At 70.4% G+C, this 55855-nt stretch carries 51 protein-coding genes and 9 pseudogenes (1 of these 60 cut by a window edge); 34 read left to right on the top strand and 26 right to left on the bottom strand.

The features are described from left to right. Window positions 1-444, top strand: the 3' portion of a protein-coding gene (locus AB0D48_RS27405; RefSeq protein ID WP_362402342.1) for an MBL fold metallo-hydrolase. 315 nt of this gene lie to the left of the window's left edge; only the last 444 of its 759 coding nucleotides appear in the window; the start codon falls outside the window, past its left edge; the stop codon is at window positions 442-444. An 80-nt stretch (window positions 445-524) separates the two neighbouring features. Here AB0D48_RS27405 and AB0D48_RS27400 read toward each other — a convergent pair whose 3' ends face one another. Beyond that, a complete protein-coding gene (locus AB0D48_RS27400) occupies window positions 525-791 on the bottom strand; it encodes a hypothetical protein (RefSeq protein ID WP_362402339.1) in 267 nt (88 codons plus the stop codon). Between the two features lie 172 nt (window positions 792-963). Next, window positions 964-1518: a hypothetical protein gene (locus AB0D48_RS27395; protein ID WP_362402336.1), complete on the bottom strand. Its 555-nt coding sequence runs from the start codon at window positions 1516-1518 to the stop codon at window positions 964-966. A 446-nt stretch (window positions 1519-1964) separates the two neighbouring features. On the opposite strand from AB0D48_RS27395, the gene AB0D48_RS27390 reads away from it, so the two are divergent. After that, on the top strand, window positions 1965-2255 hold the full coding sequence (locus AB0D48_RS27390; RefSeq protein WP_362402332.1) for a hypothetical protein: 291 nt from the start codon (window positions 1965-1967) through the stop codon (window positions 2253-2255). 736 nt (window positions 2256-2991) lie between these two features. Further along, window positions 2992-3297, top strand: a complete 306-nt coding sequence (locus AB0D48_RS27385; RefSeq protein ID WP_362402329.1) for a hypothetical protein — start codon at window positions 2992-2994, stop codon at window positions 3295-3297. Window positions 3298-3360: 63 nt separating this feature from the next. On the opposite strand, the gene AB0D48_RS27380 is transcribed toward AB0D48_RS27385, so the two are convergent. Both AB0D48_RS27380 and AB0D48_RS27375 read right to left on the bottom strand, forming a co-directional pair. Beyond that, window positions 3361-3828 carry a hypothetical protein gene (locus AB0D48_RS27380; RefSeq protein ID WP_362402326.1) on the bottom strand — a complete coding sequence of 156 codons (468 nt, stop codon included), beginning with the start codon at window positions 3826-3828 and terminating at the stop codon, window positions 3361-3363. A 212-nt stretch (window positions 3829-4040) separates the two neighbouring features. Beyond that, on the bottom strand, window positions 4041-4700 hold the full coding sequence (locus AB0D48_RS27375) for an alpha/beta hydrolase (protein ID WP_362402406.1): 660 nt from the start codon (window positions 4698-4700) through the stop codon (window positions 4041-4043). A gap of 982 nt (window positions 4701-5682) precedes the next feature. Between AB0D48_RS27375 and AB0D48_RS27370 the strand changes: the two genes are divergently transcribed. The 10 genes and pseudogenes from AB0D48_RS27370 to AB0D48_RS27325 form a co-directional block, all read left to right on the top strand. Then, the gene (locus AB0D48_RS27370; protein ID WP_362402323.1) at window positions 5683-6117 is read left to right on the top strand and encodes an NUDIX domain-containing protein; all 435 of its coding nucleotides are present in this window, start codon (window positions 5683-5685) and stop codon (window positions 6115-6117) included. A 40-nt stretch (window positions 6118-6157) separates the two neighbouring features. After that, a complete protein-coding gene (locus AB0D48_RS27365; protein ID WP_362402320.1) occupies window positions 6158-7594 on the top strand; it encodes an MFS transporter in 1437 nt (478 codons plus the stop codon). Window positions 7595-7885: 291 nt separating this feature from the next. Continuing rightward, window positions 7886-8536 carry a class I SAM-dependent methyltransferase gene (locus tag AB0D48_RS27360; protein WP_362402317.1) on the top strand — a complete coding sequence of 217 codons (651 nt, stop codon included), beginning with the start codon at window positions 7886-7888 and terminating at the stop codon, window positions 8534-8536. Between the two features lie 170 nt (window positions 8537-8706). After that, entirely contained in the window at window positions 8707-9048 is a 342-nt protein-coding gene (locus tag AB0D48_RS27355) for an STAS domain-containing protein (RefSeq protein ID WP_362402314.1), read from the top strand. Between the two features lie 316 nt (window positions 9049-9364). Then, window positions 9365-9799 carry an Hsp20/alpha crystallin family protein gene (locus tag AB0D48_RS27350; protein WP_362402311.1) on the top strand — a complete coding sequence of 145 codons (435 nt, stop codon included), beginning with the start codon at window positions 9365-9367 and terminating at the stop codon, window positions 9797-9799. 98 nt (window positions 9800-9897) lie between these two features. Next, window positions 9898-10293, top strand: coding sequence for a DUF2267 domain-containing protein (locus tag AB0D48_RS27345; RefSeq protein ID WP_362402308.1), 396 nt, complete (start codon window positions 9898-9900; stop codon window positions 10291-10293). 54 nt (window positions 10294-10347) lie between these two features. Further along, window positions 10348-10791, top strand: coding sequence for a DUF2267 domain-containing protein (locus AB0D48_RS27340; protein WP_362402305.1), 444 nt, complete (start codon window positions 10348-10350; stop codon window positions 10789-10791). A 260-nt stretch (window positions 10792-11051) separates the two neighbouring features. Further along, a complete protein-coding gene (locus tag AB0D48_RS27335) occupies window positions 11052-11183 on the top strand; it encodes a hypothetical protein (RefSeq protein WP_362402302.1) in 132 nt (43 codons plus the stop codon). A gap of 112 nt (window positions 11184-11295) precedes the next feature. Then, window positions 11296-11454 (top strand): annotated as a pseudogene (locus tag AB0D48_RS27330) (ABC transporter); the annotation flags it as partial. A gap of 1 nt (window position 11455) precedes the next feature. After that, window positions 11456-12130 (top strand): annotated as a pseudogene (locus AB0D48_RS27325) (ABC transporter permease); the annotation flags it as partial. Between the two features lie 88 nt (window positions 12131-12218). Here AB0D48_RS27325 and AB0D48_RS27320 read toward each other — a convergent pair. Next, window positions 12219-12659 (bottom strand): nuclear transport factor 2 family protein, encoded by a 441-nt coding sequence (locus AB0D48_RS27320; protein ID WP_362402299.1) that lies wholly within the window; start codon window positions 12657-12659, stop codon window positions 12219-12221. A gap of 118 nt (window positions 12660-12777) precedes the next feature. Here AB0D48_RS27320 and AB0D48_RS27315 point away from each other — a divergent pair, with 118 nt between their 5' ends. Both AB0D48_RS27315 and AB0D48_RS27310 read left to right on the top strand, forming a co-directional pair. Then, a complete protein-coding gene (locus AB0D48_RS27315; protein WP_362402296.1) occupies window positions 12778-13350 on the top strand; it encodes a helix-turn-helix domain-containing protein in 573 nt (190 codons plus the stop codon). 149 nt (window positions 13351-13499) lie between these two features. Further along, window positions 13500-13814 carry a hypothetical protein gene (locus AB0D48_RS27310; protein WP_362402293.1) on the top strand — a complete coding sequence of 105 codons (315 nt, stop codon included), beginning with the start codon at window positions 13500-13502 and terminating at the stop codon, window positions 13812-13814. A 209-nt stretch (window positions 13815-14023) separates the two neighbouring features. On the opposite strand, the gene AB0D48_RS27305 is transcribed toward AB0D48_RS27310, so the two are convergent. After that, window positions 14024-15427 (bottom strand): YhgE/Pip family protein, encoded by a 1404-nt coding sequence (locus tag AB0D48_RS27305; protein WP_362402290.1) that lies wholly within the window; start codon window positions 15425-15427, stop codon window positions 14024-14026. 157 nt (window positions 15428-15584) lie between these two features. Here AB0D48_RS27305 and AB0D48_RS27300 point away from each other — a divergent pair. Further along, window positions 15585-15779: pseudogene (locus AB0D48_RS27300) on the top strand (MerR family transcriptional regulator); the annotation flags it as partial. 438 nt (window positions 15780-16217) lie between these two features. Here the strand turns inward: AB0D48_RS27300 and AB0D48_RS27295 are convergent. From AB0D48_RS27295 to AB0D48_RS27275, 5 genes and pseudogenes are all read right to left on the bottom strand, one after another. Next, a pseudogene (locus AB0D48_RS27295) lies at window positions 16218-16515 on the bottom strand (transposase family protein); the annotation flags it as partial. Further along, a pseudogene (locus AB0D48_RS27290) lies at window positions 16482-16700 on the bottom strand (hypothetical protein); the annotation flags it as partial. The pseudogenes AB0D48_RS27295 and AB0D48_RS27290, both read right to left, overlap by 34 nt. 218 nt (window positions 16701-16918) lie before the next feature. Continuing rightward, window positions 16919-18208: a hypothetical protein gene (locus AB0D48_RS27285; protein WP_362402403.1), complete on the bottom strand. Its 1290-nt coding sequence runs from the start codon at window positions 18206-18208 to the stop codon at window positions 16919-16921. A 132-nt stretch (window positions 18209-18340) separates the two neighbouring features. After that, window positions 18341-19138: an SMI1/KNR4 family protein gene (locus AB0D48_RS27280; RefSeq protein ID WP_362402287.1), complete on the bottom strand. Its 798-nt coding sequence runs from the start codon at window positions 19136-19138 to the stop codon at window positions 18341-18343. Window positions 19139-19210: 72 nt separating this feature from the next. After that, complete coding sequence (locus AB0D48_RS27275; RefSeq protein ID WP_362402400.1) at window positions 19211-19876, bottom strand: DNA alkylation repair protein; 666 nt, start codon at window positions 19874-19876, stop codon at window positions 19211-19213. An 813-nt stretch (window positions 19877-20689) separates the two neighbouring features. Here AB0D48_RS27275 and AB0D48_RS27270 point away from each other — a divergent pair. After that, window positions 20690-21178: a hypothetical protein gene (locus AB0D48_RS27270; RefSeq protein WP_362402284.1), complete on the top strand. Its 489-nt coding sequence runs from the start codon at window positions 20690-20692 to the stop codon at window positions 21176-21178. A gap of 25 nt (window positions 21179-21203) precedes the next feature. On the opposite strand, the gene AB0D48_RS27265 is transcribed toward AB0D48_RS27270, so the two are convergent. Next, window positions 21204-22250: an alpha/beta hydrolase family protein gene (locus tag AB0D48_RS27265; protein ID WP_362402281.1), complete on the bottom strand. Its 1047-nt coding sequence runs from the start codon at window positions 22248-22250 to the stop codon at window positions 21204-21206. A 381-nt stretch (window positions 22251-22631) separates the two neighbouring features. Here AB0D48_RS27265 and AB0D48_RS27260 point away from each other — a divergent pair, with 381 nt between their 5' ends. From AB0D48_RS27260 to AB0D48_RS27235, 6 genes are all read left to right on the top strand, one after another. Continuing rightward, entirely contained in the window at window positions 22632-23588 is a 957-nt protein-coding gene (locus AB0D48_RS27260; RefSeq protein WP_362402278.1) for a helix-turn-helix domain-containing protein, read from the top strand. A gap of 124 nt (window positions 23589-23712) precedes the next feature. Next, complete coding sequence (gene gap, locus AB0D48_RS27255; RefSeq protein ID WP_362402274.1) at window positions 23713-24711, top strand: type I glyceraldehyde-3-phosphate dehydrogenase; 999 nt, start codon at window positions 23713-23715, stop codon at window positions 24709-24711. A 166-nt stretch (window positions 24712-24877) separates the two neighbouring features. Continuing rightward, entirely contained in the window at window positions 24878-25447 is a 570-nt protein-coding gene (locus AB0D48_RS27250; RefSeq protein WP_362402271.1) for a hypothetical protein, read from the top strand. A gap of 234 nt (window positions 25448-25681) precedes the next feature. Beyond that, entirely contained in the window at window positions 25682-26941 is a 1260-nt protein-coding gene (locus AB0D48_RS27245) for a M20 family metallopeptidase (RefSeq protein ID WP_362402268.1), read from the top strand. Between the two features lie 431 nt (window positions 26942-27372). Next, window positions 27373-27792: an SSI family serine proteinase inhibitor gene (locus AB0D48_RS27240; RefSeq protein ID WP_362402265.1), complete on the top strand. Its 420-nt coding sequence runs from the start codon at window positions 27373-27375 to the stop codon at window positions 27790-27792. Window positions 27793-27997: 205 nt separating this feature from the next. Next, window positions 27998-28525, top strand: coding sequence for a GNAT family N-acetyltransferase (locus tag AB0D48_RS27235; RefSeq protein ID WP_362402262.1), 528 nt, complete (start codon window positions 27998-28000; stop codon window positions 28523-28525). Window positions 28526-28589: 64 nt separating this feature from the next. Here AB0D48_RS27235 and AB0D48_RS27230 read toward each other — a convergent pair whose 3' ends face one another. Continuing rightward, window positions 28590-31034: a SpoIIE family protein phosphatase gene (locus AB0D48_RS27230; RefSeq protein ID WP_362402259.1), complete on the bottom strand. Its 2445-nt coding sequence runs from the start codon at window positions 31032-31034 to the stop codon at window positions 28590-28592. A gap of 561 nt (window positions 31035-31595) precedes the next feature. Between AB0D48_RS27230 and AB0D48_RS27225 the strand changes: the two genes are divergently transcribed. Then, window positions 31596-32501, top strand: coding sequence for an oxygenase MpaB family protein (locus tag AB0D48_RS27225; protein WP_362402256.1), 906 nt, complete (start codon window positions 31596-31598; stop codon window positions 32499-32501). A 112-nt stretch (window positions 32502-32613) separates the two neighbouring features. Here AB0D48_RS27225 and AB0D48_RS27220 read toward each other — a convergent pair whose 3' ends face one another. Continuing rightward, complete coding sequence (locus tag AB0D48_RS27220) at window positions 32614-33471, bottom strand: GNAT family N-acetyltransferase (protein WP_362402253.1); 858 nt, start codon at window positions 33469-33471, stop codon at window positions 32614-32616. A gap of 502 nt (window positions 33472-33973) precedes the next feature. Here AB0D48_RS27220 and AB0D48_RS27215 point away from each other — a divergent pair. Then, window positions 33974-34735 carry a GNAT family N-acetyltransferase gene (locus tag AB0D48_RS27215; protein ID WP_362402250.1) on the top strand — a complete coding sequence of 254 codons (762 nt, stop codon included), beginning with the start codon at window positions 33974-33976 and terminating at the stop codon, window positions 34733-34735. Window positions 34736-34840: 105 nt separating this feature from the next. Here AB0D48_RS27215 and AB0D48_RS27210 read toward each other — a convergent pair whose 3' ends face one another. Beyond that, window positions 34841-35389 (bottom strand): GNAT family N-acetyltransferase, encoded by a 549-nt coding sequence (locus AB0D48_RS27210; protein WP_362402246.1) that lies wholly within the window; start codon window positions 35387-35389, stop codon window positions 34841-34843. Between the two features lie 323 nt (window positions 35390-35712). On the opposite strand from AB0D48_RS27210, the gene AB0D48_RS27205 reads away from it, so the two are divergent. Then, a complete protein-coding gene (locus tag AB0D48_RS27205; RefSeq protein ID WP_362402243.1) occupies window positions 35713-36459 on the top strand; it encodes a hypothetical protein in 747 nt (248 codons plus the stop codon). 40 nt (window positions 36460-36499) lie between these two features. On the opposite strand, the gene AB0D48_RS27200 is transcribed toward AB0D48_RS27205, so the two are convergent. Continuing rightward, a complete protein-coding gene (locus AB0D48_RS27200) occupies window positions 36500-36688 on the bottom strand; it encodes a hypothetical protein (protein WP_362402240.1) in 189 nt (62 codons plus the stop codon). A 65-nt stretch (window positions 36689-36753) separates the two neighbouring features. On the opposite strand from AB0D48_RS27200, the gene AB0D48_RS27195 reads away from it, so the two are divergent. Next, window positions 36754-36993 carry a hypothetical protein gene (locus tag AB0D48_RS27195; protein WP_362402237.1) on the top strand — a complete coding sequence of 80 codons (240 nt, stop codon included), beginning with the start codon at window positions 36754-36756 and terminating at the stop codon, window positions 36991-36993. A gap of 98 nt (window positions 36994-37091) precedes the next feature. On the opposite strand, the gene AB0D48_RS27190 is transcribed toward AB0D48_RS27195, so the two are convergent. Both AB0D48_RS27190 and AB0D48_RS27185 read right to left on the bottom strand, forming a co-directional pair. Next, on the bottom strand, window positions 37092-37625 hold the full coding sequence (locus AB0D48_RS27190; RefSeq protein WP_362402234.1) for a DoxX family protein: 534 nt from the start codon (window positions 37623-37625) through the stop codon (window positions 37092-37094). Between the two features lie 301 nt (window positions 37626-37926). Then, window positions 37927-38076 carry a hypothetical protein gene (locus AB0D48_RS27185; protein ID WP_362402231.1) on the bottom strand — a complete coding sequence of 50 codons (150 nt, stop codon included), beginning with the start codon at window positions 38074-38076 and terminating at the stop codon, window positions 37927-37929. A 1943-nt stretch (window positions 38077-40019) separates the two neighbouring features. On the opposite strand from AB0D48_RS27185, the gene AB0D48_RS27180 reads away from it, so the two are divergent. Together AB0D48_RS27180 and AB0D48_RS27175 are read left to right on the top strand one after the other, a co-directional pair. Then, window positions 40020-40964 carry a class I SAM-dependent methyltransferase gene (locus AB0D48_RS27180; protein ID WP_362402228.1) on the top strand — a complete coding sequence of 315 codons (945 nt, stop codon included), beginning with the start codon at window positions 40020-40022 and terminating at the stop codon, window positions 40962-40964. Further along, complete coding sequence (locus tag AB0D48_RS27175) at window positions 40961-41581, top strand: hypothetical protein (RefSeq protein WP_362402225.1); 621 nt, start codon at window positions 40961-40963, stop codon at window positions 41579-41581. Before AB0D48_RS27180 ends, AB0D48_RS27175 begins: the two co-directional genes overlap by 4 nt. Before the next feature lie 30 nt (window positions 41582-41611). Here the strand turns inward: AB0D48_RS27175 and AB0D48_RS27170 are convergent, their stop codons facing one another. From AB0D48_RS27170 to AB0D48_RS27155, 4 genes and pseudogenes are all read right to left on the bottom strand, one after another. Further along, window positions 41612-42034 (bottom strand): helix-turn-helix domain-containing protein, encoded by a 423-nt coding sequence (locus tag AB0D48_RS27170; RefSeq protein ID WP_362402222.1) that lies wholly within the window; start codon window positions 42032-42034, stop codon window positions 41612-41614. A 272-nt stretch (window positions 42035-42306) separates the two neighbouring features. Then, window positions 42307-43035: a hypothetical protein gene (locus AB0D48_RS27165; RefSeq protein ID WP_362402220.1), complete on the bottom strand. Its 729-nt coding sequence runs from the start codon at window positions 43033-43035 to the stop codon at window positions 42307-42309. A gap of 84 nt (window positions 43036-43119) precedes the next feature. Continuing rightward, window positions 43120-43176 (bottom strand): annotated as a pseudogene (locus tag AB0D48_RS27160) (hypothetical protein); the annotation flags it as partial. A gap of 78 nt (window positions 43177-43254) precedes the next feature. Continuing rightward, window positions 43255-46185 (bottom strand): glycoside hydrolase family 48 protein, encoded by a 2931-nt coding sequence (locus AB0D48_RS27155; RefSeq protein ID WP_362402217.1) that lies wholly within the window; start codon window positions 46183-46185, stop codon window positions 43255-43257. 262 nt (window positions 46186-46447) lie between these two features. Between AB0D48_RS27155 and AB0D48_RS27150 the strand changes: the two genes are divergently transcribed. Both AB0D48_RS27150 and AB0D48_RS27145 read left to right on the top strand, forming a co-directional pair. Next, window positions 46448-48028 (top strand): cellulase family glycosylhydrolase, encoded by a 1581-nt coding sequence (locus AB0D48_RS27150; RefSeq protein ID WP_362402214.1) that lies wholly within the window; start codon window positions 46448-46450, stop codon window positions 48026-48028. Between the two features lie 14 nt (window positions 48029-48042). Continuing rightward, window positions 48043-49803: a glycoside hydrolase family 6 protein gene (locus AB0D48_RS27145; RefSeq protein ID WP_362402212.1), complete on the top strand. Its 1761-nt coding sequence runs from the start codon at window positions 48043-48045 to the stop codon at window positions 49801-49803. Window positions 49804-49945: 142 nt separating this feature from the next. Here AB0D48_RS27145 and AB0D48_RS27140 read toward each other — a convergent pair whose 3' ends face one another. Beyond that, entirely contained in the window at window positions 49946-50986 is a 1041-nt protein-coding gene (locus tag AB0D48_RS27140) for a LacI family DNA-binding transcriptional regulator (protein WP_362402209.1), read from the bottom strand. Window positions 50987-51403: 417 nt separating this feature from the next. On the opposite strand from AB0D48_RS27140, the gene AB0D48_RS27135 reads away from it, so the two are divergent. After that, a complete protein-coding gene (locus AB0D48_RS27135) occupies window positions 51404-52855 on the top strand; it encodes a GH1 family beta-glucosidase (protein WP_362402206.1) in 1452 nt (483 codons plus the stop codon). Between the two features lie 32 nt (window positions 52856-52887). Then, window positions 52888-53020 (top strand): annotated as a pseudogene (locus tag AB0D48_RS27130) (IS5/IS1182 family transposase); the annotation flags it as partial. Between the two features lie 52 nt (window positions 53021-53072). On the opposite strand, the gene AB0D48_RS27125 reads toward AB0D48_RS27130, so the two are convergent. After that, entirely contained in the window at window positions 53073-53615 is a 543-nt protein-coding gene (locus AB0D48_RS27125) for a GNAT family protein (protein WP_362402203.1), read from the bottom strand. A gap of 94 nt (window positions 53616-53709) precedes the next feature. After that, window positions 53710-53836 (bottom strand): annotated as a pseudogene (locus tag AB0D48_RS27120) (IS5/IS1182 family transposase); the annotation flags it as partial. 227 nt (window positions 53837-54063) lie between these two features. On the opposite strand from AB0D48_RS27120, the gene AB0D48_RS27115 reads away from it, so the two are divergent. After that, the gene (locus AB0D48_RS27115; RefSeq protein WP_362402397.1) at window positions 54064-55314 is read left to right on the top strand and encodes an MFS transporter; all 1251 of its coding nucleotides are present in this window, start codon (window positions 54064-54066) and stop codon (window positions 55312-55314) included. 251 nt (window positions 55315-55565) lie between these two features. Here AB0D48_RS27115 and AB0D48_RS27110 read toward each other — a convergent pair. Continuing rightward, window positions 55566-55855, bottom strand: a pseudogene (locus AB0D48_RS27110) (hypothetical protein); the annotation flags it as partial.

The following is a 55855-nucleotide window of genomic DNA, read 5'->3' as shown; positions in this document are numbered from 1 at the left end:
CCCATGGGCCGCCTCATGAACCGCAACAAGAACCTCCACGTGCAGGCCGAACGCCTCGAACCGGACATCCTGGTCCGCGGCGAGACGAGCCTCGACGATTTCGGGCTCGCGGCGCGCATCATGCCCACTCCCGGACACACCGCCGGCTCGGTCTCCGTCATCACCGACACCGGTGACCTCGTCGCGGGTGACCTGGTGGCCAACTCCTTCATGGGCCTCATACCGGGGAAGCCGGCCAACCCACCGTTCCACGACGACCCGCTCAGCAACCTCGTCAGCTTGCGCGAGATGCTCGCCCTCAACCCCACGCGCCTCCACGTGGGCCACGGCACCCCGCTCGACCCCGACCGCGTACGACGCTGGGCGACCCGCGAGCAGCGCCGCCTCGCCCGCCTCGCCGCCCGGGGGCGCCTCACGACCCGGGCGGAAAGCGTCAAGGCGTGACGCCCGCCGAGCGGCCCACACAGACCCAGGACCGGCCGTTCCCGGGTCACGGCGCGGACCGCGTCAGCTCGGTCGTGGTTTCAGGCGCCGATCTCTCCGCGTACACCGATCAGGGCGTCATCGAGGGTCTCCGCAACGTCCTCGTGCCCGGTGAACCCGTCGTCGGTTCCGGGGTCGACGGTCCAGCCCCATCCACTGCTGTCGTCGCCGTCGATGGTGGCCGTGTGGTCGCCGCTGTGCACACTGATGGACAGGTTGCCACCGGGGAAGGTGGTCACGTCGGCATGGGCGGTGTCCCCCAGGATGCGGCGTACGGCGTCACGGGCGATCTGCTCGGTGGTTGTCACGATGAAACTCTCTCCTTGGACGGCCAGGACGACAGTCCCATCAGACAGGACCGCCGAGAAGCCGCCACGCGGCGCGCCGAGGACGCATGCGGTGCTCCGGCTGCCGACCGGAGCACCGGCGGGTCGACCACCCTGGAACTGACCCGGAACGCGCGGGTCGTGTGGCGGCTCTTCAGCGGGTACGTCGGGGGCCGCCGCGCTGCGGGCGGCGGCGAGGAACAGCTTCGGGCGCGGCCTCGGGGGACGAAAAGCCGCCGGCCACGGCCACACGTGCCGGGACGGGTGCGGCGGGGACGGGCTGAGCCGCGGCCGATGCTGCGGAGGCAGGAGAAGCCGTCGGCCGCTCGGCGCGGCCGAGGACGGCGGTGTGGGAGATCAGGGGTGCGCAGGCCTGGCAGATTTCGGCGAGGGTCCAGACCTGGCCGATGGCCGGGTTGTGGATGAGGACGAGGAGCGGGGCACCGGTGCAGGAGGCTCTGGTGTCCTCGTGGAATCCGCATTCGGCGGCTCGGCAGGCACACGCTGCGTGGGGTCGGACGGTGGCGAGGCGGGCGTGCGCGCGGGCGTGCTCGGCGGCGAACCGCCGCATGGCCGCCGTGTCCTTGGACCGGGGCGGCATGCGGCATGCCTCGGTGCTGCAGGCGACGGAGACGGTGTGGTCGGCGTGGCCGGTCAGACGGACCGTCCAGGTCCGCCCCGGGACACGGGATCCGGGAATCGTGGTCAAGGAGAGTTGTCCGTTCACATGTGTGCGGTGGTGTGCCCACTGTTCGACAGTCTCGCGTATGGCGACAGCGAATTTTCACGCAGCCCCGGCGTCGGCACGGGCACGGGCACGTGCTGGCGGCCCGGTCACGAGAGAACCGCACCTCAGACGAGGAGACAGTGGCCGAACACGCCCTGCAGTCTTTGTCGCACGCCGTTCGGCAGGTGTCAACGGCATACCGCCACATCCAGGCCGTCGAACGGTCCCGACCCCCTACGCCCCCGCTGGCGGTTGGACTGCGATGCGCGCCAACCATCCTTGTCGCACTTCGGGTTGAAACAGAACTTTTGGGGTCAATTATCACGGCCGTGTGCGAGGTCGGTGGTGAGGAGCAGCAGCGCCTGAGCGAGACAAGGCGACTCCGGGGCGGTGCGAGGCTTGTCGGAGGTGGCTGGCAGTCTGCGCTGGTGCTGATCGATGGTTTCGAGAACGATTCGCACCGCCCGCGCCGGCTGCTGGAGCGTTCCTCCATCGAGGTCGTCTCGCGCCGCGCGTGGGAGAGCCCAGACAGGGCGCGGTGGGAGCATGCCATTCGTGCCCAGGTTTGCTTCACGGTCTACCCGACCCGTGCGGCTCTTCTCACGTCACGGCTGGCAGTTCCGCATGACCACCTGCGGTGGCAGTGTCGACCCTGGCAGCTGTTGATCGGCAGCAACTTCTTGATGGCAGCGACGGCGGCCCGCGGTTCGTCAGCGTGACAGCGGACCGTGTGGACCTCCGCGCGTCTCCCCAAGAGGCTCACCGTGGTGACTGGTTGGGCCAGTTCGACAGTGATCGAGGTCTGCGACGCGATGGCCACCTCCAGCACACCGTCCTCGGACTTGTTCGCGTCCGGAAACCGGAGGTCGTAACCGCGCGGCGCCTCGTCGGCGGCCACTGCGTACGCCGCCCCCGCAGCTCCCCAACAACGACCACAGCCGCTGACTCGAAGACAGTCACCAAACGGGCGGCGGGGGTGCGCCGAGCAGCACGGCGAGCAGGCGCCCGATTGTCGTTTTGAGGTCCCTCGCTGCCACCTGGGACCCGCGTCATGAGCAGGTGGTGGGTCGTGCCGACGAGCGCGAGCGCGATGGTGGGAGCGTCGGCGTGGGCGGGCAGTCGGCCCCCGCGCTGCTCCGCCTGCAGGTAGGCGGTGAAGGCGTCCTGGATCGCGTCGAACGCGGGCGCGCCGGCCTGGAAGCCCTCCCGCGTGTGCAGCGCGGCCGCCGGGCGTGTCATCGCCAGCCCCAGCACCGGCGGTCATCAGCCGGTACGGCATGACCTTCTTCACCGACCCCGCCGCCGCGTTCGCCAACCTCCACCGCGCGCTGGCCCGGCGGCCGGCTGGCCTTCATCTGCGCGGCCGAAGCCGGGACCAACGAGTGGCTTCGGGCCCCGGCTTCGCTGGAGGACGTACTGCCGCTCGGCGGCTTCGGCAAGTCCGGCGGCCCGGGCATGTTCTCGCTCACCGATCCCGACCGCATCCGCGCCCTGCTCACCGGGGTCGGGTTCGCCGGCGTCGATGTGCAGCGGGTCGTGGCGCCGGGGAAGTGGGGTGCCGACGCGGCGGATGCCGCGGCGTTCCTGCTGGACTCCGGCCCGGGGCGCCATCTGCTCAGCCAGGTCGGCCCGCAGCAGCAGGCCGAGGCGCGCCGGGCACTGACGGCCGCCCTGCGCCGTCACGAGGCGGACGGAGCGGTGTGGCTGCGCAGCGGTTCCTGGCTGGTCACCGCTGTACGTGGCGGGGCCGGAGGGCGCTGACGACCCGCGCGCCGTAACGGTGACGCGGATTCACCCGGACAGACGGGCCGCCGGCGCCGGCGCTCAAGGGCGGTGCCAGTGCCAGACCAGGCTCCCGCCCTCCGGCACGGCCGCCCAGCGGTCGGCCGCCGCCTCCAAGGCGGTGGTGGCGCGATGCAGTGCCGCCTCGTCCAGCGGGGAACGGCCAACTCCGCGGCCCGTGACGGACCTCCCGGACCAGACCCGGTAGGCCCAGTTGACGGAAAGCTCCGCCGCCAGCACGGCTCCGCCCTTGCGGCGCAGGACTTTCAGGCCCGACCGCCGGTGCCGGGTGGGCTCGGTCGGCTCCATGCCCTGGAAGGTGGCCCCGTCGGCGACGGCACCCCAGAACCCGTCGTGGATGCCGAGCGCCTCCTCGACCGCGGCGTGCGCCAGATCGTGCGGAATGAGGGGACCGTCCGGGTGGGCGAGCAGCCGGACGTCGGGGCCCTTGCGTCCGGTGACCAGGATCTCGTGCTGATCGTCCGGCAGCTTCCGAAAGGTGATGTCCATGGGTGTGGACGTTAGGGTCCGGGCGGCCGGCCGCCAAGCGGATATCCGTGGACGTGCACGGGTGGGGCCCCCTCGCCAGGAGTCGTCTTCGGCCGGGCAGGCCGGATGCCCGGGCAGGGGCTGGCCGCCCTCGGACATCCTGACGTGCCCGGCCGAGGCCATTGCCTCAACGAGCCCGATGGAGGCGTGGCAGAAGGTCGGCGACGGGGAGTTCAGATGCCAACGAGGAACTCCTGAACGGTGGTCGCGAACCCTTCCGGGTCGGCCAGTGGGACGAAGTGGTCGGTGTCCAGTGCGCGGTACGCGGTCCCCGGGCGCCGATCAACCATGTCGAGGGCCTGGTCTGTGGGCAGGGCCTGGCTGCGGAGCCCGTGGATCAGGAGTGCGGGGCAGTCGGTCGCGAGCCACTGCTTCCAGTGATCGCCGTGGACGAGGGTCTCGGAGTCGGCGGTGTCCCCGGGGTGGAACGGCAGCCGCCAGCCCGATCCGTCGGGCAGGCGGCGCAACGCTGGGGCGATGGTGTGGGCCAGGGGTCCGCAGGCGGCGAGTAGGTCCTCACGGGAGGCTGCGGTGTAGGGGAAGTTCAGCACGAAAGCGAGGGGGCTGGTGCCGTGGTCAGGGAGGTCGACGGGGGCGTCGACATTGATGAGGGCCCCGACCAGTGCGGGGTGTTCAGCGGCCAGGTGGTAGGCGTTGATCCCACCGAGCGAGTGGCCCAGGACGACGGTCTCGTCGATGCCGAGGTGGGCAAGGAGGGCAACGAGGTCGGCAACATATCCGGCGCGGGTGTAGTCGCCGGCCCGGTCGGAGTCGCCGTGGCCGCGCTGGTCGGGCGCGATCACCCGCCAGTCGGGACCGAGGGCGGCAGCCAGGGCCGCGAAGGACGAGCCCTCCGAGAGGTGGCCGTGGAGAGCGAGGAGGGGGGCGGCCGGTGCCGCCGAAGTCCAGGTAGGACAGGGCGCGGCCGTCGATGGAGAGGACGGCGCGGGTGGGCTGGACGGACATTCGGTACTCCCCCAAGGTTCGGTGCGGAACTTCCACAGCGATCATACAAACGTATATGACGATTGTTCAATACGCTTGTATGAATCCCGCGCTGGAGTCGGAAGCGGGCGACCACGTTGGAGAGCGGCGGCACCGCGCGGCCAGGCCAGCGGCGCTGCGACCGCGTGCGGCGGCGTGCGACCGCGTGCGGCGGCGTGCGACCGCGTGCGGCGGCGCGGCGCGGCAGCGCCCGCGCGGCACCGCTTCAAAGGGCAGCCGGGTCACCCACGCGGGTCAGCCTTCCTCCCCGGTGGGGCGTGTCGACACCGGGCCGGCCTCGGGCAGCAGCCCGAGCATGTCCAGCAGCAGCGCCAGCTCTCTCGCGTCGGCTGCGCGCGACGCAACGGCGCGGCGCGCCGCCACCCGGTCAGCGGTCCCGGAACACGCCAAGAGAGCCGGCTCGTCACAGCCAAAGGGATCCTTCACCCCGCCGATCCCATCACGCCCACCCGCCACGTGCAGCCGAACTGCTCCACCTGCCCCGCAGTCCGCGCCGGGGGCGCGGCGGCCGCGCAAGTCCCTGATCGGGTGCCGGGCAGCCGCAGCCACTCGAACGTGTGAGTTCAGAAGCACCCATGCCCGACAGGACTGCCTTGGACACCGGGCCCGCAATCACGTTCGAAGTTTTCGCCCTCCCGGGGCCGTTACGGCACCCGGGGGCGGCGGGTTGTTCGAGCACCGCTCGGTTCCGGCGTCACTCTGGGAGGACCTTTGCCGACAACGCTCAGCCCCCGCACAGCCCCCGCCACAGTCGAACAGACCGCCACGGAACCTGTTCTCCGCGGGCCGGGTTACCGGCCACTCACCAGCGTGGTCCTGCTTGCTCTTCGCCCCGACGGCAGGACGGCCCTGGTGCGCCACGCCTCCGGCGTTGACCGTGGCCGGTTGAGCCTCATCGGGGGCCGGCTGGAGGCAGCGGAATGGCTGGACACAGCGGTACGCCGTGAGGCCTTCCAGAGCCTCGGCATCCGTGTGGAATCGCAGGACATCGAGTTCGCGGGCCTCCTCCACTACCAGTGCGAATCGGGCGCGGGCCGACTGTGCGCCCTCTTCACCACCCAGCGCTGGGCGGGGGAGCCCCGCAACGCCGCGCCAGGTCTGCACAGCGAGGTGGTGTGGGCGGATCCCGGCGGCTTGCCGGCCGACTGTCACCCCCTGGCCCAGGCCGTCCTCGACCAGTACGTCGCGGGCACCCTCTACAGCACCGCCGCCTTCCCTCCGGACCTGCCGGGGGCATCGCGGTGAACGCGCCCCGCCATCGCGCAGTGTCGATCGGAGGGTCCGCGTGAGCGCCTTGCCCGAAGACGCACGGTCTTCATCACAGGAGCCGGCAGGGGAGGTGCCGTCGCTGTGGCGCCACCGGGCGTTCCGCCTGTACATCGCAGGTCAAGCGGCATCGGTCGCGGGATCGTCCCTGAGCATCGTGGTCATCCCGCTCCTGGCGGTGATCGAGCTGGAGGCGTCTACCCGCCAGGTGGCACTGCTGGCTGTGGTCGGGCAATTGCCCCCACTGCTGTTCGCCCTGCATGCGGGGGTGATCGCCGAGCGCAGGCGCAAGCGGATGGTGATGATCTGCGGTGACCTGGTGAGCGCCGTCGCGGTGCTCTCCCTGCCGCTGGGCGCCGCTTTCGGCTCGTTGAGCCTGGGCCAGCTGATGGTCGTCGCCGCGGTGAACACGACAGCGGGGATGATGCACGACGCCGCGGCGATCAGCATCGTGCCGGCCCTGGTGGATCGTTCCCTGATCCCGAAGAGCAACAGCCGCATCGGGGCGCTCTTCGCCGTCGCCGCGGTGTGCGGCACCCAGCTCGGGGCAGCGGCCGCAGGTATGGTCGGCACGGCTCGGGCCCTGCTCGTGGACGTGCTTTCCTACCTGGTCAGCGCCTGCTGCACCGCGCGCATCAAGAAGGACGAGGTCTCCGAGGTTCTCGTTCCGGATCAGCGGACCAGCCGCCCGGGCGAGAAGATCCGCGAAGGCATGCGCTACGTCTTCGCGGACGTCACCCTGCGCACGCTGACCTTGGTCAACGCCACCACCTCGCTCGGCCTCGGCCTGCTCAACACCCTGTGGGCGCTGTACCTGCTGCGCGAACTGGCCATGCCGGCCGGCCGCTTCGGCGCGGTGATGGGTCTGGGCACGCTCGGCGCCGCCACGGGGGCGCTGCTCGCACCCGCCCTGACGCAACGGTACGGGCCCGGCCCGATGATGCTCGCGGCGCAGATGGTCACGCCCCTGGTCCAGATCCCGCTGCTCCTCGCCCGCCCCGGCTCCGGATGGCAGATCGCCATCGCGGTCGCCCTGTTCGTGCAGCTGTGCTGCGCGGGCATGGCCGGCACGACGCAGCGCTCCATCCGCCAGTGCGTGGCTGAGGCAGGGATGCAGGCCCGCATGCAGGCGGTCTCCACGTGGCTGACCGCCGGCTCCCGCCCGCTGGCGGCCGTCATCGCCGGCGGGATCGGCAGCCGGTTCGGTGTCCGTACGGCCCTCGCGGTCGGTGCTCTCGCTCTCGTCGTCCCCTGCGCAGTCCTGCACTTCTCTCCCGTCCGTACCCTGCGAGCCATGCCCGCACGGCCCCCCGTCCCTCGAGCCCACTCCGGTGAACCGATGAACACCCCTCTGCTGCCCGTCCCCACCGCCGGCCTGGACGAGGTCCTGCCCGCAACGCCGCCGGACAACGGCGGAAAACGACGCGACGACGCGGTCACGGGTGGTGGGGCATGAGTGCCGTTCTCAACGCCGTCGGGGTCCACCTGCACCGGGGAGACCCGGCGCGAGGGGTCCTGCCGGGGCTGCGCCACCCCGCCCCCCGTACGCGACTTGCCCTGTTTCTCCGGATCGCAGCCGAGCCACCCGTCTGACAAACCCGCCCACCACGGGCATCCCCGTCAGCAACCGCGCGTCTGGCTGGACGCTTCCGAAGTCAACAACGCCTTCCGCCGGGCGAACCGGGCGGGAGGGACGATCGTGATTCTCTCGGCTCGCCCCGTGGCCCCAGGAACTACTGTCGCGAGCATGGTCGAACACGATGCCCTCAATGCCACGCGCGAGGCTTACGACGCCGTTGCCCCCACCTATGCGCAGCTGTTCCGCGACAGCCTGCGTGACAGGCCTCTGGACCGCGCGGTCTTGGGTGCATTCGCCGAGGTCGTAAGTGCGGGTGGTGGGGACCGTCAGGTCGCGGACCTTGGCTGCGGGCCTGGCCATATCACGGCTTATCTGGACGAGCTGGGGCTGGCGGCGTTCGGTGTCGATGCCTCTCCTGCGATGATCAAGTTGGCTCGACAGGCCCATCCGGGCCTGCGGTTCGACGTGGGCTCGATGGCCGCGTTGGACATCGCTGACGGCGTGCTGGGCGGCGCACTCTCACGTTGGTCCATCATCCACACTCCGCCGCAAGAACTCCCCGTCATCTTGGCGGAGTTCCACCGCGTGCTGGCACCTGGCGGCCACCTTCTGGTCGGTTTTTCGGCCAGCGATGACTCGTCTCACCTGACACAGGTCTTCGATCACACAGTCGCGCCGGCCTATCGGTGGTCGCCTGATCACCTCGCCGCGATGCTGCGCAAGTCCGGGTTGGCCGAGGTAGCCCGGTTGGTTCGCGAGCCTCAGCCCACCGACCGACGGCAATTCCAGGAGGTTCAACTCCTCGCCCGTAAAGTCTGAAGGTTCTCCCGTAACTGCTGGTCGCGGGTGAGATGCGGCAGTTCGGCAAGCGGGTTGTGCGGTGCGGGACCCTGCAGCCGGGCGCTACCGACTGGCGGCCGGACGCGGCCGTGACCAGGTCTTTCGCTACGCCCTGTTACCGCGCCCGCCGGGACCTTACGCTGACCGTCATGGCAGACGATCCGGATGACGGAGTCCCGCTGACGCGGGTGGAGAGCGGGGAGCAGCGTGTCGTTGTGCAGGTGGGGGGTGAGATGGATGTCGACCGGGCGCCGATGCTACGGGAGGCCCTCCGGGCGGTGATCACTCGGCCGGAATGCCCCGGCGAGGTCGTCGTGGACCTGTCCGAGCTCACCTTCTGCGACTCTTCCGGCCTCAACGCTCTCCTCCAGGCCCGTATCACCGCCCAGAGGCATGGCCGGCGCCTCAGCCTGCGTGCCCCGTCCCCTCGGTTCGTGCGTCTCCTGGAACTGACCGACACAGCCCACCTCTTCCCCATCACGACTCACTGACGGACGTGCCCCGGCGGAGCCGGGGCTTGCCGTAGCGGCTGAGGCGGCCCCGCCGCTCAGCAGGCCGGAGCCCGGCACCTGAGCGCATCACGGCTGGTCGATGATCTCCAGCGCCGCGGCGCCGGCGGCGAGAGGAAGGGCAGGCACGCGGTCGGCGGGGCAGCTGCCTCGCTCACTCCGCTCCATGACACTCACCGCGCACCTAGTCATCCTCCGGATGACAGCCTACTTGTCATCGTTTCGATGACATGCTAAAACAGGAGCACGTTGAAGCGCATTGGCAGTTCCTGCCTGAACCAACTGGAGGTGTTTCGCGATGTTGATGCGCACCGACCCGTTCCGCGAGATGGACCGGATCTTCCAGCAGCTGTCGGGGACGACCGGGACCTGGTCGCAGCCGTCCGTGATGCCGATGGACGCCTACCGCGAGGGCGACGAGTACGTGATCGCCTTCGACCTCCCCGGCGTGAACACCGAGGCGATCGACATCGACGTCGAGCGGAACATGCTGACCGTCAAGGCGGAGCGCCGTCCGGCCGCCAAGGGCGACACCGTGCAGATGGAGCTCTCCGAGCGACCCCTCGGCGTCTTCTCCCGCCAGGTCATGCTGGCCGACACCCTCGACACCGAGCGCATCGAAGCCGACTACGACGCGGGGGTCCTGACCCTGCGGATCCCGATCGCCGAGCGCGCCAAGCCCCGCAAGATCGCCATCGGCGGCGAATCCGGCCGCCAGCAGATCACCGGCTGAACAGCCCCGCACCGGCGGCGGAGGACGGGGAACCCATCCCCTCCGGCAACCCGTCCTCCGCGCCCCTCTACTTCTCCCCCTCCCCCGGAGGTGACGTGATGCCGATGCGCCAGGAGGCGTTCCTGCACCAGGTCCAGGAACGCGGCGAGTACCGGACCCGGGCGGAAGCCGAACGGGCGGCCCGCGTGGTCCTGGCCCTGCTGGGCGCGCACCTGGTCGGCACCGTGCGAGCCGAGCTCGCAGCCCGGCTCCCCGAGACGTACGCCCTGATCCTCCTCAACCCCCTGCAGGCCGCTGAACCTCTCTCACCCGAACGCTTCGTCCGCGCGACCGCGGCCTGGATCGAAGGGGCCACCGAGAAGACAGCCCTGTGGGACATCGGCGCGGTCCTCAGCGCCGCGGCCGCCGCAGCGGGAGACGTTCTCACCCGCGAGGTCCTGCTCCAGCTCCCGCCCGGCTACGACCTCCTCTTCGGGCACCCCCAGCCCACCTGACCGACACCACCGGCCGGAAACCGCACCTTCGACGAGAAAGGCAACCGCAGCACCATGTACGACCAGCCTCGAACGGCCCCGTCCCGGACGGCCATGACGTTCGACCAGATGCTGGAACGCGTGCGCTACGAGGGCGCTTACCCCACCCGCGAACGCGCCGAAGAAGCCGTCCACCACGTCCTCGCCGCCCTCGGCCGACAGGTCACCGGAGACGAACGCGTGGAGCTCGCGGGCTGTTTGCCCATCGAGGCCGCCCTCGCCCTGACCGCCCAGATCCCCGACGCCGAACAGCTCACCGGCTGGGGCTTCGTCAAGGATCTGGCCGCCCGCACCGGGGGCACGCCGGCGACCGCACGCTGGGACACCGGCGCCGTACTCACAGTCGTCTCGCGCCTCGCCGGGCCCGACCTCCTCGCCCGGATCCTCCACCAGCTCCCCGGCGGCTACGCCCTCCTCTTCGGCCAGGCGCAACTGCAACAGCCCCAGCACGCAGCCTGATCCCGCCCGGTCCCGGGGACACGTGGAGCGGGACGCACGAGAGGGCCATGGGAAATTGCGGAGCCGGTGGTCCCGCCCTCGAGGTCGCGGCCGCCAGAGCGGCGGGATTCAGGACACGCGTGATGAGACGCTGTCCGCCGCGATCATCCACGTCCGCGTCTGCGGCTGCGGCTGCGGCTGCGGCCACTGCCCACCGCGGACGCCCTCATCTGCGAGGTGGAAGGGCCCCGGCGGAGAAGCCCCGGCAGAGAAGACGCGCCATGGCGCCGCGGTACGCCTACACCCTGACCGGGATCGTGAGCCACGCCACCGAGTGGGACGCAGCTGGGGTACGGGCGCTGCGCGCGAGCCACGACGGCGGTGATCCGGAAGGCATGATCGCGGGGTCGTAGCGCAGGGGGACGCGCGGGATGTCCCGCTCAACCGCCGGGGCGGCCCTGGGGAAAGGGCACTACACCACCCGCTGGGCCCTGGCCGATGTGCCGCCCTGCCCGGTGGCGCCCACCGAAGGCCGTTCCCGACTCGGTGGCGTCATCGATGACCCTCTCCGCCGTCGACGGCCTGATCACCCGCGAGGAGAACATGCTCCTCATGGCGGACCTGCACCACCTGCCCAAGCGCGAAGGGCGGCGGGTGGCCGCCGAACTGCTCGAGCGCTTCGACCCTGCTGCTCTTCGTCTACGTCTTCGGCGACGTGATGAGCGCCGGCATCGGGGACGGCGGCGCGGACCGCTCCGAGTACATCGCCTACCTCGTGCCGGGCCTCCTGCTGATGACCATCGGCAGCACCACGATCGGCACCGCGGTGTCCGTGTCCAACGACATGACCGAGGGCATCACCGCCCGCTTCCGCACCATTGCCATCCACCGCCCCTCGGTACTCATCGGGCACGTCCTCGGCAGCGTGCTGCAGTGCGTGATGAGCGTGGTCCTCGTCGGCGCCGTCGCCGTGGCCATCGGCTTCCGGTCCACGGACGCCACGGCCCTGGAGTGGCTGGCGGCGTTCGGCCTGCTCACGATGTTCGCCCTGGCGCTCACCTGGATCGCGGTCGGCATGGGCCTGATCAGCCCGAACGCGGAGGCCGCCAGCAACAACGCGATGCCGATGATCCTGCTGCCGCTCCTGTCCAGCGCCTTCGTCCCCATCGACGCAATGCCGGGCTGATTCCAGCCCATCGCCCAGTACCAGCCGTTCACACCCGCCATCGAAACCCTGCGCGGACTGCTGCTCGGCACCGAAATCGGGCACAACGGATGGCTCGCCGTCACCTGGTGCCTGGGCCTCGCGGTGCTCGGCTGCCTCTGGTCGGCCTCCAAGTTCAACCACGACCCGAAGTAGCGGGAAAAAGACCGGTCGGCTGCCCGAGGGTCGCGGCCTCCAGCTCATCTCGCTCCAGGGCGGCGGACTCCGACGCCCTGCAGTCGTGCTACTTGCCTTCCAGTGCCGCCACCAGCTGAGGCAGGTTGCCGCCGGCCATGATGAGGGCGAGGTGGTCGTGGTAGTCCCGGCTGCTGACGATCAGGCCGTCGCGGACCCGCAACACCTGGATGTTGGCGGCCTCGAAGGTCCGCCCGGTCACCCGGTGGTGCACCTGGTAGTCGAACTCGGCGACGACCACCTCTGCGTCGTCGGTTTCCCGGACGACCACGTTCGCCGGGGTCAGTTCCACGGGCGAACTCGCGTCGACTTGAGCGAACCGCTCCTTGAGTGCGGTCCGCCCTTCGAGCCGGCGCGGCCCGACCGGCTCGAAGACCGTCTCCACCACGGCGTCTTCGGCATATAGCTCGGCCAGCTCCGCGAACCGTCCCGCGCCGATGCCCTCGATCAGTTTCTGGAAGACCTCGCGCGGTGACAGCGTTTCAGACATGACAAACCCCCAGAGGATCCACGGCTACAATCGGACTAGCGACTCCGTTTCACGATACGGACTGGTGACTCCGGTTGTCCAGGGTGTTCTGCCGTCGGCGTCGAAAGGTGGGAGAAAGATGGGTGGCGCTCAGGAGCGCCCGCTGCGGGCGGACGCGGCCCGCAACCGGGCGAGATTGCTGGACACCGCCACGGAGGTATTCACCACCCGCGGCGTCGGTGTACCGACCGAGGAGATCGCCCGGATCGCCGGGGTAGGGGTGGGCACGCTCTTCAGACACTTCCCGACCAAGGAAGCCCTGCTGGAAGCAGTGATGGTGCGCAGGCTGGAGACGATGGCAGAGCAGACCGCGCAGCTGGCCGCCGAGGCCGCGCCCGCCGAAGCCTTCTTCGCGTGTTTCCGACTGGTGGTGGAACAGTCCGCGGGCAAGAACGAGTTCGCCCAGGTTCTCGCTGCGGCCGGGGTGGACGTGCACGCGTCGCTGCAGGAGCCGACCATGGAGATCCAGGCTCGGCTCGCCGAACTGCTGACCGGCGCGCAACAAGCCGGAGCGGTCCGCCCGGAGCTGGGCCTGCCGGAGTTCATCGCCCTCCTGGCCGGCACCGGCAGGGCGATGGAACAGCTCGGAGCGGATCCGGCGGCCCGGGAGCTGATCTTCCAGGTCGTATTCGACGGACTGCGGCCACGCTGAGCCGAAGGCGCGCGAACCTCCGACGGAAGACCCGCCGTCGAGATGCGCCACCGCTCGGCAGCGTCGCACACAGCTCTCCTGGATCCCCCCGCGCCGGTCGACCCCGTGGCCTCGTACCTGCCGAGACCTGCGTCCTCGATCCACTGACGGTGACCGGCCTTCCGGACGAGGACGAACTGCCCGAGGACCTCGTCGAACGGGCAGAGGCCTGGGCGCAAGCCCGCGGCACCGAGTACCATCGCGGTCTTTCCTGCCGGGAGGGATGGAAGGCGGGCGGCTGGCCCAGCTGGCACCTGACGGACCTCGAGCCGATCGACTGCCCGGCGTGCGGCACACGGACCCGACTCTTCCTCACGGTGGACAGCGGCGACGCCCCGGACCTCAACGTCGGCCGGTTCGGTGAGCTGCGCATCTTCACGTGCCCCGTGGACCCTTCACACCCGATCCGCCTGAACGTTCAGTAGCGCGGGCTCCTCATGACCTGACGTCCCCGCTGCCGTGGGCCGCGTTCGGGGCAGGTCGCGGACCGGTCACGAGGTCGAGGCGGGGGGTGGCGGCGTACGTGCCTGGTCGGGCACTCCCTCGTTCGGGCTACTGGGCGGCCGTGTCAGACCGGCCGCCCTGAAGCCCGTACCCCGCCGGACCCTGCGTGCCCAGCCGGCCGTCTGAGGCCTCAGGCCGTGGAGGGCGCTGCGGCCTCGGGGGACTCGGGTGACTCAGGGGTCTCGGTGGGCTCAGGGCTCTTGGTGGGCTCAGGAGCCTTAGCGGGCTCAGAGGCCTCGGCGGGCTCAGAGGCCCCGTTGGCGACCGCGGCCCCCGTCTCGGCATCGGGTCGGCGGATGCGGTGCAACCCCCGGCGGTCGTAGAAGCGGGTGACGGCGAAGCCGAAGACCAGCGCGGCGACCAGGGCGACACCCATCGCGGCCCATGCCCGCGTCAGGCCCGCGTCGGCCTGGGCTCCGTAGTAGAGCAGGGAGCGCAGCCCCTCGGTGATCTGGCGCAGCGGCTCGAACTCGGCGAGGGCGCGGAAGAACCCGGGCAGTGCCTGAACGGGCACGGTGGCGCCGGATGAGGGGACGGCCATCGCGACGAAGACGATGGTGGCCAGCAGCATGCCGGGGGTTCCGAAGGCGGCGAACAGGGCCAGGCTGCCCATGCCGACGACCGCGACGGTAGCGACCGAGTAGAGCCACAGCAGGCCGAGGTGGGAAGCATCCATGTCGAGGATGTCGACAGTGGCCACCTCGACCAGGGTGCCCATGACCAGTGACAAGCCGAGCATGAGCGCCATGCCGATGGCCAGGGTGCGGACGCGACTGGTGTGCTGAACGGGTTCCCGCTTGCGGAAGGGGCCGAAATCGGTGTGCAGGTAGCCGAGCGCTGTGTCGACCTGGGAGTTGACCACGTTGGCGCCGAGCATGCCGCACACGACCAGGACCAGTGCGTAGTAGAAGGCGCTCAGGCCCATGGCGCTGCGGGAGCCGACGGGGTGGCCGTCGGCGACGTTCACGGTCACCGGGTCGGCCAGCTTCAGCTGGGCGGCCGTCGGGAGCGGGGTCTTCTGGGCTCCGGCCTGCTTGAGGAGTTCCTGGCCGAGCTGGGCCGAGGCGGCGTGGGCGGCCTTCTGGGCGGCCTGGGAGGACATGGAGGAGCCGATGCTGCCGGCGGCCTGGTTGGTCAGCACGGTCAGGGTCGGCGGAGCTGCCTTGCCCTGGGGTGCGGGCTGCGGGGCGGTGAGCCCGGTCACCGTGGCGGAGAAGTCCTCGGGTATGACGAGGGCACCGAAGACCTTGCCCCGGCCCAGCCGCTTGTTGGCTTCCTCACGGCTGACGACCTGCCAGTCGATGCTCTTGTCGCCCTTGGCGGCCTTCTGAATCCCCGAGACGACCTGCTCGCCCAGGTTGACGCGGCGGCCGTTGACGTCGGCGCCGCCGTCGGTGTTGACCAGGGCCACGGGCAGGTCGCGCAGGTTGCCCCTGGGGTTGACGTTGCCACCGACGTAGAGCAGGGCGAACACCATCGAGACCACTGCGGCGATCAGTCCCGTTCCGATCCACAGCTGCGGTCGGCGGAGCACGGAGGGGGGCGTGGGGTGAGGCATCGATCCTCCGGCGGTGCGGCTGCGTTCCTTGGCTGGATACTTAAGCTATCCAGTACTGGATACTGGCAGTATCTTGTTGTGGTGTCCAATCGCCGATACGGCTACCGGGCCGCATGACCAGCAGGGAAGCCGCATGAAGATCTCGGAGCTCAGCCGGCGGACCGGCGTGCCGGTCGCCAGCATCAAGTACTTCCTGCGGCAGGGTCTCCTGCCCGCTGGGCGGGCGACCGCCGCGACGCTGGCCGAGTACGGGGAGGACCACGCGCAGCGGCTGCGGCTGATCAAGGCACTGACCACGCTCGGCGGCCTTTCCATCGCCGCCACGCGTGACGTACTCGCGGCCGTCGACCAGGCCCACAGCTCGGAGGGCGCCCTCGGAGCGGTCAGCTACGCCCTTCCGGTGCCGGTGGCGGCCCAGCGCGCCGGGGGCGACGAGGAGGAAGCCGAGGCCGACGCGACCGCGGGGGACGAGGTGGCGGAACTGCTCGCGGCCCTGGACTGGCAGGCGCCCGGCACGTCACCGCACGTGAAGGGACTGACGGCCGCGCTGAAGGAACTGCGGCGGCTGGACGCGCAGTACGCGCCGGGCGAGCTCGCCGCCTACGCGAGGCTGGCCGGGTCGGTGGCCCGGCTGGACCTGGAGCGCGCGGCCGGTCTTGAGGACCCGGAAGCCCTGGCCGAGCGGGCGGTCATCGTCTTCGCGATCTGCGCCCCGGTGTTCGAGCTGCTGCGGCGTCTCGCGCAGGAGGACCAGGTCCGGCGCAGAGTCGCAGGTGGGCAACAGGGTGCCGTCCACGATCAGCACGGTGTCCTCGCGGAACCGCTTGCGCCGTTGAGGGGCCAGGGTGGGACCGAAAGGGCCGATGGTGCGGTCGGCGGCCCACTTCGGCACTCCGAACAGCGGGGCCGGCTGCCGCAGGGTGAGGTTGGTCCGCCAGTATGCGGCGACCAGGAGGACCCGGTCCTCTAGCGGCAGCCCTACGGCTGGCCCTTGCGGACCGGCTCAGCGCCCCGCCCCGCAACGCGGTGATCAACTTGCCGAACAGTTCACGGGCCGCTTCCAGCGCAGATCGAGCAGCATCACGTCATGGAGGTCCGCACCCTCGCCCCACGGCCGCGCCTCGCCGATCTTGCGGTATCCCCACGCCCGGTAAGCGGCCGACGCGGCCTTGCTCGCCGGGTGGACGTTCAGTAGCACCCGCTCGGCCCCGATGGCGCCGAGCATCGTCGTGTGCAGACGCTGCGCAACAGGTCAGGGCACGGTGTCAGATGCGTTGCCGGCAAGGCCGTAGTGGCACTGAACGCGTGGTTGGGGCGCGCTGCGGAGTAGGCGGCGCTCACATCCCGCTATGCGTCCCGTACGGCCCACGCCGTAGTGGGGGCACATCGCCGGGTCTTCGACACCGTTGGTCGGCCGGACCCGGGTCGTGAGGGTTTCGGTGCGTCGGCACGAGACGGCTTCTCAGGTCAGATGCGTGGGATTTGATAGCCAGATCTCGAAAATCGAGCAAGCCAGCCGTTCGGGGCGACGACGGCTGAATCGCCCCCCGTGTCACCCGAGGAGATTTCCACCAAATTCTGACGCTCAAGTTCCGCTGCGTATCTCTTCATCTCTTCGGGGCCAGAAAAACCGAAGAGATCGTGATCCTCGAAATCACAGGATCCTTCGTTGCCGACCATGTCGTCCAGAAGCCTCCAGCCGGCCGAGGAGATGCCAGGATTGCCCGCGTACTCGTCCGAGAGGAGTGTCAGCCAAGATTGCAATAGCGCAGCATGCTCCATATCGCTCTCGCCAAGAATGCCTTCATCATGGAGCCAGAAGCTAAAATCCTCACACTTTTGGAGAGTGTTCCTGAGGTTGCATTTCAGGATCTCGTAGAGGTATTGGAAACCTATAGCTCCGACTGGCGGTGCCCCACCCGTCGAGAACTCGTTTATTCGAGCCTCAAGTGCCCTGATGGCATCGTCCATGGACAAGGGCTCAACCTCAAGAGGGTGGCACAACCTGCCCTGGAGCCGCGGTGACGCAGCCGCCGTACGCACCACACCGCGTGCCCCGCATATTACCCACCTGAGGCCCGGTTCGGCGAGGATCGTATCGCGGATTTCCTCAAGCGCCTGCCGGGCAGAAGTAGAGCTGACGAGCAGCTCCAAGTTGTCGAGCACGCAGACGAAGTATCCACACCCCGGAGGGTCGAAGCATTCACTCATCCAATTGCGAACCGTATTGGAAAGGCCAGCTTCGGCGAATGCGAGCGAAGTGTTCACCGATTCACTTCTGGCTGCGCTCACACTGAATCCCAGGACGGATGCGCCGCCGGAGAGAGTTTTAACGATAGGCGAATTCATCCATTTATTGACGTCCGCCACTTTGGGCGCGTCGTAACCCCACGCCTGCAATTCATCTCTATACCGTATGAACCCCTCCGCGATCGCCCGGTAAACTGTCGCCTCAAGCAGCTTGACATTTTCCCTGGTGGCAATCTGGAACGGCACTTCAATGGGGAGCAGGATAGGGGCTCGCGCCTTATCGCTATTTCTCTTCATGCGATAGTTCGCGATGGTTATCAAGCTCGTCTTCCCGACCCCGGCCTGACCTTCGATGGTCACATGGCTCGACGATGAGGCAAGTCGATTAATCAGGCGTTTTATATGCCTCTCTCGCCCCACCAACAACCTCTCCCCTATTGCTGTCGGCGGGAGAGATTTTGTGTCGTACGGACTCTGAGAGAAGCCTAGATCGCTCCAAATTGTCATGACGCACCGACCGGTAAATCGTTGAAACGTCACCAGTGCGCTCTGCACCAATTACCTTCCACCGTACGAGTCACAGGCGAAGTCGGCAACTTTGCACGAGGGTTGTCCCGTTCCGATGGGCTTGTTCGGCAACTAGGGGCGGATCAGCTCGGCATGGGGGAGGAATGCGCCCCGCTCGGACGGCGATACGAAGTCTCCCAAGTCCGAGAAGTAGTAGGAGCCTGTCGATCCGGTGCACACCTCCAGAAGGAAGCGGCTGCACGAAGACGTGGGGTGGAACTCCCACAAGGGGCCGCGGCCCTCGTTGAGGATGACCGGCCACTCCTCCGGGAGAACACCGGGGAGCGCGAGCCAGTAGAGGACCTCTCCCCCGTTCTCGGAGTAGCCCCACGGCACCAACCGGGCACCGTCCTGTTCCAACTCGGCCGGCTTCGCCTCGCCCACTGCCCAGAGATCGGCCAGGATCTCTTCGCGCTCGACTGTCTGCGCAAGCAAGTCGTACATCTCATCAGGGCAGCCCGGCTCCATCAGCCACAGAACCCCCGAGAAGACGCCGCCGCCGTACACCTCGATGAGCCGCTTGTAGTCCGCCGGCAGGGCCGTGCCCAACCGCTCCTGCACCATGGGCCAGTCCACGGGCCGCCTCGCAGAGGACGGAGGCGGACAGGCGCGGATCAGCGGGTCGGTGTAGCGCAGGCTCCGCCCGACCCTGATGTCCTCGGGCAGGGCACTCAGGCGGGGCGGCGTCCGCGAAGCGTCAAGAACCACCGTGTGCAGCCGGTCCCCGACCACCGGCCGAGTGGCGCCTGTCCACCACGAAGGATGTTTGACCTGGTCGATGAAGCCCTCGTGCCCGTTGATGTCGACGGCGAAGCCCACCGACGCCACAGCGGTGACAACCGCATTGAGCTCCTCGTGATCGCTCAGCATGACCCCACCCTCAACTCGTCCTGGACCAGCTGCTCGGCGATCCCCTTGCCTCGGTCGACGAGCTGCCGCCCATCAGGCCACCGTCTGCTCGTGCTGTCGTCGCACCATCTCGGAGATCCAGCTGGGGGCGAAGGGAGACGTGCAACCCGGGGACGTCGGGTAGTCCTTGAGCACCTCCAGGCGCTCACCGATGTCGATCGCACGGGCGCGGTGCTCGGCATGCTCGATCCCGATCTGAGCCAGGCAGTGGTTCATCGCCCACTGCAGGCGATCCGGGGCGTCTTTCATCTCCGCCTCGATGACGTCGAGCAGTCCTGCGAGGTCGAGGCCCTCGGGCTTCTTCGCCACGCGCTCGGTGGTGAGCGCCCAGCCGGCACTCGCGACCACCGGATCCGGATCGGCGGACCAGGCCACGCGCAGCTCTTCCGAGTGCGGGTTCTTCTTCACCACGTAGCTCACGAGCCAGTCGTGCACCTTGGGTGTGCGCGCCTCGCGCAACATGGCGTCCAACTCGTTACGCTCGAACGCCTTCGGGCGGCAGATCAGGATCGCCAGCAGTCTCGCCGCGGTGTCATCCGTCTCCCAGAGCCGGCGCGCGAGTTCCTGCTGCGTCTTCAGCCGCTTCGCGAGCGCGCGCAGCTTGCTGAGGTTCACACCGTGATCGTCACCGTGTTTCTCGTTCACCGCGCGTGTCTTCGGGTCCTCGAGCTCGGCCAACTCGGCCATCACCTCGGCCATCACCTCGGCCAACGCCGTCTCGCCCACCTCAGCCTCCTGTCCCTCACGTGCGGGAGTCAGCCTACGACGGAAATCGGCCTTGCCTGAGTCTGCCGCCGAGCAAGCACCGTACGGGTCTGGACCGCCGAACTCTGATTCCGTGCAAGCACGCCGAACCCCTGCCCGGCCTGATCGTCCAGTGCTTGCTCCGCGCGTGTCGGTCCACCCTGACCAGCATCGCCACCTGCTCCTTGCCGTGCCCGCCGCCGTCCTGCCCCTCTCCCCCGTGGCCTCGCCGTCTCCTCGTAGCCCGGGCGCTTCCGCAGGTCCGGAACGTCGGCTCAACAGGCGGCATTCACCCGTCCGGCTTAGCCTGTAATCGTTGACTTCCAGGCAATGCCGGTGATTCCGCCGGGCAGCGGAGCGTCGATGCCGCCGTCTCCGCGCACCCCGGGCAATGCCTCGGGGCAGACGGCGCGGCGCAGCGCCGATCGCGGTACGGACACCGTAGGTACGCCTCCCCGTTTCACGTACGGAAGCGTCTCCTGCGGGGGTACGCCGGTGGTGCGGCGACGTCGTTTCGGCGGTTACCACGCCACGCACTACAACTACCGTCACTCGGCGCATACTTCCGGACGCTGGGTACGGCGAGCACTGGCCGGAGTACACGCACGAGGTGGACCATCACCGCCCAGGCCGGGAGCCATCACCTCGGCGTCCAGGCATGCAACCACCGCGGCGTTCCGACCAGTTCTTCCTGTACCGGGTGGCCCCCGCGGATCCACCTGAACGCACGCCCGTACCGATGGTTTCGAACCGCTGCAAGGAGGAGTCATGGGAACGCTTCCGCGCTCGACATCCCGCCGGCCGCGCCGCTTCGCGGTGAGCGCCACGGCATTGGCCGTGGTCGGCCTCGCCGTCCCGTCGGCTGCGACGGCGACGGCCGGCGCGGCGCCCGCCCGCCTGGTCACCCCGGCCGGGTCGGCTCGGGCCTGGTCGACCCCAGCCAGTCTGGACAAGGCACCGCAAGGCCTCTACCTGTTCCAGTACACCTACCGGGGCCATCTCAAGATCGGCGGCGGCAATTTCACCCTCGGGGGCAAGGTCTACATGGTCGTCAAGTTCAACTCGGGGCAGGTCAAATACCAGAAGAACGTGATCGCGAAGACGAATGCCGGGGTGCCCGGCGGGGCCGCCTATATGGAGACGAACATCTCCGCTCCCTGCGCCCCCGGGAACAACGGCTACGCCCAGGCGTACGACTACAGCACCAAGACCTGGTCACCGAAACTTCCGGTGGCGATCTGTGTGCGGTTCGACTGAGCACCCGGCGCACCTCTGACCGGGGTCAACCGAGCTGCCGCCCGAGGAAGTCCAGCATCCCCTCCGCCGCGACGCTCCAGTAGGGCCAGCCGTGGCCGCCCGGCGCCAGGACCACCTCGGCGTCCACGCCGCGGGCCCCGAACACGGTGCGCAGATCTTCGGTCCCCGGCAGGTAGTTGGAGTCCTCGGTCCCGCAGGCGAGGTGGTAGCGGGTGCTCCGGAGCCGGTCGGGTGCGGTGCGCCGGATGATGTCGGCCAGGTTGTACTCCCGGGAGCGGTCCGTCAGCCGGGCGGATCCGGCCAGGTCCCGGCCGAAGGCATGGCCGTAGAAGCGGTTCCACTCCCCCATCGGCATCACGCGGTAGCCCTCGTCGGTGAAGTGTGCCGTGCTCAGCCCGGCGGCGGCGCCGAACAGGCCGGGGTACCGCAGGGCGTACATCAGCGCGCCGTAGCCGCCCATGGAAAGCCCCGCGACGGCCCTCTTCTCCGGCCGGCCGCCCAGCCCGTGGGCCTGTTCGACGGCCGGGACGAACTCCTGGATGAACATGTCCTCGTAGCGCAGGGCGTCGCTGCCGGATTCGGCGTCATTGATGTAGAACGTCTCGTCCTGGCCTCCCCCCGGAGTTCCGGGATCGCGCCGGGCGTCGGGCATCACGAGGGCGCACGCCGGGACCCGGCCCGCCGCGATTGCCCGTTCCAGGGTCGGCACGATGCTGCCCTTGACGACCCAGTCCGTGTGCTTCCCGCTCGCGCCGTGTAGCAGGAAGAGGACCGGGATCCTGTCGTCCTGCCCGCCGCCCGGGGGCGAGGAGCTCACCCCGGCGGGCAGGTAGAGGCTGTAAGGGACGTCCCGGCCGAGCAGCCGGCTGCGCACGGACAGGTCGGTGCGCAGCGACGCGGTCCCGGAGGCGGACGGAGAGGGCGGGGTGGAGAACGGAGAGGGCGTGGTGGAGGACGGCGCCGGTTCCGGGGCCCCTGGACCGGCCCGCAGCAGGAAGGCCGCGGAGATGACGGCCGCGACCGATCCGCCGGCCCCGGCCGCGAGCAGGGAACGACGCGCGAGAAGTCTCACCAGGGTTCCCTCACCGTCGGCACCGGATGTTCGCCTCAGCCGTTCTCCGCCCGTGCCCGGCGGTCCGAACGCGGTGGAACCCCACGCCCGTGCCGGGTGTGCGGGCAGGCGATGCTTGTGGCCGGTCCCGGGCGAGGGAGCTGCGGGCTCCTTCCCTCACGTGGCCGGAGGTTCACGGGACCGAACACATGACATGCCCGGCATGCGCATCGAGGCAAGCAGCCACGCCGAAGGCCCCACCGAGGTCATCCCCCGGTGGCGTACTGGCTACGGATTCTCGGCGGAGCCGGGCCGCATGTCCGGCCGGCCCGCGGGCGTGCCCGCTCGGGGGCCCGATGCCACTGATCTGGGGTTTCCGGCAGGCCGCGTACCCTCCTTCCTGTGTCCGCCTCCCGTCTGCATCGCGTCGCCGTCCTTGTGCTCGACGGTGCGAAACCGCTCGACGTCGGCATTCCCGCGCAGGTTTTCACGCGCCGGGCGAGCATGCCGTACGAGGTGCGGGTGTGCGGCGCGGCCCCCGGCCTCGTGGCCGGGGGCGACGGCCTTTCGTACTACGTGTCCCACGGGCTCGACACGCTTGCGTGGGCCGACATCGTCTTCGTCCCCGGGTACCGGTTCCCGGACCGCGACGACCCGCCACCGACCGTGATCGACGCGCTGATCGCCGCCCACGACCGGGGCGCGCGGCTCGCCGCCATCTCGACGGGTGCGTTCGCGCTCGCCGCCACGGGCCTGCTCGACGGCAAGCGCGCGACGACCCACTGGCATTACGCACGGGCGCTCGTGGCGAAGCATCCACTCGTTCGTCTCGACGAAAACGTCTTGTTCGTCGACGAGGGCAGCCTGCTGACCTCGGCCGGCGCCGCCTCGGGCATCGACCTGTGCCTGCACATCCTGCGCCGCGACCTCGGTGTGGCCGCCTCCAACCACGCGGCCCGGCGCCTGGTCGCGGCCCCCTACCGCAGCGGCGGCCAGGCACAGTACGTGCCGCGCAGTGTGCCCGAAGCGCTCGGCGAGCGGTTCGCCGCCACCCGCGAGTGGGCGCTGCACCATCTCGGCGAGCCCCTCACGCTGGAAGCGCTCGCCGAGCACGCGGCGGTGTCGCCCCGCACGTTCTCCCGACGCTTCGCCGAGGACACGGGGTACACGCCGATGCAGTGGGTCATGCGCGCCCGGATCGACCTGGCCCGTGAGCTGCTCGAGCGTTCCCAGCGGGGCGTCGAACAGATCGCCGCCGACGTCGGCCTCGGGACCGGGGCAAACCTGCGGTTGCACTTCCAGCGCATCCTCGGCACCACCCCTAGCGAGTACCGGCGCACGTTCACGAAGGGCAGGTAGCCCGCGACCCGCGCCACCCACCAGCCGCCACGTGGCGAGATCCTTTTGAACCATGGCAATCTCGCCGCTGTCACGGGCCGATGCCGCGGGCGAACCTGATGGCGAACAGAAGGGGACACCGCTCATGACTCGTATCGCCATCAACGGTTTCGGCCGCATCGGACGCAATGTGCTGCGCGCACTGCTCGAACGTGACACCGACCTCGAAGTCGTCGCCGTCAACGACCTCACGGAACCCGCGACCCTCGCCCGGCTGCTCGCTTACGACACCACGGCCGGACGGCTGGGTCGCCCGGTGACCGTCGACGGGAACGCCCTGGTCGTCGACGGCCGCCGCATCACGGTGCTCGCCGAGCGCGAGCCGGAACAGCTGCCGTGGGCCGAGCTCGGCGTGGACATCGTGCTCGAGGCGACCGGCCGCTTCACGTCGGCCGAGGCCGCCCGCGCCCACACCAAGGCGGGGGCGAAGAAGGTCCTCGTCAGTGCGCCGTCGGACGGCGCCGATGTCACGCTCGCGTACGGGGTCAACAACGACGCGTACGACCCGGCCCGGCACACCATCGTCTCGAACGCCTCGTGCACGACCAACGCGCTCGCGCCGCTGGCAGCGGTACTCGACGAGCTCGCCGGCATCGAGCACGGCTTCATGACGACGGTGCACGCCTACACGCAGGAGCAGAACCTGCAGGACGGCCCGCACCGCGACGCCCGCCGTGCCCGCGCTGCCGCGGTCAACATCGTGCCGACCACGACGGGCGCCGCCAAGGCGATCGGTCTCGTACTGCCGAACCTCGACGGCAAGCTTTCGGGCGACTCGATCCGCGTACCGGTTCCGGTGGGCTCGATCGTCGAACTCAACACGACCGTCGCCCGCGACGTGACGCGCGAAGACGTCCTGGCGGCGTACCGCGCCGCGGCGCAGGGGCCGCTGGCGGGCGTACTCGAGTACTCGGACGACCCGCTCGTGTCGTCCGACATCACGGGCAATCCCGCCTCGTCGATCTTCGATTCGGCCCTCACCCGCGTCGACGGCCGTCACGTCAAGGTGGTCGCCTGGTACGACAACGAGTGGGGCTTCTCGAACCGTGTGATCGACACGCTCACGCTCCTCGCCACTCGCTGAACCGGACGCCTCCCTGAACCGGACGCTCGCTGAACCGGACGCCGCAGCGGTGCCGAGCACGCACCGCCGGCCCCCCCCGCCCGGCCCCGGCAGCCCCAGCCTCGCCGCATTCGCGCCTACAGGTGGTTGCCGGTGCCGGACCTACCGGCCGCGGTACGGGTACTTCATGACGCAGAAGAAGGACACGGCAAGCGACGGCGCCCATGAGCGGCCGAAGCAGCGGAGTACCACCTTCGCCGCGCTCGCGGGGGCGCTGATCGGTGCCCTCGCCGGTCTCACGGGAAGCGCTCTCGCCTACTTCGAGGCCAAGGACACTCACCGTGAGGAAGCCGGCGCACGGCGGGCGGACATCCGGCGGGCCGCGTACGTCGAGCTCGCGGCGAGCACGAACAAGTACGTGCAGCAGGCCACCCAACTGCTGAGCGTCCGTCTCGACCCTGCCAAGAGCGCGGAGGAGAGGCGGCGTCAGTTCGAGGACAAGTACGCCCCGGCCAACACGGACCTCGCGCGGGCCGTAACGACGGTGCGCCTCGTGACGACGCCGGAGGGCAGGCGCGACCTGGAACGGATCGGCATCCGCTCCGCTCGCGTGGGAGAGCTGGCGACCGACAGGTACGTCGAGGGGCCCGAAGGCGTCGACGTGAAGAAGACCGGCGCTGAGTTCGCTGAGGCGGTGCGGCAGCAGCTGGCCGCGCTGCAAGCGTTCATGGACAGAGCCGCCGATTCAGCGCTGTAACGGGCCGGGCCGCCACAGCCATGACCCGCCCCGTCGACTGCCGGGAGGGTCGTGGGTGTAGCGGCCCGGGATGCGGGGCAGGCATGAGGGTCGCCGCATGATCCGTTCTCGTGGAGGAGATGCCGTGCGTGTCGCTCCGCTGGCCGGCGGCTTCGCCGAGCCGGACACCTGCCAGGCCCTGCACACGAACACGCTCCTGCAAGGGCCGGCGGGGGACGTGGTGGGGGTGGCGCGGTGACGGCGGCAGGCAGCGACAGCGCGTCCCGGGGCTTCGGGGGGCTGCTGGCCGACGCGCACGCAGCCTTGCCCGGGATCGTGGCCCTGCGCCGGAGCATCCACCGCTTCCCTGAGCTGGGCACGCAGCTGCCCCGTACGCAGCAGGCCGTCCTGGAGGCGCTGGACGGGCTGGGGTTGGACCTGACCACCGGATCCCGCCTGAGTTCCGTCACCGCCACCCTCGAAGGCGGCCGGCCCGGTCCGGCAGTCCTGCTGCGCGCCGACATGGACGCGCTGCCCCTGGACGAGGAGACCGGTCTTGACTTCGCCTCGCGGCTGCCGGGCACCATGCACGCCTGCGGACACGACACCCACACCGCCATGCTCGTCGGGGCCGCCCGGCTGCTCGCGGCCCGCCGCTCGCAGCTGACCGGCCGCGTCGTCTTCATGTTCCAGCCCGCGGAGGAGTCCGGCGGCGGCGCCCAGCGCATGATCGACGAGGGAGTACTGGAGAGCGCCGACGGCATCGGAGTCGCGGCCGCCTTCGCCCTGCACATCACCACGCGCTTCGACAGCGGCACCTTCCACCTGCGGCCGGGCCCCATCTTCGCCGCCTCGGACGGGCTGCACGTGACCGTACGCGGCCGCGGCGGACACGCCTCGGCACCGCACCGGGTCCTCGACCCCGTCCCGGTGGCCTGCGAGATCGTCCAGGCCCTGCAATCCATGGTCACGCGGACCATCGACGTCTTCGATCCGGCCGTGGTCACCGTCGCCTCGATCCACGCCGGCACGACGACCAACATCATCCCCGAGACCGCCGAGATCCGCGGCACGTTCCGCACCCTCTCCCCCACCACCCGGCAGCTGGTGCGCGACGGCATCACGCGCGTCGCCCACCATGTCGCCGCCGCTCACGGGGCACACGCCGACGTCACCCTGACCGAGGGCTATCCGCCCGTCGTCAACGACGCCTCCTTCACGGCGGCCATCCAGGACACCGCGGCCACGCTCCTCGGGGCCGACCGGGTCCATCTTCTGCCCGAGCCGTTCATGGGCGCAGAGGACTTCTCCTACGTCCTGCAGCGGGTGCCGGGCGCGATCGGTTTCCTCGGTGCGCGCCCGCCCGGCATCGCGCCGGCCGAAGCCCCCGACCTGCATTCCAACCGCGTCGTCTTCGACGAGGAGGCCCTGGCCACGGGAGCCGCCCTCCATGCGGCCGCGGCCCTGCGAGCCGGTTCCTCCGGTGACGGCACGCACGTGCACCCGAGGAGCTGACCGGCTCGCCCAAGGGAGAGGCCGGCGCCCGCGCCTACGTCTGAGCCGGCGCGGCCAGGCCGGGGCCCTCGACACGCGGCGAACAGGAGCCTGGCAGGGCTGTCCTCCCCCGGGAGGTAGCGGCACTATCCGGTCAGCCTGAATGGACGTTCGATGAACCTCGCGCGGCCGACAGCAGGTCAACGGCCCTCGTACTGCCGCCACTCCGGGTGTGAGACGCAGCCCGCGCGTGATCGTGCCGGGCGCGCCTCCCGCCTGAGCTGCCTGAACGGCCGTTCGGCCGGCGACGGTCGGCGGTGGTCGAACCAGGTGTCCGTAAATCGGTGCTCGATGTGCATGCACCCTTCACACCCGACAGACTCGTTGGCATCCAGTCGGTATATCGAAGCCAACTGTGACATCTACCCTTCGAATCGAAAGAGAGTTCCGTCGTGCGTCACCGCATCGCTGCCGTCTCCGCCGCCGCCCTCCTGACCCTTGCCGGCGCCACCGGCGTCGCGGAAGCACAGCCCGCCGGCCTGTACGCCCCGTCCGCAGTCGTCCTCACCATCGCCCAGGGCGAGGACGCGGCCACCGTCGTGCGGGCGTCCGCCCTCAGCTGCGCACCGACCGCCCAGGGAACGCACCCCGACCCGCAGGCCGCCTGCGCGGCCCTCGCCGCCACGGCCGGCACCCTCGACACGCTCCTGGCCGCCCCGGACTCGAACCGCGCCTGCACGATGCAGTACGCCCCCGTCACCGTCACCGCGGACGGCGTCTGGCGCGGCAGCCGCATCTCCTGGAAGCACACCTTCTCCAACGCGTGCACCATGTCCGCGACCTTCAACGGGAACGCCGTCTTCGCGTTCTGACCCCGCCCCGGCGGACACCACCTGGAGCCGCTCGGCCGAGCTCGGCCCCACCGACCGGGCTCTCGCATCGTCAGCCGTCCGAATGGCCGCGCGCGAGGGCTCGGTCCGCGGCTCCGTAGAGGGCCGTAAGGCGGCGGGGAGGGCGATAACGGTGCACGTGAAAGTGGTTTGCCGACGTGAGTGCGCGTGGGTAACGTCGCCGTCCGTGACCCCGATTCTGCGCACCGAGCGACTGCTCCTGGATCCGTACACCCCCGAGGATGAAGAGGACTTCGTCGCCCTGTTCCAGGACACCAGGGTGTCGCAGTGGATGGGTGACGGCCCGGCTTCCGAAGCAGCGGACCGGGCCCTCTTCGGGCGGATCTTCACCAAGGTCTACGCCCAAGGCCTGTTCGATGTATGGGCTGTTCGTCGGGACGGACTCCTCGTCGGGCATGCCGAGATCAAACCGACCGACATCGCCGGCGGGCACGAGATCATCTACGCTCTGGCGCCGTCGGCCTGGGGGCTCGGCCTGGGAACCGAACTGGCGGAAGCGGTCATCGCCCATGGCTTCGGCACCCTCGGACTGACCAGGGTTCACGCCACCGTAGCCGCATCGAACGAGGCTTCGCTGGCCCTGCTGGACAGAATCGGTTTCGCGCACGTGCGGGACGTCGAAGAGGACGACGGCAGCACCACCCGCGTGTTGGTCCGCCGTCAGACTGCGAGCGACTCATCGCCCCTCGTGTGACACCCCTCGTATGCCAGGGGCGGCAAGCCGCTGCCTTGCACCCGCTGGAACCACGCCTCGGCGGTCAGGGCCACTGCGCCACGCCGACCCCGCCGGTTCGCCCCCGCGGGTGCTGCACCGGAGGCAGTGCCTGCTCGGCCCAGATGACCTTTCCCGTGGCCGTGTAGCGGGTCCCCCACTGCTGGGTCGTCTGCGCCACGATGAACAGGCCCCGGCCGCCCTCGTCGTCGCCGGCCGCGCGCCGCAAGTGCGGCGACGTGTAGCCGCTGTCGGACACCTCGCAGATGAGCGTCTGGTCTCGGATCAGGCGCAGCTGCACGGGGCCGGTCCCGGCATACCGGATCGCGTTGGTCACCAGTTCGCTCACCACGAGTTCGGTGGTGAAGACCAGGTCGTCGAGCCCCCAGGCGCGGACCTGGGCAGACGCCGCAGCCCGTACCCGCCCGACGTCCTGAGGGTCGGCGGTCACGTCCCAGGCGGCCACCTGCTGCCTGCCGAGGACCCGGGTACGAACCAGCAGCAGCGCCGCGTCGTCGTCCGCCGGTCCTGGCAGCAGAGCCCCGACCGCCTCGTCGCACAGGTCGTCCAGGGGCCGCGTGGAGCCGCGCAGAATCGCGGTGAGGACGTCCAGTTGCTCGTCGAAGTCGCGGCCACGGCCCTGCACCAGGCCGTTGGTGAACAAGGCGAGCAAGCTGCCCGGGGGAAGGGTCATTTCCGCAGCTTCGAAAGGCAGGCCGCCCAGCCCCAGCGGTGGGCCCGAAGGCAGCTCGGGGAAGGTCACCGTACCGTCGTCCGGGTCCACGACGGCGGGCAGCGGATGCCCGGCCCGCGCCATCGTGCACTTGCCGGACACCGGGTCGTAGACGGCGTAGAGGCAGGTGACGCCCACGGCCTCGTCTTCCGGCAGTTCCTCACCCTCGATCCGGGCCGCGGCCCGTTCATCGGCCCCCTGGGTGACGAGGTCGTCGAGACGGGCGAGGAGTTCGTCGGGGGCGAGGTCCATCCGGGCGAGCACGCGCACGCTGGTGCGCAGTCGGCCCATGGTGGCGGCAGCGCCCAGGCCGTGTCCGACCACGTCCCCCACGACCAGTCCCACCCTGGTTCCGGACAGGGCGATGACGTCGAACCAGTCGCCGCCCACCCCGGCCCGGCTGTCGGCGGGAAGGTAGCGGTACGCGAGCTCCACGGCGGACAGCTGCGGCAGCAGCCGGGGCAGCAGGCTGCGCTGCAGGAGGAGGGCTGCGGCGTGCTCGCGCGCGTAGCGCCGGGCGTTGTCGACGCACACGGCGAGCCGCGCCGCGAGTTCGTCGGCCACGGCCAGTTCACCGTCGTCGAAGGGGCCTGTGCGGCGTTCCCAGGTGAAGGACACCATGCCCAGGTCGGTCCCTTCGGTGCGGAGCGGGATGGCCAGCAAGCCCGGCTCGCGAACGGGCCGTATGACAGCCGGCGCGCCCTCGCCGATGGAGACGGCGGATGGTGCTGCGGGGTGGGCCTCGGGAGGCCATAGCCGGGCCATACGGGTGTCCGGGCCGGCGCCGCCGCCGGGGTGCGAGGGCTCACTGTGGGGCACCGTATCCAACAGGTCCACCGTGACCGCATCGGCGAACCACGCGGTCACCACGGTGGCGAACTCTCGGGCGGTGCGGTTCATGTCGAGCGTCGTGCCCACGCTCCTCGCGGCTTGGACCAGCAGGTCCAGGCGCCGCTGGGCGAGGTAGCGCTCGGTGATGTCGACCGTCTCCTCGCACACGCCCAGCGGTGATCCGGCGGGGTCTTCCAGCCGGTAGTACGAGCATGACCAGACGTGGTCACGATCGGGGGCGGAGGGCGGGCGGCCCCGGTAGTGCAGGTCCATGACGGGATCGCCGGTGGCGAGCACCTCGCTCATGACCTCCTCCAGCGTGCCGGGCACTCCGGGAGAAAGGATCACGCCGTGCGAGACCATGTCGTCCGGGCCGACGCCGGTGTAGTCGGCGGGACCCATCTCCTTGTAGAGCGCGGCGTTCGTCCATACGACACGCAGCAGGGTGTCGTACATGGCCAGGCCGACGGGCGACTGGGTGGCCAGCCCGCGAAGCATCGACTGCAGGGCGCTCCACTGCTCGGTCTCGTCCGCGTCGGCCATCGCGAGGAGCCGCGCGGGCCAGGTCCGCCGCGGCGAGCTGCTGCTCGTCGCGGCGCCGCCGCCCGGGTCACCGTCGTCGTCTTCGGGTCCCTCGGGCCCGCCGGGCGACAGGGGGAGGACTGCGATCGCGATCAGCATGCTCTGACCGTTCCGGTGGCGCAGTCGCAGCGGGCGTCGCAGGTCGGGCAGGAGCTCGATCCCTGCGGGGCCGGTCACGAGGTCGGCGAATCCCCTGCCAAGCGCTTCGGACGCCTCGTACCCCAGCAGGTTCGCCGCTGCCGGGCTCCACCCCACCACCCGGTCCTCGCCGTCAAGTACCGCCATGGCCGCCCTGGACACATCAAGAGGGCCATGCGGTTCACCGAAGCCCGGGACCCCGTTCACGACGCCTCCCCCCACTGCGCGGGCCGCCCGCGACGGGCGGCGCGTGGACGCCGTCGGGCGGACCTGCGGCGTCATGCGCAGCTGCCCGTGGGGAGGCCGGGTACACGGCGGCAGCCGTGCCCACGGACCGCTGGGTCCCCCGGGTCATGCCTCTCCCGGTCACACAGCCAGGATGCCCCTGCTCCCCCGACTGTCGCATCCGGACGGCCGCGCCGCAGGAACGGCACTCTGCCGCCCTTGCGCGTGGCGGAGCGCGCGCGCTCCGGGTGCGGGGCGGTGCCGGGTGCTGGGAGCGCCGGGCGGTCCGGCTGCTCGTCCCGTCCGCCGGCCAGGGCCGGCAGCCGTAGCCCGGCATGGCCGCGGACAACGTCAGCGCGGGACCACGACCAGCGACGCGCGGTTCACCGCGCTGAGAGCGTGCCGCCTGCCGCCTGCCGCCTGCCGCCTGAGTGCACCACCATCCGTCGGCGGCAGGGCGCCGACCCGTTGTCGGCACAGCGGGCCCGGCTGGCCGGCGGCCACCTGCTGACAGGCGCCGGAGCGGAAGACGACAATGGGTGGATGGCGGTGGCCGCACCTGTGCTGGCCGGGCTGCGCGAACAGCTCGGTCGCGAACTCTTCTCCCGCGTCGCCGGGCCCGCGGGACCGGCGAACCGCGCCCGCATCCACGGCACGCCCGGCCCGCGCTGGTTCGGGCCGGACCGGCCGGTGCGTGTCGTCCACGGCGACGCCTCGATGTTCATCGGCGGCCTGCGGGCGCTGCTGCTGCAGTCCCTGCACCCGCTGGCCATGGCCGCGGTATCGGGGCACTCGGGGTACCGCGGGGACCCGTGGGGGCGGCTGCAGCGCACCAGTACGTTCCTCGCGGTCACGACGTACGGCACGGCGGAGCACGCACAGCAGGCCGTCGACCGGGTGCGGGCGGTCCACGACCTGGTGCGCGGAACGACCGCCACCGGCGAGCCGTACCACGCCGCGGACCCGCACCTGCTGGCCTGGGTCCACATCGCCGAGGTCGACAGCTTCCTGCGCGCCCACCAGCTGTACGGCGCGCACCCGCTCGACGGACCCGGCTGTGACGCGTACATCACCGACACCGCCCGGGTGGCCGCCGCACTCGGTGTGCCGGATCCCCCGCTCGACCGGGCTGCTCTGGCCGGGCGGCTGGCCGCCTACCGGCCGGAGCTGCGCGGCACTCCCGAGGCGCGGGACGCCGCCCGTTTCATCCTGCTCCACCCGCCCCTGCCGCTGGCCGCCCGTGCCCCGTATGCCCTCCTCGCCGCGAACGCCGCCAGCATGCTCCCCCGATGGGCCCGCGCGGAACTCGGGCTGCCCTGGCTGCCGCGCATCGAGATCGCCTGCGTACGGCCCTCCGGGCACGCAGTGACCGCGGCCATCCGCTGGGCGATGGCCGCTCCGCCGCCGGCCGCGGACCCGCCGGCGGCAGGGCGTCGGAGGCAGACGTAGTGGGGGCAGCGGCCGGCCGGATCGGGAAACCCGCGCCGGCGTCGGCGCCACCGGCAGTCGCAGCGCCACCCGGGGACCTCCCGCGAACGACATCCCGAGAAGGCTTGTCCCATCAGAGGTCGATCGAGCGGAACTCGTCCAGCACGGTGAAGCCGGTGCTGTCGTAGAGGCTCATCGCGACCTCGTTGCCGCCGAAGACGTTGAGCATCATCGCCTCGTCGCCGCCCCGCCGGGTGGCCCACTCCCCGACAGCCATCCCGGCCCGGCCGTAGCCCTTCCCGCGGTGCTCCTCGTACACCTCCAGCGAGAAGCCGAAGGTCAGGCCGGGCAGGAACCCGTGGTTCACCCAGCCCGTGCCGACCACCTGGCCGCCGGCCTCCATCGCGTAAAAGGCGTGGCCCGGAGTCAGGTAGCCCTGCGGGAGGTGGTGGGCGAAGTCCTGGTCGGACTTCGCCTTGGCCTGCTCCGGGGTCATGGCTCCGGCCCGGACGATGTCCGCGATGTACGCGGCCTCCTCACCGGCATACCAGTCCGGGTACTCCTGCTCCGTGAGCCGGCGGACCGTCAGGCCCGGTGGCAGCTCTGGCTGCTCGGCCACCGCACGCATCCGGTTCTGCCCCCGTACGGGGTAGTCCGCGAACGCCCCCGCTCCCGCTCCGCCGGTCAGCCGGACCTCCACCCGCTGAGCGCCGCGCTCGGCGCACCACCGCTCGGCCCACTCACGCCCCTGCGGCACCGTCAGGTCGTGGATCCGGCCCACGGTCGCCCCGTTGTCCTCCGTCACCCCGACCGCGATCCACCCGGTGCCGTCCGTGGCCACCGTCCAACCGTCGATCCCCTTCACCGCCCGTTCCAGCAGGGCCCGTGCCAGCGGTTCCGAGCACCCGGCAGCCCGGTACCCGGCGAGCACCCGCTCCTCGAACCCGCCTCGCCACCCGCCCGGTTCGGCCACGACCTCTATCTCGTTCATCCGCCCACCCTAGGACGCACCACCGACAGAGCAACCGCCCTGCTGTGGGCATCGGCGTGCGCTCGATCTCACTCGCCCGTGGGAGGACTCGGGTACGACTGGAATCTGTATTCGAACGTCTGATCTAATAGATGGATGATGTCCGTCCGCTTCCCCGATGACCTGCTGGCCCTGGAAACCGCCTGGCAGACCGCCTATCGGGCCCTCGCCCAGCAGCCTGCCGGGGCAGGCTTGCACCCGCCAGCGGCGCCGCCTGATCATCCTGTCCACGGCGATCGCCGCGCACCCGTTCTGGACCGTCCCCGGCCGGTCCTCCGCGCTGCGTGCGGAGCTGCGCCGACAGGCCCGCCACCACGCCTGGGCGACCGTGGCATGACCGCCGAAACCGGCCTGCGGATGATCCGGAAGGCCGAAGCCGACGTGGCCTGAAGCCCCCGAGAAGCCGTCGCCCACCGGGGATAAATCGAAGGCAGCCATGGTCCACGGTGCCTACGCTCCTCCCATGCCGAACTCAGAACTACAGCGGATCAACTCCTTCATGTCGGCCTTCGCCCGCCGCCAGGCCGCGCGCAGCGTCGACCTCCCGGGTGGGTTCGCCGTATATGACGACGCCTTCTCACATTCCCGCGCGAACAACCAGGTCGTCATCGACACGGCCGTCGACTCCGAGGCGCTGCCCGCCATCGCGGAGGAGGCACTGGGGCATCTGCCACACCGACTGATCTCCGTGCTCGACGACGAAGTCGCAATGGCGTGCGCGGAGCCACTGATCCGGGCCGGATACACGCACTCCACCTATCTGATCATGCTGCACACGGGCCCGGTGCCGGCCGGTGGACGCGCGGAGGAGATCGACCTCGACGCGATACGCCTCCCGCTCACCCGGCGGTGGCAGGGCTTCCTTCCGGACGTCGACGACGAGGTCCTGCGCCACCTCGTCGACCGACGCGAGGCTCGCCGCCGCGGGGCGGACGTCGTCCACTTCATCGGTGCCCGCACGGAGGAGGGCGAGGTCGCCTCCTGGGCCGATCTCTATCTGGACCCGACAACTGGCATTGCTCAGATCGAGGACCTGATCACCTCGGAGGCCCACCTCGGGCGCGGTTACGCCGATGCCGTCCTGACCACCGCCTTGCGCTTGGCCGCCGACAAGAACTGCGGAACCCGGTTCCTGACCGCTGACGCGACGGACTGGCCACGACACTGGTACGAGCGCCGCGGCTTCTCCGTCATCGGCCACGCCCACTGCTTCGAACAGAGCTGATGTGCGGAACAACGTGCCGGTTACCCGCCTTGGGTCCTGCCACCGCGGCGCCCGCCCGGTGTGCGTGGTGAGCGGACTCTCCGCGCCGAATCGAAGCTGACCTGCTCAGCCGACCGGGGTCGCGTCCTGGCGGAGGATTCGGTGCAGCACGCACTGGCGAAGCGGCCCTTCGGGCACGCTCGGGTCCTGGAAATCGTCGGCCGGGTCCCGGGTCATGCCGATCCGGCGCATCACTGCCTGCGAACGAAGGTTGTTGACGGTCGTCGACGCAACGACCTCCGGCAGCCCCAGGGTCTCGAAGCCGAAGGCCAGGCAAGCCAGGGCGGCCTCAGTGGCGAAACCGTGACCCCATGCCGAACGAACCAACCGCCAACCGACATCCACCCCCGCGAACGGCATGTCTTCGCCCACCTCGTCCAAGCCGACGCGGCCGATGAACTCACCGGTCTCCCGTGCTTCGAGCGCCCACCACCCAAATCCCCGCTCGTCGAACTCGGCCTGCATGACTGCCACCGCGGCATCGCTCTCCTCCCGCGTCAGCAGTTCCCCCAGGTGTTCTCGGACTTCGGGATCGGCGTTCATCGCCGCCCACGGTTCGAGGTCGGACTCCCGCCACCGGCGGAGCAGGAGACGATCAGTACGCAGTTCTGGCATGCCGGCCAGCCAACGCCCTCACCATCAGGGATGTCCATCGAATATGCCGAACCCTGCGGTGCGCTCCCATTCCATTCCCGCTACGCAGATGTTCACGGCACCGGCCAGCAAGAGCCTGCGTGGCGGAGGGCTTCTGGAGGACTCCGGCCGGGGTCCTCGGCATCCACGCGGATCCTCGCGATGGGGGCCGGTTTCCCCGACGCAGAAATCTCGGGCTCCGGAACAACCGAATGGTGGGATCCTGCCCGAAGGGGAACTACAGCCGCCTGTTGGTGAGTAACATCCGGCAGCAACACCGTGAGGTACGAGGAGAGTGAGCCGCGATGGCCAACGAGCCCGACACCACGCCCATCCATAACCTGTACGCGCAGCGATTCGCCGCGGATATCGAGACCAACCGCAAGGAGCAGGAAGTCGTTTCCTCGCAGATGCGGGAGCTCGAGGTACGCCTGAAGCAGCTCAAGGAGGACGAGAGCTGGCTTCTCGGCATCCAGGGCACGCTGCCGTCGGCTGCCCCAGGCGTCCCCGCAGCCCAGTCCCCCGCCGAGGAAACCGCCGCCGTGCCACCAGCAGCCGCGAAGGGCGCCGACGTTGCCGGGACCGTTCCCCAGCCGCGCCAGGCGAGGAAGGTGCCCGGCGGGACGGCACGCGGCAAGAAGGCGACGCAGACGAAGAAGCGTTCCGGCGAAGCCCCAGCTGAGGGGAAGACCAGGACGGCCGCGCGCAAGCCCGCCGCAGCCGCGGCCGGTAAGACCACCGAGTCAGCAGCGAGCAAGCCCGCGGAACCGCCGCTGCGCGAACTCGTCCTGAGCATCCTGGTCAGCTCCCGTGAGCCCCGCATGGTCAGCGAGGTCGCCACAGAACTGGCCCAGGCCCACCCCACCCGGCCTGCCTCCACTCAGGTGGTGCGCAACACCCTCGAAACCCTGGCCAAGAAGGGGTCCGTCGAGAAGCAGCACAAGCAGGGCTCGGTGATGTACACCGCGACCCAGCCCGCGCCTGCCGAGCCCACAGACGAGGCCGTCCCGACTCCCGAAACGACGGAGGAGAAGGTGTCGGCGGACATCTGATCCGTCACCGGCGCGCCACGGGCCACGCAATCCCTGCCGGTCATGGCGCGTCCGAGCAGAGAACCGCCGCCCGCTTCCGTAACACACGGCCCCCGTCGAGCAGTCTGATGGCGTCGACCAGGACGTCGGTGAACTCCCCGTCCTCGGTGCGAAACTGATCGCCGTAGCCGATCTCCTGGACGACCTGGCTCGGCTGTTTCGGGACACCGCAGGTGTGCCGCCACTTCATTCGATGGCGGCACACCATGCGGTGTCCTGAGGCAGCCGGGCAGGCGGTGGGAGATCGGCGTACTCGTGGCGACCACCAGCGGGCTCCCCGAAATGCCGTTGGCGCCTTTCACCCGCCCCCTGGTCCAGCTCCTTGAAGGCAAGGGTTTCGAGGTGGACGGGAGCTTCTCGTGCCGGGCGTTCGACACCTGGGTGCCTTTCAAGCTCCTGGGCGGTATCAACAAGCAGCGGCCGAACGTCGGGGACCTGGCCGCCGCCCGGGCGTTCGCCGAGCGGCTGCGGGACGGGGGTGGGCAGGTGCCCTGACCGCCGGAGCCACGGTCTCCGACCCCACCCCGACCGCGACCCCGCTGCTTGCGCCGGCATCGGCTGCATCGCGTTGCCCGCTTCCCCGGGCTTCCGGATCAGTCCCGCAACAACAGCACCATTGCCGCCAGCACGACCGCCAGGGCGAGGGCGAGAAAGCCGTATGCCAGCCTGTGCTTGCGGAGCGCCGGCAAGAAACGGTCCAGGGCGAAGCGGCCCGGGCCGGTGAGGGCGAGGGTGACTGCCGCGGCGATGATCAGGGACTCGAACTCGACGCCCTCCAGGCCGAACACAGCGCCCGTCCATTTGACGGAGATGGCGTTGATCATGACGCCGACGACGGCGGCGGCTGCCAGCGGGGTGAGCAGGCCGAGGATGAGGCCAAGACCGCCCAGCGTTTCCGTCAGGCCCGCGACCGTCGCCATGGTCTCACCCGCCGGGTAGCCGGCCTTGCTGAAGAACACGCCTGTGCCCTTGATGCCGGGGCCGTCGAACCACCGGAGCAGCTTCTGGGTTCCATGGACGGCCATGATCACGCCGAGCACGACGCGCAGCACGGGCAGGCCTACGTCATAGGGGGTGGTGCTGTCGGTCGCGGTGCGGGGAGCAGTGGAGTATTGGGTCACGGACATGGTGGCGCTTTCTGTCGGGGGTGTGTGAAAGAGGGGGAAGAAGAAGGGGAAATGGTCAGCCGAGGGGAACGGGAACGGGAACGCCTGGCAGGGCTCATCCAGTAGCCGCCCACTGGACTGCGGTGGACGGCGAGCTCTCCCGGGGTGCCAGCCACTCCCAGCGTGACGAAAAGCTTGGCGAAAAGCCCGGTATGCGGATGTGCGAGTCGGCTGACCAGGGCGCGCGTTTGCGGTCGAGCGAGGCGTCCGCACCGCCGGTCGCCGGCCACCCGTGCCATGCCGCTCTCCGCCCTCGCGCCGCCTACCCGCGAGCAGCATCGACGCGGTCGTGCACCTCGACGATGTCTTCCAGCGGGTAGCGGCCGCTGACGTGGACGTTGAGGGCGCCGACGGCGGCCGCGGCGGTGAGGCCTCCGGCGGCTCGGCACTTGGCCTCGGCGGGGAAGTGCACAGCAGGGACAAGAAGGGGATCTCGGTGCGGTCCGAGGGGTGGCGTAGGCGGCGATGACGGCCTCGTCGGCGGCGACCGCGTTGTCGAGGTCGGCGTTGTCGAGGTCGGCGTAGTCGGACGGGGCGACCTCGATGATCCGGTCGACATGCCGCCCCGCGCGGGCACCGAAGGCGGCCGCCGGGCGTCCGCGGCCAGGGCCACGGCGTGGGAGACGACGGCAGGGTCTACACGATCGAGGTCCGCCGTACGGCGTACGGCGGCCATCACGGTGGCGCCGGCCCAGCGGGCGAGCTGGCGGCAATGGAGCCGACGCCGCCCAGGACTCCGGGTACCGGAACCAGTCGGCCGTCGACCGGACCGTCGGCGAAGACGGGCACGACGCGGCAGTGGGCGGCGGTACCGAAAGGCCGGTAGGACTGAGCCCCGCACCCCCAGATCCGTTACCCGCCTCCGGATGCGCCGGGTTCGGCCCCGCTTCCCCCGGCGTCGACGACACCGGCCGCGTCGCTGTGCGGGACCACCCTCGGGAACGGCACGGTGCCTCGATGGCCATCACCACCGCGACCCTCACCGGCCGCTACCGGCCGCTACCGGACCAGCGGGACGGCCGGCACCACGCCAGCGTTCAGCACGCGCACCATCCTGCAACCCGAGGGCCTCACCTCGACGTCAGCTGCCGCACTCCGGGCCGCTGCCCCGACGCCCGGACGCCGTCGACCTGGGGATGGCCACAGGGCGTGGAGGCCTGGCGGGCGCCTCTACGGGATGACCCGCTCAGCCTGCCGTGACCTGTTGGTCGACTCGGGCGCGAGTGGGCGACCGCCGGCAGCGTCGGCACACGCGTCCGCTCCTCCGGACCGCGGACGGCCTGCGCTGGCTCTCATGGCCCTGCGCACACCGGATGCGGTGCGGGGTGTGAACGCCGAGCCAGGCAGGTTCGAGGAGCACAGCACCCGCGGCGGTCAGGCGTTCCCGGAAGGCCGCAGCGGCAGCGGCGGGGTCCTTACGCGCGCATGTGCGGCACAGTCCTTGCCCTTGCTGGACGTTCGAGGGGCGCGGAGCGCACATGTGGCCGGCTGCGCAGCGGACCCGGTGCGGGGTGCCGTTTCCGAGCCAGGCTGGTTCGAGGAACTGCGCACCGACGGCGAGGAGATGAGCGCGGAACGCGGCCTCGGCACGTAAGGAGTGAGCTGGGCGGAGTTGCTGGTACACGGGTTCCCCCCGGGCTGCGTACTCGGTCGAACGGTGCTGCGGACTGGGACCATTCCACAGGACTGGGACACGTGATGCCAAAGCCGTCCGGCATCGGGTTCGGGCATCGCGCACGTGCTCGGTCCGGCTCGTCGCTCGCCCGTACGGGCCGCCCGCGCGCCCCGTACGGATCACGCCGGGAAGCCGACGGCCCGAGAGCACACCCAGGGCTTTGCCTTCGGGTCCGGCATCATCCGCTTTGCCCGGACGACCATCGAGAACACGCTCATTCAGCAAGAACCGTCCCTTCGCTCCGGGCGGGTTCGCGCCGCGCCGTCTCCAACGGCATTCCGAAGCCCGGCAGGCTGGTCGTGACTGGTCGTGACGGGCGGCCATCACGGCCAACACATCGGACGCTCCTCACGGTTCGCCCAGGGCGGCGGCCTCTCCACGCCGCGGGGCCACGGGACTGGGCACCACCACGCTGGAGAACAACACCATCACCCGCAATCGGGCGGGAGACGGCGCCGGCATCTTCGAGGCGTCCGGCATCTTCGCCCTGAACGGTGAGAGCGGCGGCCCGGCGAGGGCGCCGGTGACCTCGCCGGCGATAGCCTCGTCCGGCCGCGGCCACCGCGCGCCGCGCCGCACCCGGGACGCCGCTCGCTCCCTCACGGCGCTGTCGCGGGCCACCGGCCCGTCTGACCGGGCCCAGGCTGGGGCCGTGCGCGCAGCGGCTATGGTTCTCGACCGTGCACCAGCTCGAGATATCCGACCTGATCACCGCCACGGACCCGCGGAGCGGAGCGCGCCTGCCCGTGCGCCGGGCCGAGGTGGTCCGCCGGCTCCACGAGGCCGGTGACCGGCGCGCCGCCCGCATCGTCGCCGCACTGCCCGTCGACCGGCAGGACGTGCTCGACCCGCTGGCCGTGGATCGGCTGATGATCGGCGTACACACCGAGCTGCAGCGGCTCAGCGAGGAGCTGCGGATGGGCGAGCGACTCGTCCACGTGCTCGGTCCGCTGTTCGACGCCATCCGCGCGACGGCGGGACCCGCGGGCGGTGGGGGGCCGCTGCGGCTGGTCGACATCGGGTCCGGGCTCGGCTACGTCGTCCGTTGGCTCGCCGCCCACGGCGCACTCGGCCCGGACGTCGAGCTCGTCGGGGTGGACCTGGACGCCGCGCTCGTCGGCGAGGCCGACCGGCTGGCCCGCGCAGAGGGTCTGGAGTGCCGCTTCGTCCACGGGAACGCGTTCGACCTGCCGGAAGCCGCCACCGTGTACGTGTCCACCGGCGTGCTGCACCATTTCCGGGAGCCCGACCTCGCGGAGTTCTTCCGGGCCCAGGCCGCATCGCCCGCGCTCGCCTTCTGCCACTTCGACATCGCCGCCACCCGGCTCGCGCCCGTCGGGGCCTGGGTCTTCCACCGGGCACGGATGCGCCATCCGCTCGGCCGCCACGACGGAGTCGCCTCGGCCCGGCGGGCCCACACCGACGAGGCGCTGCTGCAGGCGGCGGCCGCGCCGGGCATCCGGCCCCTGTTGTACGAGCCCCGGGGGCTGGCGAACCCGTTCTGCACCACCCTGCGGCCCGTCATCGGGGTCCGTCCTCAGCTGGAGGCGCCGCTGCGCCGGGCGCTGGGCCGCGCCTCCCGTCGGCTCGTGGGCCCCGAGCAGCTCGGCGGGACGCCGCGATGACCCCGCAGGACGGGGCCCCGGCCCTGGCCTTGGCGCTCACCGCGCTGGGCCTGGTGGACTCGGCGTTCAGCGGCTTCCGCGCCTACGCCGGCCGGGACGCCCGTATCCGCAAGCGCCGCGCCGTCGTCCGGGCGGCCCTGCGCGGCCTGGCCGTGGGCAGCGCCCTGCTGCTCGCCCCCGTACTCACGGCCGGCGGCGTCCTGCTGACCGCAACCGACCGCGCCCGCACCTACGCGGTCCTTGCCGAGGGCGGTATCGGCTACCTGGGCCCCCTCGCCTGCTACGCCCTGGCGGTGCTGCTCTCGCTCGCCGCGTACTTCGTGCTGCCGTTCCGGGCCAGCACCCTGGCTGTGGTGGCGGGGCTCGGACCCCTGACCCTGCTGCGGCCGCTCGTCGTGGCCGCCGCCTGCGTAGGTGCCTTCGCCCGCGGTGGTGGTGTGCCCTCGCTCCTCGTGGGTACGGTCGCGGGCGTCGCGGTGTTGTGCGTCGAGCCGCTCGTGCACCGCCGCTGGTACGCCGCGGCGCTCACGGTCGGCCCGGCCGTCCGCGTGGGCCGCGTCGGCATCGGCGTCCGCGTCGGCGTCCGTGAGACCGGGGATTCTCCCGCCGGAAGGTGACGAGCCGATTCCGCAGTCTGACCTCGCCTCTCACAGGGCGAGGGCTCCCTCCGTCACGCTGGCCGCGGCCATCTGGCCGCGGGTGGTCTCGGCCAGGGCACGGAACCCCCGGTGGAGGTGAGCCTGGTCGTAGCAGCCACAGGCAGCGGTCACTTCGGTGGGATTGGTGCCCTCGCCAGTGAGCAGCAGCCTCACGGCCCGTTGGAAGCGCAGGACCCGGGTGGACGTCTTGGGCGTCAGGCCGATCCGTTCGGTGAACCGGCGGACCAGGTGGCCCTGACTGCAGCCCACTTCGGCGGCGATCCGGCCGACCGGGATCGCCCCGCCGGCGCGGGACAGCAGTTGCCAGGCGTGGCTCACCTCGGGCCCGCGACGCGGGCCACGCTCCAGCCGGGCCGACAACGCGACGTCCGGCAGGTCGAACCGGGCTGCCCAGTCTCCGGTTGCTGCCATTGCTCCACCAGCACCCCGGCCTGGGGCCCGTCCCCCAGCCGGCGAATTTGAGCGAACGGCTCCCCTAAGGCAGCGGGCGACCGCCGGCCCAGCCCCCTGATGCCCGATGCACCTCGGCCCCCGCACCACTTGCTGATCAAGCATCAGCATCCCAGAGGAATCGAGGTGGAAGCAGGGGCAGACAGGGCGGCGTGGGACCAGAGCGGAACTCAGCCTCGAAGACTGGCCTTGTTTCCTTCGCCCGTCGGCGGGTGGCCGGCCGATGTGCCGTTCTACGGGATGCCGTTGACCATCTCGCACCGCACAGCGGTGTCGCCGCTGCCCGCTTCGCCGTCGCAGTCGTCGGTCTGCGGCCCGCCGTCGAGGCGGTCGTTGCCCGGACCCGCCCGGAGTGTGTCGTTGCCGTTACCGCCTTTGAGCCGGTCCTTCCCACCCGCCGTGCCGACGCTCCCGGTGGCATCGAAGTCGGTGTTGTCGCCGAAGAGCGTGTCGTTGCCCCCTCGGCCTTCGATCAGATCGTGGCCGGCGGCCGTGACAGCGGCGTCGACGACGGCGCTGTCGCCGATGAGGACTTCGTCCGCGCTGCCCCCGGTGATCCGGTCGCTACCCGCACCGGTGGCGCTCCCCCCTGCGGGGTCACTGATGTTGTGGTCCCCGATTGCGGCGAAACCGCCGTCGGGCCCCAGGTCGATCAGATCGTTCCCGCCTCTTCCCCTTGCGTCTCGGGTGGCCTCGCTGTCGCCGACGATGAATTCGATTCCCGGCCCACCGAGGAGGACGTCGTCGCCGGCGCCTGCGGCGGAACCTTCGATTGCCAAAGAATCCCCGTTGAGGTGGTCATCCCCTGCACCTCCCTCCAGCCGGTCGTCACCGCCGCCGCCGGCGTCGCCTCCCGCGAAGCTGACGCTGTCGCCGTAAAGGCCGTCGTTGCCGTTGCCACCGAAGACCTCGTCCTTCCCGCCCCCCGTGGCATTGCCCCCGTCAGTACTCGAGTCGCCCACGAGGTTGTCATCGTCATCACCCCCGAACAAACGATCATTGCCGCCACCTACGACGCTGCCGCTGTCGGCCCGCAGATCGCCACGGATGATGTCGTTGCCCGGCCCGCCGTCGATCCGGTCGTTGCCGAGTCCACCGAGCAGACGCTCTCGAGGCCGGGCGGCCCTCGCGGGCTGCCCGGCCTCGTCGTACGCGGTGCTGCCTCCAGGCGGGGCGGGCTGTTATTCGAGCAGCTCCGCGTACGAGCCCATGGCCAGGGCGATGTCCGCCTGGGCCCAGAACCGGTGGTACGTGAAGACGGGCGCGGCGCCGCCCGCGAGGTAGGCCTCGATCTTCGGCCAGGCCGGGTCGTCCTCGTAGAAGGTGCGGATCGAGGCGAATGTGGACGAGGAGTTCACCGTGTCGCCGTTCGGCATGGTGCCGGTCCACCCGCCGGGCACGTACACCGCGTCGTCGAAGCGGTTGTAGTCGGTCCGGGTCTCCTGGACGGCGATGCCCAGCGGGTCCTGGTAGTGGGTCCACATGCCGTCGAGCAGGGCCTTGGCGACCCGCTTGGCCTCGGCGTGCCCGGACTTCGCCGCGTAGTAGGTCAGGGTCTTGGCGTAGGCGGCGGCCACGCCCACGTCGTCGGTGTAGTCGGCGACGGTGACGTGCAAGCCTGCGTTGGCGCCGGGGCTGGAGGCGTTCCAGGCGTCGGGGGCGCCCGACCACTGGAGTGTGGAGGGGATGCGGTAGCTGCCGTCGGGATTGATCGTGGTCTTGGACAGGGCCCAGCCGACCCACTTGTCGAGCACGGTCTTGGCGGCGGCGTCGCCCGTCTGCTGGTAATACTCGGCGACCCGCTCCATGGTCCAGGCCTGGAAGCCGAACCACTGGTTGGACGCCGGGTCATGGTAGACCGGCTTCTCGTCGTAGAAGAGGCCGTGGAAGGTGGGGGTCCCGGCCGGGGGCTGTGCGTACCGGCCCTGCCAGCTGTTGGTGGCGCCGCCCGCGATGGCGCCCTCGTCGGACTGGAGCCAGCGGTAGAACTCCAGCTGCCGGTCGAGGCTGGTCGCCCAGTCCGCCGCGCCGGTCGTCGACTTGGGCTTCAGCGGGGCGTACTCGCTGAGCGCGTAGGCGGTGAGCGGGTTCTGGTAGCCGCCGTGGGCGTGGCTGGAGCCGATCCGCCACGACCAGCCGGCCGAGGTGTCGGTGGCGCCGCCCCAGGCGTAGTACCAGGACATCAGGTAGTGAGCGCTGTCCTTGCCGGTGCCGGCGGGGCAGACGGTCGGCCCGACGCAGTTCCCGGACTTCTTGAAGTACTTGTCGAACATGGCGTACCGCAGGTAGTCGCCCATCTTGGCCGCCTTGGAGACGGTCGCGGAGACCTCGGTCCCCTTGCCCTGTTCCTTGGCCCAGATGTCGGCCCAGTAGGCGGCCTGAACGGCACGCGCGTCGGCGTCCGGGGCGTTGGTGAACTTCCACTGCTTGGCGTAGGAGGAGTCCCCGGTGAAGAGGTCGAGGTAGCCGTTCCTGCCGCCGAAGGTGAAGTTGTCGCAGGTGGGGTGTGGAACGGTCTCCCAGACCGACTCCTGGGGCCCGCGCTGGAAGGTGTTGATGTACGAGGGTCCCGTGGCGCTCGGGCCGGCGGAGCACTTTCCGGGCTCGTTGCCGTAGCCGTAGACGTTGTCGACGTCCTGGAGCCAGTGCATGCCGTAGATGTCGTCCGTGCCGTACGCGCTCTTCAGCTCGCCGGCGATCGGGTCGGCGCCGGCGGTGACTCCCCCGTCGAGCCTGGCCGGATACTGTGACGGAAGGTCGTGCTCGGGGGCGTAGGTGGCGGGCTTCGAGGCGTTGTAGGAGCCGGTCGTGGGCTGGTCGGCATGGGTGGGGATCATGAACTTCTCCATGGTGGCCCACGCACCGTTGAACTTGGACCAGTCCCCGGTGATCTTCCCGTACATCGCCTGGAGCCAGATCAGATAGCTGTACGCCTCCGAGGTCGTCTCGTGCCCGTGGTCCGGAGCCTCGACGATCAGCGTCTCGACAGAGTGGTACGGGATGCCCTCGGGCGAGAAGTAGCCGTTGACCGGGTTGGTGATCTTCCCGTGGAGATCGAGGAAGCGGGCGTCGTACGTGGAGTCGGCGGCCAGCTGGGCGACGGTGACCTCGGCCTTCGCAACGCCGGGGGCGGTCGCGGTGAAGACGGCGGAGCCGCTGCCCGAGGTCCCGGCGGCGACCGTCACCTTCTGGGCGGTGTTCCAGTTCGCCGGGGTGAACCTGAGTGTGGCGGGCGTCGCGGTGAGGTCGGTGTTGCCCGAGGTACGGGTGACGCTCACCGTGACGTCGGCGGGCGGCTGGGTGGACAGCTTGAGATCGAACGTGCCCGTCTGCCCGCGGCGCACGGAGAGCTGCGCGGGGGTGGCGACGACGGCGGGGCCGGCGGTGACGGTGATGCCGACGGGGGTCGACTCGGCGGAGGCGCCGAGGCTGTCGTAGGCCTTGGCGTACAGGGAGTGTGAACCGGTGGCGAGGCCGGCGGCGCCGAGGGTGAAGGGCGCCGTGGTGTCCGTACCCAGGAGCGTGGTGTCGCTGTAGAACTCGACCTTGGTGACGGTGGCGCCGTCGGCGGCCGCGGCGGTGGCGGCGAGCGGGACGGGGGCGCCCGCGGTGTAGACGGCGCCCGCGACGGGGCTGGTCAGGACGGCGACCGGGGGCTGGTGGGCTCCGGTGCACGAGGTGCCGTTGACCGCGAAGGAGGTGGGGGCGGCGTTGGACCCGCTGTAGGTGAACTGGGCGCCTGCAGTGACGGCCGCTCCCGCGGCGACGGTCCTGTTCCACGCCGCGCCCGCGACGCTGACGGTTTTGCCCGACTGGGTCCAGGTGCCGTTCCAGCCGTTGGTCAGTTTCTGGTCGCCCGTGTGGGCGTAGGTGAGGGTCCAGCCGTCGAGCGGGGCGGCGGACCGGTTGGTGAGGGTGAGCTCGGCCGTGAAGCCCGATCCCCAGTCGTTGGTCCGGTAGTCGACGCTGCACTGCACCGCCGCGGCCTGTGCGGTGGCGGCGGCTCCGGCGGTCGTCAGGCCGAGGGGGAGGGTGAGGGCTGCGGCCAGCGCGGTCAGTCGGCTGCGTCGTCCGCATCGCCTGAATGGAGGGCGTTGCCGGCGTGGTGGCATGCGGTGGTTCTCCTCGCGGTTCGGGGAGGTGGGGGTGTGCGAAGAGCGCGAGCACAAGCTCTGAACCAGTGGGAGCGCTCCCACTCTGCCGACGGGACGCGACGGCGTCAAGGTGTGCGAAGAGTCGAAGCCATTCGACCGAGAAGTTCGCCAACTCCTCTTTTGCTTGATACCAGTTGCCGCTACGGTCTGGCCCACCAGTGGGAGCGATTCCATCAGTCGGCGCGCCGTCAGGGCGCGCCCTCGCTGCAAGGAGTCGCTCATGCGACCTCCCCCACGTCTGTCCGTACTGTTCACCGGCGCAGCGCTAGTGATGGCGAGCGGTGCGTCCGCCATCATGGGTACGGCCTCAGGAGCCTCGGCCGCCCCCCTCTGCACGGTGGAGTACTCGATCGTCGGCCAGTGGCACGGCGGATTCCAAGGTGCGGTCACGTTCACCAACAACAGTTCCGCACTGGACGGTTGGAACCTCGGCTTCTCCTTCCCCGCAGGTCAGGGCGTCACCCAGGGCTGGGGGGCGAAGTGGTCCCAGACCGGGGCGGCCGTCACGGCCGGCAACGAGAGCTGGAACGCCACGCTGGGCACCGGCGCGAGCGTGACGGCCGGCTTCATCGCCTCGTGGTCGGGCGCCAACACGGCGCCCACTACGTTCACGCTCAACGGAACGCCCTGCAAGACGGGGCCGGGACCGGACCCGACACCTTCGTCACCCACACCCTCCTCGCCCACACCTTCTTCCTCCCCACCCACCTCACCCACGCCCACCGGCCCCACGCCCTCGCCGACGGGCCCGACGCCCACCGAACCGACCGATCCCCCCGGCCCCGCCCCCGGGGCGCCAGAACTGAGCGTCACGGGCAACCGCCTGACCGACCGGAACGGCGCCAGCCGCCGCCTCCTCGGCGTCAACCGCTCCGGCGCCGAGTTCATGTGCGTCCAGGGCCACGGCATCTTCGACGGTCCCGTCGACGACGCCTCGGTGCGCGCCATCGCCGATTGGAAGGCCAACACCGTACGCATCCCCCTCAACGAGGAGTGCTGGCTCGGCCTCGACAACATCAAGCCCGAGTACCGGGGCACGAACTACGTCGACGCCGTCAAGGGACTGGTCGGCCGGGTCCTCGCGCAGGGCATGACCCCGGTAGTCGAACTGCACTGGACGTACGGCCAGTACACCGGCAATTCCTCGGGCTGTGCCGACGTCCACGCCTCCTGTCAGAAGCCGATGCCGAACGCCCGGTACACCCCGGCGTTCTGGACCTCGGTGGCGGACACCTTCAAGAGCGACCGGCGGGTGGTCTTCGACCTGTTCAACGAGCCCTATCCGGACCGGGCGGCCTCCACCACCGCGCAGGCGTGGGCCTGCTGGCGCGACGGTGGCACGTGCCCGGGCATCGGCTTCGAGGTCGCCGGCATGCAGGACCTGGTGGACTCCGTCCGTGCGACCGGCGCCCGCAATCTCGTACTGGTCCCCGGCATCGCGTACTCCAACGACCTGAGCCAGTGGCTCGCCCACTCCCCCACCGACCCGACGGGCAATCTGGCCGCGGCCTGGCACGTCTACAACTTCAACACCTGTTCCAACGAAGCATGTTGGGACTCCTCCCTGTCCCCGGTCGCCGCCCGGGTCCCCCTGGTGGCGGGCGAGATCGGTGAGAACACGTGCGGACACGCCTTCATCGACCGCGTCATGGCGTGGTTCGACGCCCGCGCGCTCTCGTATCTCGGCTGGACCTGGAACACCTGGAACTGCTCCACGGGACCGGCCCTGATCACCTCCTACGACGGCACACCCACCGCATTCGGCACCGGGCTGCGCGACCACCTGCGCGCCCTGAACTGAAAGGCACCCCAGAGATGAGCCGCACAACTCCCCGCTCCACCAGCCGCACCACCAGCCGCACCGCCCTGCTCGCGGCCCTCGGCCTCGTCACGGCCGCCGGCGCCACAGCCACCGTGTTCGCCGCCACCGCCGGCGCCGCCACCGCCGGCTGCAAGGTCGAATACCAGATCACGAACCAGTGGAACACCGGCTTCGGCGCCAACATCGTCGTCACCAACACCGGTGACCCGGTCGCCGCCTGGACCCTGGAGTGGTCCTACGCGAACGGCCAGCAGGTCACCCAGGGCTGGAACGCGACCATCACCCAGTCCGGCGCGGCCGTGACGGCCAGGAACGTCTCCTACAACGGGTCCCTGGCCACGGGCGGTTCGACGTCCTTCGGCTTCAACGGCTCGTACAGCGGCACCAACGCCGTTCCGGCGACCTTCAAGCTCAACGGTGTCACCTGCAACGGTGCCACCACTCCGACCAACCCGCCCACCACTCCCCCGACGACTCCGCCCACCACCCCGCCTCCGTCCGGCGCCAAGGCCGACAACCCGTACGCCGGCGCCAAGGTCTACGTGAACCCCGAGTGGTCGGCCAAGGCCGCCGCCGAGCCGGGCGGCAGCAAGGTGTCGAACCAGCCCACCGGGGTCTGGCTGGACCGCATCGCCGCCATCGCCGGCGGGGGCGGCGCCATGGGCCTGCGGGACCACCTCGACGTGGCCCTCCTCCAGAAGGGCAGTGGCGAGCTCGTCGTCCAGCTGGTCATCTACAACCTGCCGGGGCGCGACTGCGCCGCGCTCGCGTCCAACGGCGAACTGGGCCCGACCGAGATCGGCCGCTACAAGACCGAGTACATCGACCCCATCGCCGCGGTCCTCGCCGACCCCAAGTACGCCGGCCTCCGGATCGTCACCACCGTCGAGATCGACTCGCTCCCCAACCTGGTCACCAACGTCTCCGGCCGCCCCACCGCCACCGCCAACTGCGACGTGATGAAGGCGAACGGCAACTACATCACGGGCGTCGGCTACGCCCTGAACAAGCTCGGCTCGATCGCCAACGTCTACAACTACGTGGACGCCGGCCACCACGGCTGGCTCGGCTGGGACGACAACTTCGCTGCCTCAGCCGAGCTGTTCAAGCAGGCCGCCACCGCCGAGGGCTCCACCCTCTCCAAGGTCCACGGCTTCATCGTCAACACCGCCAACTACAGCGCGCTCAAGGAAGACCACTTCAAGATCGAGGACTCCGTGGCCGGGGTGTCCGTACGCCAGTCGAAGTGGGTCGACTGGAACCGGTACACGGACGAGCTGTCGTACGCCCAGGCCATGCGCGCCAAGCTGGTCTCCCTCGGCTTCGACTCGAACCTCGGCATGCTCATCGACACCTCCCGCAACGGCTGGGGCGGCACCGCCCGGCCCACGGCCCCGGGTGCCACGACTGACGTCAACTCCTATGTCAACGGCGGCCGCTACGACCGGCGCATCCACCTCGGCAACTGGTGCAACCAGTCCGGCGCCGGTCTCGGCGAACGGCCCCAGGCCGCTCCGGCCACGGGCATCGACGCCTACGTGTGGATGAAGCCGCCGGGCGAGTCCGACGGCTCCAGCAAGGAGATCCCCAACAACGAGGGCAAGGGCTTCGACCGGATGTGCGACCCGACCTACACGGGGAACGCCCGCAACGGCAACAGCATGTCGGGTTCCCTCCCGAACGCGCCCCTTTCCGGCAAGTGGTTCCCGGCCCAGTTCCAGGAGCTCCTGAAGAACGCCCACCCGGCTCTGTGACGCACCACCCCTGAGAACGGGGAGCCGTACGGAACCTCCGGGTTCCGTACGGCTCACGCGCTCCGCAGGTCGGCGACGAGGACAGGTCGTGGGCAGGAGCCGTACGGAGCACTCCGGCCCTGACGGCTCCCGGGCATGCCCCTCAGGAGGAGTCCCGCACGATCAGTTCTGTCGCTAGGATCCGGCGCGGCTCCTCCGACGCGGCGGAACCGGCCGCGGACACCTCCGCGATCTTCTCGAGCAGCAGCCGGGTCATCGTGCGGCCCATCTCCTCGATCGGCTGGCGCACGCTCGTCAGGGGCGGATCCATCAGACGGGCCACCGCCGAGTCGTCAACCCCTACGAGGGCGACGTCCTCAGGGACGCGCCGACCGGCCTCGCGCAGTGCACCGAGCGCGCCGGCCGCCATCACGTCCGAGGCGGCGAAGACCGCGTCCAGGGCCGGGCAGCGGGCGAGGAGCTCGCGCATCGCCAGTCTGCCGCCCTCCTCGGTGAAGTCCCCGGTCGCCACGAGCGCCGGATCGGGCGTGAGTCCGCCTTCGGCGAGGCCCGCGAAGTAGCCGCCCAGGCGCGCGCGGGCCACGTACATGTCGGGCGGGCCGCCGATGGTCGCGATCGTGCCTCTCCCCCGCCCCACGAGGTGGGCGACGGCCGCGCGTCCCGCGCCGATGTTGTCGGAGTCCACGTAGGCGACGGGTTCGGCCTCCGAGCGCCGGCCGTTCATGACGACCGGCAACCCCAGCTCCCGTATCCGGTCGGGGAGCGGATCGTCGCCATGGACGGACGCCAGCAGCACGCCGTCGACCCGCCGGGCGGCAAGGTACTGTTCGAACCGCTGCCTCTCCTGCTCGGTTCGCACCAGCGTGAGGAGCAACTGCTTGTCGGCTCGGGCAAGTTCGGCGCTCACCCCGCGGATGAGGTCGAGGAAGTACGGCTCCGCGAACAGCCTGGCCTCCGTTTCCGGGATGACGAGGGCAACCGCGTCGGTCCGGCTGCCGGCCAGCGCTCGGGCCGCCTGATTGGGTACGTACCCGAGCTCGGCGACGGCGCGGGCGACCGCATCTCTGGCCTGCCCGCTCACGCCTGGCGAGCCGTTGATCGCCCGGGAGACGGTGCCACGCCCGACGCCGGCCAGGGCCGCGACCTCTTCCAGGGTGGGCCTGCCGTTTCCCTGTCCGCTCACCACTCTTGAACTCCCTTCGTGCGCCACCGCACTCCGCGTCCGTCCGGTCGCGGCTGATCAGGTGGAGAGAGCCCTCCGCTCTCACAGCTGGAGCCGACCGAACACGGGAGCGCTCCCACGCTACCGGTGGTCTCCCCCCGCCACCAAGGGTCGCGTTCAGAACCCGTGGGAACCTCCCGGTGAGGAGGGGGGCGATACCTCGTCGAACCCCCGCCGACAGTGAATCCGCGTTCCCCCCTTGACACTTGCACTCGCCAGGCAGCAACCTTCCGGCACGTGGGAGCGCTCCCATCACGGCGTGCGACGACGAACTCCCACCATATCCGGGCGGCAGCACGGCCGACGCCCGCGAAGAACTGACCGGCCCGACCCCTGTCCGTACCGCATCATCCGTACTCGTGTGGGGAGCGCTCTCCTATGACCGCGTCCGAGATCCGGCCGCTCACCGCCGTCCGCTCGTTCCCGTCCGACTTCCTGTGGGGCGCGGCCACAGCCGCGTACCAGATCGAGGGCGCCGCCCGAGAGGGCGGCCGGACGCCATCCATCTGGGACACCTTCTCGCACACCCCGGGCAAGGTCTTCGCGGGCCACACCGGTGATGTGGCGGTGGACCACTACCACCGGTTCCGCGACGACGTCCGGCTGATGACCGAACTCGGCCTGGGCGCCTACCGGTTCTCGGTGTCCTGGTCCCGCGTCCAGCCGACCGGGCGGGGGCCGGTCGCCCAGCAGGGCCTGGACTTCTACCGCCGGCTCGTCGACGAACTGCTCGCCGCCGGCATCGAGCCCGCCCTCACTCTCTACCACTGGGACCTTCCCCAGGAACTGGAGGACGCGGGCGGCTGGCCGGAGCGCCCCACCGCCGAGCGGTTCGCCGAATACGCGGGACTCGTCGCAGACGCCCTGGGAGACCGGGTGAAGTACTGGACCACGCTCAACGAGCCCTGGTGCAGCGCGTTCCTCGGCTACGGCTCGGGGGTCCACGCCCCGGGCCGCACCGAACCGGTCGCCGCGCTGCGCGCGGCCCATCACCTCAACCTCGGTCACGGCCTCGCCGTCCAGGCCCTGAGGGCCGCCCTGCCCGGGGGCTGTCAGCTCGCGGTCTCACTCAACCTCCACGAGGTCCGGCCCCTTACTCCCTCCCCCGAGGACCGGGAGGCGGCCCGCCGCATCGACGCCGTCGGCAATCGGGTCTGGCTCGGTCCGATGCTGGAGGGCGCCTACCCCGAAGACCTGTTCGCGGACACCGCGCACCTGACCGGCTGGTCCTTCGTCCAGAACGGCGACACGGCCACCATCCACCAGCCCTTGGACCTGCTGGCCGTCAACTACTACACCCCGACGGTCGTCTCGCACGTCTCGCACATCGCGAAGGGCGCGGAGAAGCCACGGGACGACGGCCACGGCAACAGCGAGCACTCGCCCTGGCCCGGCGCCGGCGACGTCGCCTTCCACCGGGCGCCGGGCGAGCGTACGGCGATGGGCTGGCCGGTCGATCCGAGCGCGCTGTACGACCTGCTGACCCGGACCGCGTCCCGGTATCCGGGCATGCCGCTCGTCATCAGCGAGAACGGTGCGGCGTACGAGGACGAGGCCGGTCCGGACGGCACGGTCCACGACCCGGAGCGCGCCGCCTACGTCCACGCGCACCTCGATGCCGTGCACCGGGCGATCGCCGCCGGGGTGGACGTCCGCGGCTACTTCCTGTGGTCCCTGCTCGACAACTTCGAGTGGGCGTACGGCTACGGGAAGCGGTTCGGCGCGATCCACGTCGACTACGACAGCCTGGAGCGCACACCCAAGTCGAGCGCCCACTGGTACGCGCGCGTGGCGCGGACGGGTGAGCTGCACCCTCCTGGCAACGTGTAGCCCGCGGGGGCTACGCCGACGGCTGGCGGACGAGCTCCGTGGGCGGGACGACCGTGATCGCGGACGGCGGCTGCCGAGGCACCGGCCTGGTCATCCCGCACCGCCGCGAACGCGGCCAGGCCGAACTCGAGGCCCGGAAAGGGAGAACACGACACCTCCCACCGCGCCCGTTGTCGGGCCTCGCATTCGTCACCGCCCTTGACGGTGGGACGGCAACTCAGACCTTCGAGCCCTGCTTCCAGTCCTGGACGAGGAGTCCGAGCAGTACCTCGTCCAGGAACTCGCCCATCACCCAGGCAGAGGAGCGCAGCACGCCCTCGCGGACGAATCCGTTGCGCTCGGCGGAGCGCAGCATCGCGTCGTTGTCCGACAGCGTCTCGATCTGCAGCCGTTGCAGTCCGCGCACGACGAAACCGTACTGGCACAGCACCGCGACCACGTCGGTCCCGTAGCCCTTGCCACGGCAGGACGGCAGCAACCCCAGCCCGATGTGCGCGGACCGGTTGTGGTTGTCGATGCCCCACAGCGTCGCGGTGCCCACCAGCGTGCCGGCGTCCAGCTCCACCACGGAGAACGGGACGTGTCCCTGCTCCTTCTCGTCCACCACGAGCCGCGGATCCTTCGAGCCGGGCGTGATCGGCCGCCACGGCCCGCCTTCGGCCCGCGAGGAGTTGACCACGTCGTCGTAGAGCTCGGACCGCAGGATCGGGATGTCGTCCTCGTGCCGGGCCCTGAGCCCGACCTTGTTGCCCTTCAGCATGCAAGCTTCCTATCCCGTCGGACCGGCCGGCGGCAAACCGATAAGCGATCGCCCCAGTCGGTACATCGGCGGTGACGATCTGCCGCCGACGCGGCCAGTGGCGCAGGTTGGCGAAGTCATGGCCCGTGTCCGTGCAGCTCGGCCGGGCGGCGGCCAGGCCGGGGACCGTAACGCGAGCGGATCGGGGTGATGCACCGCATCAACGGCACCAAGGCGCCTGACCGTCATGCAGGTTGGCGGACACCGTCCGACTCTGCGGTCAGCAGCGATGGCCGTGGGGAACCCGGAGGAGGGCCACGAAGATCCAGAACATGACCGCGGCGCCGGCCGTGCCGCTGAGGACGGCGAGAGGGATGTTCGAGCTGGCAGAGTGGTAGTCGTGCTGCTCGCTTTGATCTCCCTGGTCACCGTGCAGTGCGCAGGGAGACAGCATGGGGGTGCGCTGGGCATGGTGGGCAGGAAACGGCTGGGGCGGCAGTTCGGGTGGCTGTGGGCGGCGTACGCGGTCAGCACCTTCGGCACGTGGCTCGCGTTCGACGCGTTCGCCCTGGTCGCGATCCTTGTGCTGCACGCCGGGCCGACCCAGGTGTCGGTGCTGGCAGCAGCGGGGCTGGCGGTGGGGGCGGCTGTCGCGGTGCCGCTCGGCCCCTGGGTGGAGTTCCGCCGCAAGCGGCCGGTGATGATCGCAATGGACGTGACCCGGTTCGTGGCACTGATGAGCGTCCCCGCCGCGTACGCACTCGGTCTGCTCGGTTTCGTCCAGCTCCTGGTCGTGTCCGTCGTCGTCGGCGCCGCCGACATCGCGTTCAATGCGGCCAGTGGCGCGAATTTGAAGGCGCTCGTGCGGCCGGAGGACCTGCTCGTCGCGAACGGGAGGTTCGAGTCCACGACCTGGACCGCAACCGTGCTCGGACCGCCGGTCGGCACGGCCGCGATCGGCCTGTTCGGCCCGGCGATGACCATCGTTGCCAATGCGGTCAGCTATCTGCTCTCAGCCGCAGCAATCCGTGCGATCGGCGGCAGTGAGCCGCGCCCCGTCCGCACCGGTACGCACGGGGCGCGGCTCCGGCCCGGCGACCTGCTCGAAGGGTGGCGGTACATCCTGACCCACCCGACCCTGCGCCCCCTGTTCTTCAACACGGTCCTGGTCAACGGCCTGATCCTGGCAACCTCGCCGCTGCTTGCCGTCCTCATGCTCGGCGACCTCGGATTCGCCCCCTGGCAGTACGGCCTCGCATTCGGCCTGCCCTGCGTCGGCGGCATCATCGGCTCACGGCTGTCCCGCCGACTCGTCGCACGGTTCGGACGGCACAAGGTCATGCTCACCGCCGGGACACTGCGCGCATGCTGGCCACTCGGGCTGGCCCTCATCCGGCCCGGCGTGGTCGGGCTCGTGCTCGTCATGGCCGTCGAGCTCGGACTGATCACCTGCATGGGCGTGTTCAACCCGGTGTTCGTCACCTACCGGCTCGACCAGACAGCGACGGACCGAATCGCGCGAACCCTGTCGGCGTGGTCGGTCACCAGCAAGGTAACCATCGCGGCCATGACGGGGCTGTGGGGCCTGCTCGCCGGCATCACCGGCCCCCGTACCGCGATCGCCATCGCCGGTCTTCTCATCCTGATCACCCCTCTCCTGCTTCCCCGCCGCGACCATGCGCCGCACCACGGGCGAGACCTGGACCGGAGCAAAATGTGACGCTCCTTCGCCCCGCTGACGCCACCCTGCTGCCGAGCTGGCACCACAACGCCCAACCGATCGTCACGGCGCCGGCACCCGCCGTCAGCACCGTGCTGCGCCAGGGGAGCCGGGGGTCGGCCGCGTCTGGAGTCGCCCCCCGTACGGCAGCAGACGCCGGAGAGGCTGTGGGCCTCTCCGGCGTCTGCTGTGTGGTGGGGCGGGTGGCTCGCCGGGATCTGCTCCCGGGGGACCTGCGGGGCGGTCAGCCCTCACTTGCCGAGCTTCGCCTTCAGGTCCGCCTTGAGCTGCTTCTTGATCACCTGCTTGTCGACCTTGTTCACGGTGCCGCCCGTGCCCGTGCCGTCACCACCCACCGAGGTGGCGTCACCGGTGTTGATCGCGTCGGCACTGGCGTTACCGCCGGTGGCCGCCCCCGTGGTGATCGTGCACTTGCCCTTGCACTGGCCGACGCCGGAGTTGGCGTTTCCGCCGGTGGCGGTGCCGCCGACCGTGGTGTTCTCGGCGTTGGAGTCACCGCCGGTACCGATGCCGTCGGCGC

The sequence above is a fragment of the Streptomyces sp. NPDC048269 genome (assembly GCF_040652395.1).
Taxonomy (GTDB): Bacteria; Actinomycetota; Actinomycetes; order Streptomycetales; family Streptomycetaceae; genus Streptomyces.
Note: the sequence above shows the minus strand (reverse complement) of the source record. Positions and strands in the feature narration are given on the sequence as shown.

What these genes read in the sequence shown, in the direction of transcription:
- AB0D48_RS27250 (WP_362402271.1), top strand. Translation starts at nt 24,878, where the DNA reads ATGACGCAGAAGAAGGACACGGCAAGCGACGGCGCCCATGAGCGGCCG.
- AB0D48_RS27115 (WP_362402397.1), top strand. Translation starts at nt 54,064, where the DNA reads ATGGTGGGCAGGAAACGGCTGGGGCGGCAGTTCGGGTGGCTGTGGGCG.
- AB0D48_RS27145 (WP_362402212.1), top strand. Translation starts at nt 48,043, where the DNA reads ATGAGCCGCACAACTCCCCGCTCCACCAGCCGCACCACCAGCCGCACC.
- gap (WP_362402274.1), top strand. Translation starts at nt 23,713, where the DNA reads ATGACTCGTATCGCCATCAACGGTTTCGGCCGCATCGGACGCAATGTG.
- AB0D48_RS27205 (WP_362402243.1), top strand. Translation starts at nt 35,713, where the DNA reads ATGGCCAACGAGCCCGACACCACGCCCATCCATAACCTGTACGCGCAG.
- AB0D48_RS27285 (WP_362402403.1), bottom strand. Translation starts at nt 18,208, where the DNA reads ATGACAATTTGGAGCGATCTAGGCTTCTCTCAGAGTCCGTACGACACA.
- AB0D48_RS27280 (WP_362402287.1), bottom strand. Translation starts at nt 19,138, where the DNA reads ATGCTGAGCGATCACGAGGAGCTCAATGCGGTTGTCACCGCTGTGGCG.
- AB0D48_RS27350 (WP_362402311.1), top strand. Translation starts at nt 9,365, where the DNA reads ATGTTGATGCGCACCGACCCGTTCCGCGAGATGGACCGGATCTTCCAG.
- AB0D48_RS27340 (WP_362402305.1), top strand. Translation starts at nt 10,348, where the DNA reads ATGTACGACCAGCCTCGAACGGCCCCGTCCCGGACGGCCATGACGTTC.
- AB0D48_RS27385 (WP_362402329.1), top strand. Translation starts at nt 2,992, where the DNA reads ATGTTCTCGCTCACCGATCCCGACCGCATCCGCGCCCTGCTCACCGGG.
- AB0D48_RS27320 (WP_362402299.1), bottom strand. Translation starts at nt 12,659, where the DNA reads ATGTCTGAAACGCTGTCACCGCGCGAGGTCTTCCAGAAACTGATCGAG.
- AB0D48_RS27190 (WP_362402234.1), bottom strand. Translation starts at nt 37,625, where the DNA reads ATGTCCGTGACCCAATACTCCACTGCTCCCCGCACCGCGACCGACAGC.
- AB0D48_RS27215 (WP_362402250.1), top strand. Translation starts at nt 33,974, where the DNA reads ATGCCGAACTCAGAACTACAGCGGATCAACTCCTTCATGTCGGCCTTC.
- AB0D48_RS27135 (WP_362402206.1), top strand. Translation starts at nt 51,404, where the DNA reads ATGACCGCGTCCGAGATCCGGCCGCTCACCGCCGTCCGCTCGTTCCCG.
- AB0D48_RS27355 (WP_362402314.1), top strand. Translation starts at nt 8,707, where the DNA reads ATGGCAGACGATCCGGATGACGGAGTCCCGCTGACGCGGGTGGAGAGC.
- AB0D48_RS27170 (WP_362402222.1), bottom strand. Translation starts at nt 42,034, where the DNA reads ATGGCAGCAACCGGAGACTGGGCAGCCCGGTTCGACCTGCCGGACGTC.
- AB0D48_RS27345 (WP_362402308.1), top strand. Translation starts at nt 9,898, where the DNA reads ATGCCGATGCGCCAGGAGGCGTTCCTGCACCAGGTCCAGGAACGCGGC.
- AB0D48_RS27200 (WP_362402240.1), bottom strand. Translation starts at nt 36,688, where the DNA reads ATGAAGTGGCGGCACACCTGCGGTGTCCCGAAACAGCCGAGCCAGGTC.
- AB0D48_RS27155 (WP_362402217.1), bottom strand. Translation starts at nt 46,185, where the DNA reads ATGCCACCACGCCGGCAACGCCCTCCATTCAGGCGATGCGGACGACGC.
- AB0D48_RS27315 (WP_362402296.1), top strand. Translation starts at nt 12,778, where the DNA reads ATGGGTGGCGCTCAGGAGCGCCCGCTGCGGGCGGACGCGGCCCGCAAC.
- AB0D48_RS27270 (WP_362402284.1), top strand. Translation starts at nt 20,690, where the DNA reads ATGGGAACGCTTCCGCGCTCGACATCCCGCCGGCCGCGCCGCTTCGCG.
- AB0D48_RS27125 (WP_362402203.1), bottom strand. Translation starts at nt 53,615, where the DNA reads ATGCTGAAGGGCAACAAGGTCGGGCTCAGGGCCCGGCACGAGGACGAC.
- AB0D48_RS27175 (WP_362402225.1), top strand. Translation starts at nt 40,961, where the DNA reads ATGACCCCGCAGGACGGGGCCCCGGCCCTGGCCTTGGCGCTCACCGCG.
- AB0D48_RS27360 (WP_362402317.1), top strand. Translation starts at nt 7,886, where the DNA reads ATGGTCGAACACGATGCCCTCAATGCCACGCGCGAGGCTTACGACGCC.
- AB0D48_RS27220 (WP_362402253.1), bottom strand. Translation starts at nt 33,471, where the DNA reads ATGAACGAGATAGAGGTCGTGGCCGAACCGGGCGGGTGGCGAGGCGGG.
- AB0D48_RS27150 (WP_362402214.1), top strand. Translation starts at nt 46,448, where the DNA reads ATGCGACCTCCCCCACGTCTGTCCGTACTGTTCACCGGCGCAGCGCTA.
- AB0D48_RS27380 (WP_362402326.1), bottom strand. Translation starts at nt 3,828, where the DNA reads ATGGACATCACCTTTCGGAAGCTGCCGGACGATCAGCACGAGATCCTG.
- AB0D48_RS27275 (WP_362402400.1), bottom strand. Translation starts at nt 19,876, where the DNA reads ATGGCCGAGGTGATGGCCGAGTTGGCCGAGCTCGAGGACCCGAAGACA.
- AB0D48_RS27225 (WP_362402256.1), top strand. Translation starts at nt 31,596, where the DNA reads ATGGCGGTGGCCGCACCTGTGCTGGCCGGGCTGCGCGAACAGCTCGGT.
- AB0D48_RS27335 (WP_362402302.1), top strand. Translation starts at nt 11,052, where the DNA reads ATGGCGCCGCGGTACGCCTACACCCTGACCGGGATCGTGAGCCACGCC.
- AB0D48_RS27210 (WP_362402246.1), bottom strand. Translation starts at nt 35,389, where the DNA reads ATGCCAGAACTGCGTACTGATCGTCTCCTGCTCCGCCGGTGGCGGGAG.